39 protein-coding genes and 1 tRNA gene (1 of these 40 cut by a window edge) are annotated in these 45,941 nt (G+C 67.4%); 19 read left to right on the forward strand and 21 right to left on the reverse strand.

Going from position 1 to position 45,941, the window contains the following annotated elements; all coding sequences use genetic code 11:
- Both BLQ39_RS09910 and BLQ39_RS09915 read right to left on the reverse strand, forming a co-directional pair.
- Positions 1 to 592, reverse strand: partial view of a PP2C family protein-serine/threonine phosphatase gene (locus BLQ39_RS09910; protein ID WP_256332737.1) — the 5' portion only. The gene continues 224 nt to the left of window position 1, outside the view; only the first 592 of its 816 coding nucleotides appear in the window; it begins with the start codon at positions 590 to 592; its stop codon lies off the left edge, out of view.
- 114 nt (positions 593 to 706) lie between these two features.
- The gene (locus BLQ39_RS09915) at positions 707 to 1,732 is read right to left on the reverse strand and encodes a TerC family protein (RefSeq protein WP_092323661.1); all 1,026 of its coding nucleotides are present in this window, start codon (positions 1,730 to 1,732) and stop codon (positions 707 to 709) included.
- Between the two features lie 405 nt (positions 1,733 to 2,137).
- Here BLQ39_RS09915 and tdh point away from each other — a divergent pair, with 405 nt between their 5' ends.
- Both tdh and BLQ39_RS09925 read left to right on the forward strand, forming a co-directional pair.
- A complete protein-coding gene (gene tdh, locus BLQ39_RS09920; RefSeq protein WP_241986995.1) occupies positions 2,138 to 3,181 on the forward strand; it encodes an L-threonine 3-dehydrogenase in 1,044 nt (347 codons plus the stop codon).
- Between the two features lie 83 nt (positions 3,182 to 3,264).
- Complete coding sequence (locus BLQ39_RS09925; RefSeq protein WP_092323664.1) at positions 3,265 to 4,440, forward strand: glycine C-acetyltransferase; 1,176 nt, start codon at positions 3,265 to 3,267, stop codon at positions 4,438 to 4,440.
- A 167-nt stretch (positions 4,441 to 4,607) separates the two neighbouring features.
- Here the strand turns inward: BLQ39_RS09925 and BLQ39_RS09930 are convergent.
- Both BLQ39_RS09930 and BLQ39_RS09935 read right to left on the reverse strand, forming a co-directional pair.
- Positions 4,608 to 4,683 (reverse strand) — tRNA-Glu (locus tag BLQ39_RS09930).
- Positions 4,684 to 4,739: 56 nt separating this feature from the next.
- Positions 4,740 to 5,642 carry a diacylglycerol/lipid kinase family protein gene (locus BLQ39_RS09935; RefSeq protein ID WP_092323665.1) on the reverse strand — a complete coding sequence of 301 codons (903 nt, stop codon included), beginning with the start codon at positions 5,640 to 5,642 and terminating at the stop codon, positions 4,740 to 4,742.
- A gap of 87 nt (positions 5,643 to 5,729) precedes the next feature.
- Between BLQ39_RS09935 and BLQ39_RS09940 the strand changes: the two genes are divergently transcribed.
- The gene (locus BLQ39_RS09940; RefSeq protein WP_092323667.1) at positions 5,730 to 6,383 is read left to right on the forward strand and encodes an MBL fold metallo-hydrolase; all 654 of its coding nucleotides are present in this window, start codon (positions 5,730 to 5,732) and stop codon (positions 6,381 to 6,383) included.
- Between the two features lie 326 nt (positions 6,384 to 6,709).
- On the opposite strand, the gene BLQ39_RS09945 is transcribed toward BLQ39_RS09940, so the two are convergent.
- From BLQ39_RS09945 to ald, 3 genes are all read right to left on the reverse strand, one after another.
- A complete protein-coding gene (locus BLQ39_RS09945) occupies positions 6,710 to 8,944 on the reverse strand; it encodes an MMPL family transporter (protein ID WP_092323668.1) in 2,235 nt (744 codons plus the stop codon).
- A gap of 99 nt (positions 8,945 to 9,043) precedes the next feature.
- Positions 9,044 to 11,554, reverse strand: a complete 2,511-nt coding sequence (locus tag BLQ39_RS09950; RefSeq protein WP_092323670.1) for an HAD-IC family P-type ATPase — start codon at positions 11,552 to 11,554, stop codon at positions 9,044 to 9,046.
- A gap of 127 nt (positions 11,555 to 11,681) precedes the next feature.
- Positions 11,682 to 12,800: an alanine dehydrogenase gene (gene ald / locus BLQ39_RS09955; protein ID WP_092323671.1), complete on the reverse strand. Its 1,119-nt coding sequence runs from the start codon at positions 12,798 to 12,800 to the stop codon at positions 11,682 to 11,684.
- A 262-nt stretch (positions 12,801 to 13,062) separates the two neighbouring features.
- Here ald and BLQ39_RS09960 point away from each other — a divergent pair, with 262 nt between their 5' ends.
- A complete protein-coding gene (locus tag BLQ39_RS09960; protein WP_092323673.1) occupies positions 13,063 to 14,289 on the forward strand; it encodes a PucR family transcriptional regulator in 1,227 nt (408 codons plus the stop codon).
- Between the two features lie 113 nt (positions 14,290 to 14,402).
- Here the strand turns inward: BLQ39_RS09960 and BLQ39_RS09965 are convergent, their stop codons facing one another.
- Positions 14,403 to 15,890 (reverse strand): amino acid permease, encoded by a 1,488-nt coding sequence (locus tag BLQ39_RS09965; protein ID WP_092323674.1) that lies wholly within the window; start codon positions 15,888 to 15,890, stop codon positions 14,403 to 14,405.
- A gap of 320 nt (positions 15,891 to 16,210) precedes the next feature.
- Positions 16,211 to 16,762 carry a TetR/AcrR family transcriptional regulator gene (locus BLQ39_RS09970; RefSeq protein WP_256332738.1) on the reverse strand — a complete coding sequence of 184 codons (552 nt, stop codon included), beginning with the start codon at positions 16,760 to 16,762 and terminating at the stop codon, positions 16,211 to 16,213.
- A 68-nt stretch (positions 16,763 to 16,830) separates the two neighbouring features.
- Here BLQ39_RS09970 and BLQ39_RS09975 point away from each other — a divergent pair, with 68 nt between their 5' ends.
- The 11 genes from BLQ39_RS09975 (at position 16,831) to BLQ39_RS10025 (ending at position 27,414) form a co-directional block, all read left to right on the forward strand.
- The gene (locus BLQ39_RS09975) at positions 16,831 to 17,913 is read left to right on the forward strand and encodes an SDR family NAD(P)-dependent oxidoreductase (protein WP_092323677.1); all 1,083 of its coding nucleotides are present in this window, start codon (positions 16,831 to 16,833) and stop codon (positions 17,911 to 17,913) included.
- A 90-nt stretch (positions 17,914 to 18,003) separates the two neighbouring features.
- On the forward strand, positions 18,004 to 20,715 hold the full coding sequence (locus BLQ39_RS09980; protein ID WP_092323679.1) for a winged helix-turn-helix domain-containing protein: 2,712 nt from the start codon (positions 18,004 to 18,006) through the stop codon (positions 20,713 to 20,715).
- 131 nt (positions 20,716 to 20,846) lie between these two features.
- Positions 20,847 to 21,539: a hypothetical protein gene (locus BLQ39_RS09985; protein WP_092323680.1), complete on the forward strand. Its 693-nt coding sequence runs from the start codon at positions 20,847 to 20,849 to the stop codon at positions 21,537 to 21,539.
- 40 nt (positions 21,540 to 21,579) lie between these two features.
- Positions 21,580 to 21,831 carry a DUF8691 family protein gene (locus tag BLQ39_RS09990; RefSeq protein WP_198414451.1) on the forward strand — a complete coding sequence of 84 codons (252 nt, stop codon included), beginning with the start codon at positions 21,580 to 21,582 and terminating at the stop codon, positions 21,829 to 21,831.
- Positions 21,828 to 22,550, forward strand: coding sequence for a DUF2306 domain-containing protein (locus tag BLQ39_RS09995; protein WP_092323682.1), 723 nt, complete (start codon positions 21,828 to 21,830; stop codon positions 22,548 to 22,550). The genes BLQ39_RS09990 and BLQ39_RS09995 overlap by 4 nt, the downstream gene beginning before the upstream one ends.
- Positions 22,551 to 22,564: 14 nt before the next feature.
- A complete protein-coding gene (locus BLQ39_RS10000) occupies positions 22,565 to 23,587 on the forward strand; it encodes an NAD(P)-dependent alcohol dehydrogenase (RefSeq protein ID WP_241982881.1) in 1,023 nt (340 codons plus the stop codon).
- Positions 23,588 to 23,664: 77 nt separating this feature from the next.
- On the forward strand, positions 23,665 to 24,018 hold the full coding sequence (gene cmtR, locus BLQ39_RS10005) for a Cd(II)/Pb(II)-sensing metalloregulatory transcriptional regulator CmtR (protein WP_092323685.1): 354 nt from the start codon (positions 23,665 to 23,667) through the stop codon (positions 24,016 to 24,018).
- Positions 24,015 to 24,701, forward strand: a complete 687-nt coding sequence (locus tag BLQ39_RS10010) for a cation efflux transmembrane domain-containing protein (protein WP_092323686.1) — start codon at positions 24,015 to 24,017, stop codon at positions 24,699 to 24,701. The genes cmtR and BLQ39_RS10010 overlap by 4 nt, the downstream gene beginning before the upstream one ends.
- A 119-nt stretch (positions 24,702 to 24,820) precedes the next feature.
- Positions 24,821 to 25,687 (forward strand): F510_1955 family glycosylhydrolase, encoded by an 867-nt coding sequence (locus BLQ39_RS10015; RefSeq protein ID WP_134575128.1) that lies wholly within the window; start codon positions 24,821 to 24,823, stop codon positions 25,685 to 25,687.
- 88 nt (positions 25,688 to 25,775) lie between these two features.
- A complete protein-coding gene (locus BLQ39_RS10020) occupies positions 25,776 to 26,168 on the forward strand; it encodes an ArsR/SmtB family transcription factor (protein WP_174775380.1) in 393 nt (130 codons plus the stop codon).
- Positions 26,161 to 27,414 (forward strand): MFS transporter, encoded by a 1,254-nt coding sequence (locus BLQ39_RS10025; protein WP_092323691.1) that lies wholly within the window; start codon positions 26,161 to 26,163, stop codon positions 27,412 to 27,414. The genes BLQ39_RS10020 and BLQ39_RS10025 overlap by 8 nt, the downstream gene beginning before the upstream one ends.
- 334 nt (positions 27,415 to 27,748) lie before the next feature.
- On the opposite strand, the gene BLQ39_RS10030 is transcribed toward BLQ39_RS10025, so the two are convergent.
- From BLQ39_RS10030 to BLQ39_RS10055, 6 genes are all read right to left on the reverse strand, one after another.
- Positions 27,749 to 28,489 (reverse strand): TIGR03943 family putative permease subunit, encoded by a 741-nt coding sequence (locus BLQ39_RS10030; RefSeq protein ID WP_092323692.1) that lies wholly within the window; start codon positions 28,487 to 28,489, stop codon positions 27,749 to 27,751.
- A gap of 7 nt (positions 28,490 to 28,496) precedes the next feature.
- Positions 28,497 to 29,504: a permease gene (locus tag BLQ39_RS10035; protein ID WP_092323694.1), complete on the reverse strand. Its 1,008-nt coding sequence runs from the start codon at positions 29,502 to 29,504 to the stop codon at positions 28,497 to 28,499.
- 38 nt (positions 29,505 to 29,542) lie between these two features.
- A complete protein-coding gene (locus BLQ39_RS10040; RefSeq protein WP_092323695.1) occupies positions 29,543 to 30,931 on the reverse strand; it encodes an Ig-like domain-containing protein in 1,389 nt (462 codons plus the stop codon).
- A 222-nt stretch (positions 30,932 to 31,153) separates the two neighbouring features.
- On the reverse strand, positions 31,154 to 31,714 hold the full coding sequence (locus tag BLQ39_RS10045; protein ID WP_166784446.1) for a M23 family metallopeptidase: 561 nt from the start codon (positions 31,712 to 31,714) through the stop codon (positions 31,154 to 31,156).
- A 540-nt stretch (positions 31,715 to 32,254) separates the two neighbouring features.
- Positions 32,255 to 33,730, reverse strand: coding sequence for a multicopper oxidase family protein (locus BLQ39_RS10050; RefSeq protein ID WP_092323698.1), 1,476 nt, complete (start codon positions 33,728 to 33,730; stop codon positions 32,255 to 32,257).
- Positions 33,730 to 33,987, reverse strand: a complete 258-nt coding sequence (locus BLQ39_RS10055; protein ID WP_092323700.1) for an SHOCT domain-containing protein — start codon at positions 33,985 to 33,987, stop codon at positions 33,730 to 33,732. Before BLQ39_RS10055 ends, BLQ39_RS10050 begins: the two co-directional genes overlap by 1 nt.
- A 327-nt stretch (positions 33,988 to 34,314) precedes the next feature.
- On the opposite strand from BLQ39_RS10055, the gene BLQ39_RS10060 reads away from it, so the two are divergent.
- The 4 genes from BLQ39_RS10060 (at position 34,315) to BLQ39_RS10070 (ending at position 39,538) form a co-directional block, all read left to right on the forward strand.
- Positions 34,315 to 35,478: a phenylacetate--CoA ligase family protein gene (locus BLQ39_RS10060; RefSeq protein WP_241986992.1), complete on the forward strand. Its 1,164-nt coding sequence runs from the start codon at positions 34,315 to 34,317 to the stop codon at positions 35,476 to 35,478.
- A gap of 57 nt (positions 35,479 to 35,535) precedes the next feature.
- The gene (locus tag BLQ39_RS16155; protein ID WP_256332739.1) at positions 35,536 to 35,670 is read left to right on the forward strand and encodes a hypothetical protein; all 135 of its coding nucleotides are present in this window, start codon (positions 35,536 to 35,538) and stop codon (positions 35,668 to 35,670) included.
- 630 nt (positions 35,671 to 36,300) lie between these two features.
- Positions 36,301 to 38,796, forward strand: coding sequence for a heavy metal translocating P-type ATPase (locus tag BLQ39_RS10065; RefSeq protein ID WP_174775381.1), 2,496 nt, complete (start codon positions 36,301 to 36,303; stop codon positions 38,794 to 38,796).
- Between the two features lie 307 nt (positions 38,797 to 39,103).
- The gene (locus BLQ39_RS10070) at positions 39,104 to 39,538 is read left to right on the forward strand and encodes a hypothetical protein (protein WP_092323702.1); all 435 of its coding nucleotides are present in this window, start codon (positions 39,104 to 39,106) and stop codon (positions 39,536 to 39,538) included.
- 204 nt (positions 39,539 to 39,742) lie between these two features.
- Here the strand turns inward: BLQ39_RS10070 and BLQ39_RS10075 are convergent, their stop codons facing one another.
- The 6 genes from BLQ39_RS10075 to BLQ39_RS10100 all read right to left on the reverse strand — a co-directional run.
- On the reverse strand, positions 39,743 to 40,600 hold the full coding sequence (locus BLQ39_RS10075; protein ID WP_092323703.1) for a hypothetical protein: 858 nt from the start codon (positions 40,598 to 40,600) through the stop codon (positions 39,743 to 39,745).
- Positions 40,601 to 40,702: 102 nt separating this feature from the next.
- On the reverse strand, positions 40,703 to 41,965 hold the full coding sequence (locus tag BLQ39_RS10080) for a M23 family metallopeptidase (RefSeq protein WP_135109424.1): 1,263 nt from the start codon (positions 41,963 to 41,965) through the stop codon (positions 40,703 to 40,705).
- Positions 41,962 to 42,594, reverse strand: coding sequence for a M23 family metallopeptidase (locus BLQ39_RS10085; RefSeq protein ID WP_135109425.1), 633 nt, complete (start codon positions 42,592 to 42,594; stop codon positions 41,962 to 41,964). The genes BLQ39_RS10080 and BLQ39_RS10085 overlap by 4 nt, the downstream gene beginning before the upstream one ends.
- Positions 42,595 to 42,839: 245 nt before the next feature.
- Entirely contained in the window at positions 42,840 to 43,430 is a 591-nt protein-coding gene (locus BLQ39_RS10090; protein ID WP_092323708.1) for a DUF305 domain-containing protein, read from the reverse strand.
- A gap of 94 nt (positions 43,431 to 43,524) precedes the next feature.
- Positions 43,525 to 44,010: a hypothetical protein gene (locus BLQ39_RS10095; RefSeq protein ID WP_092323709.1), complete on the reverse strand. Its 486-nt coding sequence runs from the start codon at positions 44,008 to 44,010 to the stop codon at positions 43,525 to 43,527.
- Positions 44,011 to 44,102: 92 nt separating this feature from the next.
- Positions 44,103 to 45,941 (reverse strand): copper-translocating P-type ATPase (locus BLQ39_RS10100; RefSeq protein WP_092323711.1); only part of this gene is annotated, 1,839 nt, incomplete at its 5' end.

The raw sequence follows: 45,941 nt of genomic DNA on the forward strand, positions 1-45,941 counted from the left end.
TGCCGGTCGCGGACAGCAGCCACACGTCGGTGTCGACGAACTCGTCGGCGCCGATGGCCCGGGTGATCACATTGCGCTCCGGGTGCTTCTCGGCGGCCTCGGCGGTGATCAGCCCGGCGTCGACCATCTCCTGCACGGCGGAATGGTCGACGCTCAGCTGCTCGAGCGCGGATCCGTCCCAGGTGTAGATGCGGGAGTCGCCGACGTTGAACGCCATCCAATGGAATCCCTCGTTCTCCCCCGCGTCGACGAACGCCACCCCGGCCAGGGTCGTTCCCGAGACGGCCGCGCCGATATCGTCGACGGCGCTGAGGTCGCGCACGGCGTCATTGGACGAGTGGATGGCGTCGAGGATGCGCTCAGGGGTCGAGGGGACATCCGCTTCGATGTGTTCGTCGAACACCCGGATGACCGTCTGGCTGGCGAGGTCCCCGCGGGCGTGGCCGCCCATCCCGTCGGCGACGAGGAAGACCGGGCACTGTGCCATGACACTGTCCTCGTTGACCGCGCGCACCGAGCCGACGTCCGACCGGGCGCTGAACACCAACCGGACAACCCCGGTGGGAAGCATGAGCACGCTCTCGCCATTCACAACCACGTCTACCCCAGCGTTCGTCACGGGTCCTCCGGTCAGGTCCCGCGGCCCCTGGCGGGGGCGCGAATGTCCCACCGTATCAAGAGTTTCGAGCCCGTCCCGCGGGCGGCATCACTCGTCCGCGTAGTGGGGCATCTCTTCGGCCAGGGTGTGGCCGCGCTTCCGGGCGTCGGAGCGCGCCTTGATCACGCTGGCGATGGTCGCCACCGCCATCGACCCGAGGATGACGCCGAGTGAGGTCCAGGTGTCGATCTCCGGGGCCCAGGCAAAGCCCTCGCCGCCGTTGATGAACGGCAGCTCGTTGGTGTGCAGCGCGTGCAGCACGAGCTTGACGCCGATGAAGAACAGGATGAACGCGATGCCGTACTTGAGGTACTCGAGGCGTTCGAGCAGGCCGCCGAGCAGGAAGTACAGCTGCCGCAGGCCCATCAGCGCGAAGATGTTGGCCGTGAACACGATGAAGGGGCTGGTGGTGATGCCGAAGATCGCCGGGATGGAGTCGAGCGCGAAGATGAGGTCGGTCGTGCCGATGGCGAGGAGCACCACGAGCATCGGGGTGAAGATCTTCTTGCCGTCGACCCGGGTGCGCAGCTTCGACCCGTCGAACTCGGCGGAAATCCGGATGTGCTTGCGGAGGAAGCGGATGATGCCGCTCTCGGACTCTTCCAGGTCCTCTTCCTTCTGGAAGGCCTGGCGCACCGCGGTGTAGAGCAGGAAGGCGCCGAAGATGTAGAAGATCCAGCTGAAGTTCTCGATCAGCTGGGCGCCCAGCAGGATGAAGATTCCGCGGAGCACGAGCGCGATGATGATGCCCACCATCAGCGCTTCCTGCTGGTACTTCCGGGGCACGGAGAACCTCGCCATGATGATGACGAAGACGAACAGGTTGTCGATGCTCAGGCTGTACTCGGTGAGCCAGCCGGCGAGGAACTGGCCCGCATGCTCCGCGTCGCCCAGCACGAGCATGAGCAGGGCGAAGACCAGGGCGAGGGCGACGTAGAACGCCACCCAGAGGCTCGCCTCGCGAATCGACGGGACGTGCGGGCGCTTGAAAACGATGAGCAGGTCGGCGATGAGGATGACCGTCAAGACGACGAGCGAGCCGATTTCGAACCAGATGGGGAGAGCGAGATCCACGAGGGCCTTTCACTGTGGTGGGATGCTGCACGGGGTGCTGATGACAGCACGGAACCCGAAAGTCTCTCCCGCACCTGGAAAAAAGATGCCACCGTGCCCGGGGCCCCGGCGTCGCGGCCCGTATTGACGATCACGGCATAGGACCCGAATCGAGTCCAGAGGGATACTCCCCTTCACTCCGAGGAGTCTACCGGATGCCCGGCGGCACGGCTTGCCTGCTGCGCGCTCGCAGCCTCCACACTCGCGGCCTCCACCCTCGCGGCCTCCACCCTCGCGGCCTTCACCCGAGCCGTGATGCACGCCCTTTACACTCAGTGGAGCGTCACAAGCGCTCACGCTGTCGTGATTGACGGCATCCGCACCGCGTCGAACCACCAGTTCAACGATGAACGAAAGGCAACATCCGTGCTCGCACTCTTCAAACCCTCCGGAGCTCCCGGACTCGAGCTGGTCGACCGGCCCGAACCGCGCACGGGCGACGACGAGGTGAAGATCCGGGTGTTGCGCACCGGGATTTGCGGCACCGACCTGCACATCGAGTCCTGGGACTCCTGGGCGGCCGGTACCATCAGCCCGCCGATCATCCCCGGCCACGAGTTCTACGGCGAGGTGGTCGAGGTCGGCTCCCAGGTGCGCGACGTGCACGTCGGCGCCCGCGTCTCAGGCGAGGGCCACATCGTCTGCGGCAACTGCCGCAACTGTCGCGCCGGCCGCCGGCAGATGTGCATCCGCACGCTCAGCGTCGGCGTCAACCGCGACGGCGCCTTCGCCGAGTATGTGGTGATCCCCGAATCCAACGTCTGGGTGCACCTCGAAGACATCGGCCCCGACCTCGGCGCGATCTTCGATCCCTTCGGCAACGCCGTGCACACCGCCCTCAGCTTCCCGCTCGTCGGCGAGGACGTGCTCATCACCGGAGCCGGCCCGATCGGCCTGATGGCCGCCGCCGTCGCCCGGCACGTCGGCGCGCGTTTCGTCGTCGTGACGGATGTCTCCGAGCCGCGGCTGGCGCTCGCCCGCCAGATGGGCGCCGACCTCACCGTCAACGTCGCCGAGTCACGGATCGCCGACGCGCAGCGCACGCTCGGCATGCGCGAAGGCTTCGACGTCGGCTTCGAGATGTCGGGCCACCCGGGCGCGCTGCCCGAGATGATCACCAACCTCAACCACGGCGGCCGCGTCGCGATGCTCGGCCTGCCGAGCGCGCCGATCGACGTCGACTGGGCCAGGGTCGTCACGCACATGCTCACGATCAAGGGCATTTACGGCCGCGAGATGTACGAGACCTGGGTGGCCATGAGCGCCATGCTGCAGTCCAGTGAATGGCTTCGCGACGCCCTCTCCTCCGTCATCACCGACCGCTTCCCCGCCGCACGCTGGCAGGAGGGCTTCGACGCCGCCCGCGCGGGCACCGGCGGCAAGGTCGTGCTCGACTGGAGCGCCCTCTAAGCCCGCACGAACCGGCCTCCCGGCCGACTGCCCCTGGTGGCCCCCTCGCGGGCCCTCGCTACCCCATCACCCCAAGGAGATCCATGTACGGCACCATGAAGGCCCAGCTGCAGGGCTCGCTCGACGACATCCGCGCCGCCGGCCTGTTCAAGAACGAGCGCAGGCTCGCCTCGGCCCAGTCCTCGCACATCCGCACCGGCGGCGCCGAGGTGCTGAACTTCTGCGCCAACAACTACCTCGGCCTGGCCAACCACTCCGACATCGTCGCCGCGGCGCAGACCGCCATGGACGACTGGGGCTTCGGCCTGGCCAGCGTGCGCTTCATCTGCGGCACGCAGGAGCTGCACATCGCGCTCGAGGCCCGGGTCTCCGAGTTCCTCGGCACCGAGGACACGATCCTGTTCTCCTCCTGCTTCGACGCGAACGGCGGCGTGTTCGAGACGCTGTTCACGGCCGAAGACGCGATCATCTCCGACGAGCTGAACCACGCCTCGATCATCGACGGCATCCGGCTCTGCAAGGCCTCCCGCTACCGGTACAAGAACCGCGACATGGCCGACCTCGAGGCGCAGTTGATCGCGGCGAAGGATGCCCGGCAGCGTCTCATCGTCACCGACGGCGTCTTCTCCATGGACGGCTATCTCGCGCCGCTGCAGGAGATCTGCGACCTGGCCGACAAGTACGGCGCGCTGGTGATGGTCGACGACTCCCACGCCGTCGGTTTCATCGGCGAGCACGGGCGGGGAACGCCGGAGCTGGCCGGCGTCGAGCGCCGCGTGGACTTCACCACGGGCACCTTCGGGAAGGCCCTCGGCGGGGCATCGGGCGGCTACGTCAGCGGTCACAAGGAGATCATCGACCTGCTCCGCCAGCGCGCCCGCCCGTACCTGTTCTCGAACACCGTGGCGCCGGCGGTCGTGGCCGGCACCCTCAAGGCCCTCGATCTGGTCGACGCCGGCGGGGAGCTGCGCGCGCGTCTGGGCGAGAACGCGGCCCTGTTCCGCCGCCGGATGAGCGAAGAGGGCTTCGACCTGCTCGAGGGCGAACATCCGATCATCCCGGTGATGTTCGGGGACGCCGCCCTCGCCGCCCGCGTTGCCGACCGGATGCTCGTCGAGGGCGTCTACGTGACCGCGTTCAGCTACCCGGTGGTGCCGCACGGCAAGGCTCGCATCCGCGTGCAGCTCTCGGCGGCCCACACGCCCGACGACGTCGAGGCCTGCGTCCGCGCCTTCGTCGCCTCCCGCGAAACCGCCTAAAGCCCCCTGCATCCTCGCCGAACTGTGAGTTTGGCACCTTCCCGGGCCCCACGAAGGTGCCAAACTCACAGTTCGGCGGAGGGGGTGGCGGCGGAGGGGGTGGCGGCGGTCGAGGGACACGGTAGACAGAAAAAAGCCCTCCCGCTGGTGGCGAGAGGGCTTCGTTGTGGTGACCCCAGCGGGATTCGAACCCGCGTTACCGCCGTGAGAGGGCGATGTCCTAGGCCGCTAAACGATGGGGCCGTTTTTGCAACTTACCGAGTATGCCACACGGGAAGGGGCACCTCCAAACCGAGCGCCTAGGCGCAGATCAATAAGGCTCCAGGCTTCACGTCGACCTGCACCGGCAGGGGGCCGACCCGTTCCCCGTCGGCATAGGCGATCACCCCAGGGCCCTCGATCCGCACGCTCCGGCAGCGCGTCAGTTCCACCTGCGGCAGGTGCGTATGCGTTCCGGAGAATACCTTCGGGAACACGCGCAGCAGGCCAAGCCGAGACAGCGGCTTAACGATGAACAGGTCGAGCAGTCCGTCGTCGATGACGGCGTCGGGGGCGATCAGCATGCCCCCGCCCATGGACGTGTTGTTGGCGACGGAGATGAGCATCGCACTGAGGTTGCGCGGCACGCCGTCGACCGTGACCCGGTATGGGATCGGCCGGAACGTCGCGAGTTCCCGGAGCATGGCGAGCGTGTACCGGCTCTTCCCCCTGGGCCGGCGCATCCGGTTGGCTCGCTCGTTGACGTTGGCGTCGAAGCCCGCGGACAGCACACCGACGTACCAGGTGGTGAGGTCGCCGTGCCGCACCAGGACCGCGTCGATCGCGCGGGGCGGCCGGGTGATCGCCGCCAGCAGGTGACGGATGGCCGCTTCGGTGTCTTCGAGGGGAAGCCCCAGCCCCCTGGCGAAGTCATTGCCGGTTCCGCACGGAACGATCGCGAGGGGCAGGGACGTGCCGGCGAGCTCGTTCACGCCGAGGCTCACCATCCCGTCTCCACCGACGACGACGAGGAGGTCGACGCCGCCGGCAATGGTGGCCTGGACCTCGCGTCGAAGCAGGTCGATGTCGACCTCGGTCAACTCGGTCACGTCATGGCCCAGCTCGCGCAGCGCCGCCACGACCTTCGGACCGACGTCGCGCCGGCGCCCGAAGGACGCAAACGCGTTGATGGCTACGGCAATCCGCAGAACGGGGTGTGGCATATCTCGAGTGTGGCGGTTCCCGCGCTCCGCGCCGACGCCCCGCTGGAGCGTGTTGCGCCGGTGTCGGATTGGGTATTAGCTCAGGGGATGAAACTGACCAAGCTGGAACACGCCGCGCTCACCCTCGAGGTCTCCGGAAAAAGGCTCTTCATCGATCCGGGCTCCTTCACGACGGCCCTGACCGACACGGCGAATGCGGCCGGTGTCGTGATCACCCATGAGCACACCGACCACTGGACCCCGGAGCAGCTGGACCGCATCCTCGCGATGAACCCCGACGTCCCCATCTACGGCCCGGCGGGCGTCGCGGCCGCAGCGACCGGCTACCACGTCACGGTCGTCGGCGACGGGGACACGGCGGAGGCCGGCCCGTTCACGCTGCGTTTCTTCGGGGCGCAGCACGCGGTCATCCACGAATCCATCCCGGTCGTCGACAACGTCGGCGTGCTCGTCAATGACGAGTTCTACTACGCGGGAGACGCCTTCACCATTCCGGAGGGCGTGCAGGTCGGCACCCTCGCCGTGCCGGCCGGCGCGCCCTGGATGAAGATCTCCGAAGCGATGGACTACGTGCTCGCCCTCAAGCCCCGGCGGAGCTTCACGACCCACGAGATGGTGCTCTCCCGGGCCGGCAAGGACCTCTCGAACGCCCGGATCAAAGGCGTCACCGAACACGGCGGCGGGGAGTTCTTCCCGCTCGAGCCGAACGAGTCGCTCGAGCTCTACCCGGTCTGTGGCTAACTCAGGAGATTCCGTCGGGTCGGCCACCGCGACCGCGTGATTCCGCGGGCTCGCCCCAGCCAGCTCCCGATTCTCCTGAGTTTGCCACAGGGCGCCCGCCGTGCCTTCGAGCCCGCCGGGATCGGCGCCGGCATCCGTCATCGCCGCCTCCGTCTGTGGCTAACTCAGGAGATTCCGTCGTGTCGCCGACCGCGACCGCGGGATTCCGCGGCGCCGCCCCGGCAATCTCCCGATTCTCCTGAGTTAGCAACAGGGTGCAGCCCTGTCACGCGGCCGGAAAAGGGCGCGCAAGCCGGTCCGAGCCAACTGCAGGACGGTGCGGGCGTCTACTCGCGCAGACCGAACCGGGCGTGGATGGGGTGCATCCAGCGCGGCGCCCACCACAGGTTCCGCTCCAGCGAGGTCATCACCGCCGGCACGAGCAGGGTGCGCACGAGGGTGGCATCCAGCAGCACGGCCACGGCCAGGGCCACGCCGATCTCCTTCATCTGCATCAGCTCCCCGGTGGCGAATCCCGCGAACACAAGCACGATGATCAGACCGGCCGAGGTGATGATCCGGCCCGAGCTCTGCAGCCCGGTCTCGATCGCCAGCCGCGTGCTCTCCCCCTGCTCGTAGTGCTCCTTGATCCGGGAGAGCAGGAACATCTCGTAGTCCATGGCCAGGCCGAAGCCGAAGGTCAGCACGAGTGTCAGCACGAGGGCATCGACGCCGGCGACATCGTCGGCGTTGAAACCCAGCACACCGGCGAGGTTGCCCTCCTGGAAGCCCCAGACGAGCACGCCGACGGCCGCCCCGAGGGAGATGACGCTGATCCCCAGCGCCGTGAGCGGGATGACCACGGACCCCGTCATCAGGAAGAGCAGGGCGAAGGTGGCGACGAAGACGATGAGGGCGGCCCACGGCGCCCCGCGCACCAGGGAATCGGTGTAGTCCACGGAGGCGGCATCCGAGCCGCCCACCCAGTTCTCGAAGTCGGGACGGTCCGCCCGGATTTCGCGCACGATATCGGAGCCCTGGTGTCTCTCGACCTCCACCCGGGACACCTTGTACCCGTTCAGCTCGACCGGAGCGGAGACATCCGTGACGCTCGGGATGGCCCGGACCTCTTCGGCCCAGGCCGCGGCGCCGGCCTCGTCGGTGTCGGACACCAGCTCCACCTGCGCCGGGGTCGCGAGCGGGAAGTGGTCCTCCAGCGCCGTCAGGAATTCGTACTGCGACGATGACGCCGGAATGACGTCATCCGAGGTGCTCGCCACGTTCAGGGCCAGCGCGGGGCTGCCGAGCAGCAGCAGGCCCACGATCCCGGCCAGCGCGACCAGCGCGGGCTTGAGCTGGATGCCGCGGGTGAGCTTCGAGAAGAAGCCCTCGCGCGGCGCGACATCGCCGAACCGGCTGAGCAGCCCGCCGAGACCGGGGATGCGCGTCATCAGGCCGGGCTTCAGCAGCCGCTCGCCGAAGTACCCGAGCAGGGCCGGCACCAGCACAAGGCCGGTGAGGATCGCGATCAGCACCACGGACACGGCGCCAACGGCGATCGCCCGGATGATATTCGGCTCGAACACGAGCAGCCCCGCGGTGGCGATCGCGAAGGTCAGGCCCGAGTAGAGCACTGTGCGCCCGGCGGTGTTCACGGTCGCGCCGACGGCCTGCAGCATCAGTTCGTGGCGATCGAGTTTGGCCAGGTCCGGGGCCGTGCGGGCCCGGGCGACCAGCGCCCGGAACTCCTCGCGGAATCGGCTGACGATCAGCAGGCCGTAGTCGATGGAGAGACCGAGGCCGATCACGGTGATCACGTTCATCACAGTGATGTCGATCTCCATCAGGTACGTGAACGCGTAGAGCGACCCCAGGGCGCCGAGGATCGAGGCGATGGCCCCGATCAGCGGGATGCCCGCCGCCAGGAAGCCGCCGAAGATGATCAGCATGACGAGCAGCGCGACCGGCAGCGCGATCAGTTCGCCCTTCTGCAGGTCTGCCTCCGCCACCGCGACCAGGGATTCAACGATGAGCGGACTTCCGCCCACCTCGACGGTGGCGTCGGTGTCCTGGGCGCGGATCTCGTCGGCCGCCGCGTCCAGGCGGTCCTCCACCTCGCGCAACAGGCTGTCACTGAGCGCCCCGTCGGTCGTCTCCATCGACGCGGTCAGCAGGAGCCCCGTGCCGTCGTCGGCGAGCAGGGGGGCGGCGGCCGGATTCGGCGAACCGCCCGGCAGCGCGGGGATCGCCAGCGGGTTGACCACCTCGGTGACGCCGTCGATGGCCGCCAGGTCCGAGGCGGTGTCCGCCAGGGTCGCCTGCAGCTCGGCGGACGCCGGGTCGACGTTGTAGACCAGCAGCTGGAGTGCCTCCGTGCCGGCGCCCTCGGCGTTCTCGGTGAGCCGCGCGGCCTCGGCGGCTTCGCCGTCCACCGACGGGCCGGAGCTGCCCAGCCGATCGAACAGGCTCTCGCCGGTGACCCCGACCAGTGCCGTCAGGGCGCACGCCGTGAGCACCACCGCCCACGCAATCAGGGTGATGAGCCGGTGGCGTGCAACGGCGATTCCCAGGCTGCGCAGCATTCTTTCGCTCCTTCGTTCGTCGCGCGGTGGCGCTGGCCAGAATACTCCCGCGAGCACAGGCGCCGACGAGCGAGACGTCCGGACGGTTCCCGGGCTCCGTTACCGCCGAATCTGCTCCTTCGCGGCAGTCGGGCGGGCCCGGTGCCGCCTGGCGCGACGGTGCCGGTTGACCTGGTGCACCGCCTCGACCAGGGGCGCCCCCACCGCCGCCGCGAGAACCGCCACGGTGAGAAGCGGCGCGGGGGGCACGGACAGCGCCAGGAAGTCGCCCAGGGGCGGCAGGAACACGAGCACTAGCCCGAGGTGCATGGCGACCAGCAGCAGGATCCGGAATCCCCCGAGCGGCCGGATGAGAACGTTCAACACCCACAGCCCCACGAGGGTCAGCGCGATCACCGAAGCCGACTGCGTCTCTTCGGCGCTGTACCCGCCCTGAACGCGGCTGTAGACCACGACCACGATCACGACCAGGCTCACCGACAGCCCGAACGGCACGCACGCGGCGGCGGCACGCCGCAGGAACCCCGGCAGGTACCGACGCTTGTTCGGCTTCAGCGCGAGGAAGAGTGCCGGGATGCCGATGGTCAGCCCGTCGACGACGGCCATTTGCCTGGGCAGGAACGGGAAGGGCCACAGCAGCAGACCGAAGACGAGCGCCAGGACGATCGCGTATACCGTCTTGGTGAGGAACACCTTCGACAGGAGTTCGATGTTGGCAATGACCTGACGGCCTTCGGTCAGCACCCGCGGCAGGCGGGAGAACGCCCCGTCGAGCAGGACCAGGTTGGAGACCGCCCGCGCGCTCGCGGCACCGCTGCCCATGGCGATGCCGATGTCGGCCGTCTTGAGCGCCAGCACGTCGTTGACGCCGTCCCCGGTCATCGCGACGACGTGTCCGGCGCTCTGCAGGGCGAGCACCATGTCCTTCTTGTGTCGGGGCGTCACCCGGCCGAAAGCGTCGTGGGCCTCCAGCACCCCCGCGAGCAGGGCGGGGTCGGCCGGCAGGTCGCGGGCATCGAAGGCGTTCCCGGTGAGGCCGACCGACCGGGCGACCGCGGCGACCGTGCGCGGGTTGTCGCCGGAGAAGATGCGCAGCCCCACGCCCTGCTCCCGGAAGTACTCGAGCGTTTGGGCGGCATCCGGTCGGATCTTCTCCCGGAACGCGATGATCGCAACGTGCCGGACTCCGGCGGGCAGCACCTCGGCCGTGGCTTCCTCCAGGGTCAGGGGACGAGGGCTGTGCGCGAGCAACAGCGTGCGGAGCCCTGCGGAGGCGAGTTCGGCAGAGAGCCCGGCCGATTCGGCATCCGGATCGGCTGTCAGTATGTCCGGGGCCCCGAGCACCCAGCTTCCCGCCAGGTCTCCGTCGGTGAAACTGGCCGCGCTCCATTTTCTGAGCGACGAGAACCCGATGGTCTGCGCGGGCGTCGTTCCCGGCTCCGCCGCGAAGCGGGTGCCGAGCGCCCTGGCTGTGACGTTTGCGTTCGGGTCCGAGGCGAACCAGCCCAGCGCCCTGTCCCAGCCGGCCGGGGGTTCCGCGCCGAGGGGCACGACCCGGTCGAGGACCAGGCCGCCCTCGCTCAGGGTGCCCGTCTTGTCGAAGCAGAGGATGTCGACGCGGGCCAGGCCCTCCACCGCGGCCAGCTCCTGCACCAGCACCTCGCGCCTGGCCAGCTTCACCGCGGACACGGCGAAGGCGACGCTCGTCATGAACACGAGCCCCTGGGGCACCATGCTGACGATGCTGGCCACAGACCCGAGGAGCGCCTCCCGCCACGCGCCGCTGCCGAGTGCTTCGTCCCAGCCGCCCGCCGCCTGCATCTGCCCGTTCACGACGACCGCGCTGACCGGGATGAGCGCCCAGCTGATCGTTCTCACCACGCCGTTGATCACGGTGCGCAGCTCGGAGTTCACCAGGGTGAACCGCCGGGCCTCGGCGGTGATGCTGTTCGCGTAGGAGTCCGCCCCGACCCGCACCACCCGTGCGGCGCCGTGCCCGCCGACCACGAACGATCCGGACAACACCTCGCGGCCGGCTTCGACCATGACCGGATCCGCCTCGCCGGTCAGCAGCGACTCGTCTATTTCGAGACCCTGCCCGCGCAGGATGACAGCGTCGGCCGGCAGCTGGTCGCCGGGCCGGAGCACGAGGGTGTCGTCGAGCACGACGTCGCCCCGGGCTGCCTCGACTTCGACGCCGTCCCGGAGCACCCGGGTCCGCGGGCTGTTCAGCAGCGCGAGCCGATCGAGGGTTCGTTTGGCCTTGTACTCCTGGGTGACCCCGATGAGCACGTTCGCGATCACGAAGAAACCGAAGAGGGCATCCTGCCAGTAGCCGAGGACGACAAGCAGCAGGAAGCTTCCCCCCACCACGGCGTTGAACAGGGTCAGCAGGTTGGCCTGGAGGATGCGCGCAAGGCTGCGGCTGGTATCCATCGGCATGAGATTCGTGAGGCCCGCTGCCGTGCGCAGGGTGACCTCTGCCTCGCTGAGGCCCGCCAGTGCAAGCCGCTGCGGGTCAACGGGAGGCAGTTCGGCCCGGGCCGCAGCCGGTTCGTCCACGGTTGCGGCCTGCGCGGTGCGCCTGTGCCGTGAACCCGTGGACCGCATGGCCCCGAGTGTAATACGGCACGCGGAATACGCCCGGATGGGCAGAGAGCAAGCCCCGGCACGCGCGTCGCGCGCGACGCGCCGGGGCTTGGGCGACCGTGCCGGGCGGATGTCACCCGGTGCGAAATCAGGCGGCGACGAGCGTGCGCCAGTCGGCCAGTTCCAGGTTGTGGGCTTCGGCAACCGACCGGTTGGTCACTCGGCCGGCGGCGACGTTCAGGCCCAGGGCGAGAGCGTCGTCCCGCTCGAGCGCGACCTTCACGCCGAGGCCGGCCAGCGCCAGCGCGTAGCGGAGGGTGACGTTCGTCAGCGCGTACGTCGACGTGTTCGGCACGGCGCCGGGCATGTTGGCGACGCAGTAGAAGATCGAGTTGTGCACCGTGTAGGTGGGGTTTTCGTGCGTCGTCGCACGGGTGTCGGCGAAGCAGCCACCCTGGTCAACGGCGATGTCGACCAGCACGGAGCCGGCCTTCATGCGCGAAACGAGGTCGTTCGTGACCAGCTTCGGGGCCTTCGCACCGGGGATGAGCACGGAACCGATCACCAGGTCGGCATCCGTCACGGCCAGGTCGATCTCATAGGAGTTGGACGCGACGGTCTTCAGCCGGCCCGCGTACTGCGCGTCGAGCTGGCGAAGGCGGTCGATGTTGATGTCGAGGATGGTGACATCCGCGCCGAGGCCGAGGGCCATGGCGGCGGAGTTGGTGCCGGCAACGCCCGCGCCGAGCACGACGACCTTGGCCGGGCGCACTCCGGGGACACCGCCGAGCAGCACGCCCTTGCCTCCGGCCGGGGCCATCAGCGACTGGGCGCCGACCTGAACGGCCAGTCGACCGGCGACCTCGCTCATCGGGGCGAGCAGCGGCAGCGCGCGGTTGGCGGTCTGCACCGTCTCGTAGGCGATGGCGGTGACGCCGGCTTCGATCAGGGCCTGGGTGAGCTCCGGCTCGGCGGCCAGGTGGAGGTACGTGAAGAGGATGAGGCCCTGGCGGAAGCGGGGGTACTCGGAGGCAACCGGCTCCTTGACCTTCATGACCATGTCGGCCCGGGCCCACAGCTCGTCGGCGGAGTCAACCAGCTCGGCGCCGGCAACGAGGTATTCCTCGTCGGAGATGTGCGAGCCGATTCCGGCGCCCGTCTCGATCAGCACGGTGTGGCCGTTGGCCAGGAACTCGTGCACTCCGGAGGCGGTGATCGCCACGCGGAACTCGTTGTTTTTGATTTCCTTGGGAACACCAATGATCATGGCCGACTCCGTTGTTCGGTGAAATTGTTGAGGTGGGGGCCGCGAGCCACACCGTGACGGCGTGGAGCAACTGAGGACCAAGCGTAGGAGCAGGATTCATCGCCCTTCCTGGTGCAGAAGGGGCCCATCTGCCCCCGCGCCGGCGAAATCCGCGAAGACCCACGGAAGCCGCCCCGGAGCCACTCGACAAATGTCGAGCCGGCGGGCGCCAATCGTCGCCTCGTGTCCGCTGCGAGGCCCGCCCGGGCCGTAGCATTAGCCCATGAACAGCGCGGATATCGAGGAGCTGGTCGAGTCCCTCGCCACCAGCCTGGACCGCGCTTTGTCGCTCGAAGACGTGGGCGGCGTGCTCCTCGCCTACAGCCGCGACCAGCCGCTCGCCGACCGGGTGCGGGTGAACTTCCTGCTGAGCAAGAAGGTGCCGGAAGACGTCAGCGCCTGGCAGCTCCAGCACGGCATCGCCACCGCCGTTCAGCCCGTCGTCGTTCCCCCGAATGAGGCCCTGGGCATGCTCGGCCGGGTGTGCGTGCCGTTGATGGTGCGCGGCTTCCGCGTCGGATACCTGTGGGCCCTGCAGGGCTCCACCGACGAGTCCCCGGCCGAAATCCTCGACGCGCTGCCGGCCGTGCGTGCGCAACTGGACCACCTGGCCGACCTGCTGCTCGACACCAACACGGCCGAATCCGAACACCGGAGGCAGCGCGAGGCCCAGTTCCTGGCCGCATGCGCCGGGGATCCCGCCGCGGTCGAGGTCATCGCCGGCTGGCCTCAGGTTCACGCCACCGGACCGTGGCATCTCGCCGTCCTGATGGAGCAGCCGGATGACGCGGCGGCGGCCCGCGAGGCGGCGGCGGACCCGGCCGCCGGGCTGTTGCTGCAGAGAATCTCCGCCCTGCAGGCGACGGTTGGGATCGACGCTGCCCGGTTCAGCGCCGGCACCGAGACCCACGCGGTCGTGCTGCTCCGGGACCTGCCGGGCAAGCTGGTCCACGCCGACATCGTCGGCCGGTACGGCGCGGAGGCGACCCGGCGCGGAGGCAAGCCGCGGCGCCCCGACCTGATGGGTGTCAGCGAGGTGTTCCACGACCTGCGCAGGCTCCCCGAGGCGTACGCCCAGGCCCGCAGGGCGGTGCAGGCCGCAGCGGTCGACGGCTGGCTGGGGTCGATCGCTGACTACCGCCGGATCGGCGTGTACCAGTTCCTGGCCGCGAGCAGCCGCAACCTCTCCCCCAGGGAATCCGTCTATTTCGCCGAGCTGCAGGATTTCGACGTCAACCGGGAGCTCCTGCCGATGCTGGAGTTGCTCTATGACACGGGCGGCTCCGTGCAGGATGTGGCCACCGAGCTGCACCTGCACCGCAGCAGCATCTACAACCGGTTGGCGAAGATCCGCTCGCTGATCGGGGCGGATCCGCTGGCCGGCCAGGTACGCCTGGAGCTGCACCTGGCGATGAAGGCCCATCGCTGGTCCCGCCGCCCCCGCATCTAGCGCCGAACTGTGAGTTTGGCGCCTTCGTGGGCGCGGGAAGGCGCCAAACTCACAGTTCGGCGAGGGGTGACCGGTGATCGAGCAGCTGGTGATCGACCACCGGTTGGGATGCGTTAGCGAACGAGCGCGGCCTTCTCGGCGCGGGCTTCCGCCTTCCACTCCTCGATCCGGGCCTGCTGCAACGGCGCCTTGCGGTTGACGTACCAGGCGGCACCGAGTCCGAGGAACCACAGCGGGGCGACGATGAGCGCGAGGCGCGTGTCTTCCGCCTGGCCGAGGGCCCAGAGCATGAAGCCGAAGAAGCCGAGCACGACCCACGGCATGACTCGGGCGCCGGGCATCTTGTACTTCGATGCGGCGTGCAGCTGCGGACGGCGGCGGAGGAACGCGATGTAGCTGACCATGATGATCGACCAGACGAACATCGTCAGCACAGACGCGACCGAGGTGACAAGCGTGAAGGCACCCATGAACGAGTCACCCGTGTACAGCAGCACCAGGCCGGCCAGCAGGAAGATGCACGAGAACAGCAGGGCGTTCCGGGGCACCATGTGGCGGCTCAGCTTGCCGAAGGACTTCGGTGCGTTGCCGTCCTGGGCGAGGCCGTAGACCATGCGCGAGGTCGAGTAGATGCCGGAGTTGGCGCTCGATGCGGCTGATGTCAGCACCACGAGGTTGATCACGATCGCCGCGATGCCGAGGCCGGCCAGGGTGAACATGCCGATGAACGGGCTGCTGCCGGGGTCGATCGTGCGCCACGGGTTGACGGCCATGATGATGACGAGCGCGCCGACGTAGAAGAGCAGGAGTCGCACCGGGATGGTGTTGATGGCGCGCGGCAGGTTCTCTTCCGGGTCCTTCGTCTCCGCGGCTGCCGTGCCGACGAGCTCGATGCCGGCGAAGGCGAAGATGGCGATTTGGAAGCCGAGCACGAAGCCGGCGACGCCGTGCGGGAACATCCCGCCGTCGTTCCAGATGTTCTCGAGGCTCGCAACGGCACCGGAGGGCGACGTGAAATGGGTGGCGATCATCACGATGCCGGTGACGATGAGGGCCAGGATGGCGACGACCTTGACCAGGGCGAACCAGAACTCGGTCTCGCCGAAGGCCTTCACGCTCGGCAGGTTGAGAAGGATCAGCACGACCGGCGTGAGCAGGGCCGGGATCCACAGGGGCGTTCCGGGTGCGAGCACGTTGACGTAGCCGGAAATGGCCACGATGTCCGCGACTCCGGTGACAACCCAGAAGGCCCAGTAGGACCAGCCGGTGAAGAAGCTCGCCCACGGGCCGAGCAGGTCGCCGGCGAAGTCGCTGAACGACTTGTAGTTGAGGTTCGAGAGCAGGATCTCGCCCATGGCCCGCATCACGAAGAAGAGCATGAAGCCGATGATCATGTAGACGAAGATCACGGACGGCCCGGCGAGCGAGATGGTCTTGCCTGCGCCCATGAAGAGGCCGGTTCCGATGGTGCCGCCGATGGCGAGCATCTGGATGTGGCGGCGGCTGAGCGAGCGGGCCAGGTGAGGTTCTTCGCTGCGGCGGTTCTGTGCTGCGGGCGCGGTGCTTGTGGCTCCGGATGCCGCGGTCGTGCGTTCGGACATGTGGCTTCTTCCTCATCGCGAGTTGAACGAAGCCGCAGACAGACGACGACCATGTCAACCGCGTTGGAGCCCCCACGAGTGTGAGGGCCGTTACAACGGTGGTTCTGAAGTAACGACACTAGGTCAGCGTTTTCCCGGCCCCGAGCCGGCACGTGCCCCTGTGAGCATCCGCCGGGTCTGTAGGTGCCCGTTATCTGCCCGTTATACGGATTGCGGCGCTCGCGCGGTCTGCCCGTCCTCGACAGGTGTCGCGACTTCGCGCGTCATCTGTCGCCGGATGTCCCCGGCCCGGTCATTCATTCACGACGGGGTGGGACGATTCAGCGGGGCGCGAACGCGGCGTGGAAGATCGCCCGCGCTCGCCGGGCGACCTCTCGCCGGTCCCCCGGTTGCCTGCGCGCGAGAACGTCGGCCAGCATCGACACCGCGAGCAGCACATCGGCCGCGTCCACCACAGTGCTGATGCGACCGGCCTCCCGCTCGCGGGCGACCATCCGGTCGGCGACGTCGCGGACGCGATCTTCGAGGTGCGCGACCCGGGGATCGTGCGGGTGGACGGTGATCATGTCGATGAACGCGGTTGACACGAGAGCCTGCTCGATCACGAGATCGAGAAGGTCGTCGAGCGTGCTGTCCGGACGGTCGACGAACTCCTCGAGCTCGAGGATGTTCTCGTCGAAAACCGCCACGGCGAGCGCGGTGCGGTCAGGGAAGTGCCGGTAGAGGCTGCCCTGCCCAACCTCGGCCCGGCGCGCCACCGCGCTGAGCGGCGCGGCGAAACCCTCAGTTGCGAAGACCTCTCGCGCGGCGGCGATCAGCGCACGACGATTGCCGGGCCCCGCACTCGGCCCACGATTCTCTTTCCTGCTCACCGTCACGGGTGTAGCGTACTACCGGACAGCGTTGTCCGGTCTTACACCGAGTAGAAGGAATGCCTCGAATGACATCAGCTCCAGCCCCCCTCACCGGCGACTCCTCCGTCGGCGCCTGGCTCGACCACCCGGTCGGCGGCCCGATCCTGCGCGATCTGCTCGCCCAGGGCGGCCAGAGCGCTGACGTGCTCAGGCCGGTGCGCAAGCTCGCCCTCAAGCGCCTGGTGAAGCTGAGCAAAGGCAGGTTCCCTGCCGACCTGATCGACGAGCTCGTGCGCCGCGTCGCAGCGGGCGACGTCCCCGCCTCGGCCGGGTCCTCCGCCGCCGTCGCAGCCCCCGACGCCGTCCCCGACGCAGCCCCCGAAGCCGTCCCGACGATCGAGAGCCCCGAGTGGGTCGAGCGCATCGACAACGGCCGGTTCTCCGGCAAGACCGTCATCGTGACCGGCGCCGGCTCCGGCATCGGCCGGGCGACGGCGTCCCGCGTGGCCCGCGAGGGCGGCCGCGTCATCGCCGTGGACATCTCCCAGGAGCGCCTCGACGAGTTCGTAGCTGAACTGCCCGCCGCCGACATCGTCCCGGTGCAGGGGGACATCACGGATGACGCCGCGGTCGCACGGATCGTCGCCGCCGCCGGAGACACGATCGACGGCCTCGCCAACGTCGCCGGCATCATGGATGACATGACCCCGGTCGCCGAGATGTCCGACGCGGTCTGGAAGCGCGTCTTCTCGGTCAACGTCGACGGCACGATGAAGCTCATGCGCGCCGTGATTCCCGCGATGCTCGCCCGGGCGACCGGCTCAATCGTGAACGTCGCCTCCGAGGCCGCGTTACGCGGCTCCGCGGCCGGCGCCGCCTACACGGCGTCGAAGCACGCCGTCGTGGGCCTGACCAGGAGCAGCGCGTTCATGTACGGCCCCAGCGGCCTCCGCATCAATGCGGTCGCCCCCGGACCGGTTATCACGAACATCGAGGCCCACTTCGGCTCGCCCCTGGGCGGGCGGCGCGTGCGCGACGGCATGGCCGTGATGCCTGACGCCGTCGAGGCCGACGCCCTCGCGGCATCCATCACATTTCTGCTCAGCGACGACGGCGTGAACATCAACGGTGTGACGCTCGCGAGCGACGGCGGCTGGTCGGCTGCGTAGGAAGGCGGACCGCGGATGCACGCGGGCGTGCGGCATGAACTGCGAGCTACGGCCCTGTCCCCGTGATGGCCCTGTCCCTAGGATGAGGGCATGGCGATGCCTGTCCTGGCGACCAAGCTCTTCATCCCGCGGCTCCGGCCCGGAGCGGTTCCGCGACCGCGCCTCGTGGAGCGTCTGCGTGAGGGGCTCCAGTCCGGCCGAAAGCTGACGCTCATCTCGGCCCCGGCCGGTTTCGGCAAGACCACGCTGCTCAGCGAGTGGATCGCAGATGCCCAGCGACGGGACCCCGGGGTGCGGGTCGGCTGGCTCTCGCTCGACGAGAGCGACAACGACCCGTCCCGCTTCCTCACCTACCTGGTCGGCGCCCTGCAGCGGGCCGATCCCGGTATCGGCTCCGAAGCGTTGCCCCTGCCGCTGCCCTCGTTCGAACCGGCGCTGACGGCCCTGATCAACGACGTCGCCCGGAGTCCGCAGGAGATCATCCTGGTGCTCGACGACTTCCAGCTGATCGAGGAAGAGACGATCCGCGATGCCCTCGTCTTCCTGCTTGATCACCTGCCGTCGAACCTGCACCTGGCCATCGCGAGCCGTAGCGATCCGCTTCTCCCCGTGGCGCGGCTGCGCGCCGGCGGTGAGCTCACCGAGTTGCGTGCGGCCGACCTGCGCTTCACGCCCGACGAGGCCGCCGCCTTCCTGAACCGCATGGTGGACCTGGAGCTCTCGGCCGACGACGTCGCCGCGCTCGAGGCCCGCACCGAGGGCTGGATCGCCGGCCTCCAGCTGGCCGCCCTGTCGATGCGGGAACGTTCGGATGTGTCCGGCTTCATCCAGGGGTTCACCGGAAGCAACCGCTTCGTGATCGACTATCTCGCCGAAGAGGTTCTGCAGCGTCAGCCCGATCATGTCCGCGAATTCCTGCTTCGCACCGCAATACTGGACCGGCTCAGTGGCCCCCTCTGCGATGCCGTGACCGGGCAGAAGGGAAGCAGCGAGGTGCTGGAGTCGCTCGAGCGGGGCAACCTCTTCGTCGTTTCGCTGGACGACCGCCGCCACTGGTACCGCTATCACCACCTCTTTGCGGATGTTCTCCGGGCGCGGTTGCTGAGGGACCGACCCGATCGCGTAGCGCACCTCCACAGTCTCGCCAGCGAGTGGCACGAGCGGAACAACCTGCCGGAGGACGCCGTCACGCATGCGCTGGCGGCAGGGGATTTCGGGCGGGCGGCGAGAGTGATCGAGGGTGCCATTCCCGCGATTCGCAAGAGCCGGCAGGATGCCACTCTGCTGCGCTGGTTGACGCTGCTGCCGAAGGACGTCATCGACCGCAGGCCCGTGCTGGGCGTCTACCGCGCGTGGTCCTCGCTCGCCTCCGGTGACGTCGAGGCCGTCGAACCCCGACTGCGAGTGGCCGAGAAGGCGCTGGCTGCCACGACCGATGACGGCACCCCCGCGCACGACTCAGCCGCCGGTGACGAACTCCGGATGCTCCCCGTGACGATCGCCGTGTATCGGGCAGCCGTGGCGCAGGCGCGGGGGGATGTGGCCGGAACACGGGAACAGGCTCAGCGAGCCCTGGACCTCACGGAACCCGACGATCATCTCGGGCGCGGCGCGGCAGCCGGCTTTTTCGGGCTCGCGGCCTGGGCCACCGGTGACCTCAAGGCCGGCGTGCGGGCCTTCGGGGAGGCCAGAACCAGTCTGCGCCTGGCCGGCAACCTGGCCGACGTGCTCGGGACCACGCTCGTGTTGGCCGACATGCTCGTTCCGCTGGGGCGGCTGCGGGAAGCGCAACGGTCATTCGAGCAGGCGCTGCAGCTGGCGGCCGAGCAGGGCGAGCCGCCCCCGCAGTCAACGGCCGACCTGCACGTCGGGATCAGTGAACTGCTCCGGGAGCAGGGAGAGCTGCCCACCGCGGTGGAACACCTGGCGGCGAGTGAGGCGCTGGGCGAACATGCCTCGTCGCACGAGAATCGGCATCGATGGTTCGTTGCGATGGCTCGAATCCGGCAGGCCGAGGGAGACTTCGACGCAGCCCTTGGCCTGCTCAGCACGGCGGAGCGCCTGTACTTGCGGGGATTCTTCCCGGAGGTGCGCCCGATCGCCGCGATGAAGGCTCGGATCTGGATTGCGCAGGGGAGGCTCGCCGAGGCCCTGGCCTGGGTCAACGACCAGGGCCTGTCAGCCGCGGATGACCTGACCTACCTGCGCGAGTTCGGGCACATCACCCTGGCGAGACTGCTGATAGCGCAACACTGGTCCGATCTGCAGAAGGGATCCATCCACGAGGCACTGGGACTGCTGAATCGGCTGCTCGAGGCGGCGGAAGCCGGACACCGCGTGGGAAGCGCGAACGAGATCCTGGTCCTGCAGGCGCTGGCGCACGCGGCGCAAGGTCACACTCCCCTGGCGCTCCAATCGCTGGAGCGAGTTCTCGTCCGGGCCGAGCCGGAAGGCTATGTCCGGCTTTTCACGGATGAAGGCGCCCCCATGGCGGTGCTGCTCCAGGCGGCCGCCGCCAGGGGAATCGCCCCGAACTATGTGGGTCGACTCAGTCGGACCTTCGTCCACGGCGAGGGCGCGACGATCCAGCCCATCCCGGAAGCACTGAGTGAACGCGAACTGCACGTGCTCCGGCTGCTGGCGACCGAGCTCAGCGGCCCCCAAATCGCCCGGGAGCTCTACGTTTCGCTCAACACCCTGCGCACCCACACCAGGCACATCTTCGGCAAGCTCGAGGTGAACAGTCGCCCGGCGGCCGTGCTGCGCGCGGAAGCGCTGGGTTTGATCCAGCACCTCGTTTGACGGAGCACCCCCGCGCGCACAATCACCACATCGATCACCACACAGGGTGATGCCGCGTCACCACATGTCTCCGTAGGTTCGGGTCGTGCTCAGTCATCCGCCTGGGCAACTCAGAACATCGGAGAGCCGCCATGAGCATCACAACGTCCACCCTCACCCGAGCGGCCGCCATCGCCGCCGCCCTGTCAGGGCTGATCTACATCGTCATCCAGTTCATCCATCCCGGCGACGAGGTCGACTCCCTCACCACCCAGGCCTGGGTGAGCGTGCACAGTCTCAGCTTCGGCATGGCCGTGCTCGGCGTGATCGGCATCACGGGCATCTACCTTCGCCAGGTGCGACAGTTCGGGCTGCTCGGTCTGATCGGCTACGCGATGTTCGGTCTCTTCTTCATCCTGCAGTCGGCCTTCGTCTTCGCCGAGGCGTTCATCGCGCCGTTGATTGCCGTTGACGCTCCGCAGCTCGCCGAGGACTTCGTCGGCCTCTTCGGCCGGCACCAGGCCGTGACCGACCTCGGTCCCCTCGCCGCGCTCCCCCTGGTCGGAGCCGGTGTCTACGTGGTCGGCGCCATCCTGTTCGGTGTGGCCATCCTCCGCGCGCGGGTCCTGTCACGCGGAGCCGGCATCCTTCTCATCGCCGCCGCGGCGGTGACGCCCATTGCCGGTGCGCTGCTGCCGCACACCCTCGAACGAATGGCCGCCATCCCGATGGGCCTGGCCTTGATCTGGCTCGGGTACTCGCTCTGGTCGGATCAGCGCAGGCTTGCAGCCCAGACGTCCTCCGGCGAGCAGGCCTCCCGCCTCGACCGGACGCCGGCAATCTGACGACGACGGATGTCCCGTGCGACGCGAAAGGAGGAGCGCGATGAGTGAGCGAAACCCGATGCCATGCGGGCACGGCCGACTCGATCGGTATGAGATTCGCCTCCAGGGGCAGCTCGATGAGAGCTGGAGCGACTGGTTCGAGGGCTTCACCCTGGCCAACGAGAGCGATGGAACGACCACCCTCACGGGCCCGGTCACCGATCAGGCCGCGCTGCACGGGCTGCTCCGACGTGTCGGCAACCTGGGCGTGACATTGATCTCGGTCAACGTGTTGAGGAGCAGACAACCATGACGAAAGACATCGCGACTGCCGCGCTAAACCGCGGCAATCGAACCAGGGGCCCTCGAGGGCAGTGGCTGGCGCCCGCCGGGTTGATCCTCCTCGCTCTCATCCCGGTGCTCGCCGGGGCGGCGCGACTCACCGAGCTGACCGGCGGGGCCGTCGCGACCCCGCAGAACGCCCGGTTCCTCGACTCCCCCGTGCCCGTCGTGACGCACATCGTGAGCGTGACCGTGTACAGCCTGCTCGGGGCATTCCAATTCGTGCCCGCTCTGCGTCGCCGCAGGGGCGGCTGGCATCGCCTCGCCGGGCGCATCCTCATCCCCGCCGGCCTGCTCGCCGCGCTCTCCGGCATGTGGATGGCGGTCTTCTACCCACACCCGCCCGGAGACGGCGCGATCCTTCTGGTGCTTCGGCTGGTCTTCGGGTGCGCGATGGTGGCCAGTATCGGGCTCGGGATTCGCGGGATTGTGCGCCGGGACTTCATCGGGCACAGCGCATGGATGACCCGCGCCTACGCGATCGGGGTGGGGGCCGGCACCCAGGCCCTGGTGCTCATCCCCCAATCGATCATTTTCGGCTCTTCCAACGAACTCTCCCGAGCCGTGTTCATCGGTGCCGCCTGGCTGATCAATCTCGCGGTAGCCGAGTACGTCATCCGTCGGCGCGCCAGGCCGGCCCGAAATGCTTTCAGTCCCTCGACAACCGCACCCCTGATAACCACACCCTAAAAGAAGGAGTCACCATGAACATGCAACCGGAAACTCGCACCCAGGCTCAGGATTCCCGAATGAAAGCCGCCGTCTATCGCCGGTTCGGGGCTCCGGAGGTGGTGCTCATTGAAGAGCTGCCCAAACCCGCGCCGGGGCCGGGCGAGGTGCTCGTCAAGGTTCACGCGAGCACGGTGAGCGCCGCTGACCACCGGGCTCGCGGGCGTACCGCCCCGAAAGGACTGGGCCTCATGGTCGCGCTCGCGCTCGGCGTCTTCCGCCCTCGCAAACGGGTCCTGGGCATGGATGTCGCCGGCGTCGTCGAGGCCGTGGGCGCGGACGTCACGTTGTTCGCTCCCGGCGACGAGGTGATCGCGATGCTCGGCGGCACGTTCGGCGGGCACGCCGAGTACGTGTGCATTCCGCAGGGTGGCGCGATCACGGCGAAGCCACGCAACATGAGCTTCGAGGAGGGCGTGGCCCTCGTGTTTGGCGGAATCACCGCCCATGCCTTCCTCAGCCGAACCACCGTCAAACCGGGCGACACCGTGCTCGTCAACGGCGCGTCCGGCGCGGTGGGGACCGCGGCGGTGCAGCTCGCCAAGGAGCTGGGTGCGCACGTCACGGGCGTGTGCAGCGGCGCCAACCGGGACCTGGTCACCGCGCTCGGCGCGGACCGGGTGATCGACTACACCACGGAGGACTTCCTCACCGAGGGGCAGTCCTACGACGTCTTGATGGATTGCGTGGGCAATGCCCCGTTCGAACGGGCGGGGGCGTGCGTCAACCCCGGCGGTGCGCTGTTGCTCGTCATCTCCGACCTGAAGGGAATCCTGCTGGCGTCTCGGCACAGCGCACAGAGCGGAAAGCTGGTCACCGCGGGCAACGTCGCGTACACAGCCGAAGCGCTGGCCTTCCTGGTCGGGCTCGCCGAAGCGGGTCGGCTGCACGCGGTCATCGACCGAAGCTACGACCTGGCCGATATCGCCCCGGCACACCGCTTCGTCGACACGGGGCGCAAGAAGGGGAGCGTGGTCCTGCGCCTCGCGAACGGTTGAGCGGCAGGGTGGTCAGATCGGTTGCTGGTCTTCTGGCTCGCGCGCTCACTCGTCACTATTGACTGTATAGTCAGTGCATGCTGACCATTGCTTCGCGTCTCGATGTGATGAACCGGCTCGGCCGGGCGATGGCCGATCCGACCCGGTCGAGGATCCTGCTCACCCTGCTCGAACAGCCCGGCTATCCCGCCCAGCTGGCGCGCGACCTCGATCTCACACGGTCGAACGTGTCGAACCATTTGAGTTGCCTGCGCGGCTGCGGCATTATTGCCGCTGTGCCCGAGGGCCGGCAGACACGGTACGAAGTCGCCGACCGACACCTGGCCCGAGCGCTGACGTCGCTCTTCGACGTTGTGCTCGCGGTGGACGACGGCGTCGAATGCCCCGACGAAAACTGCGACCTGCCCCACTACTGCGGGACCGGAGCATGACCGCCACAGCGAGCGGCCCCGCCCGCGTCATCGACCCCGGCCGCAAACGGATCCTGCAACGCCGGATCCGGATCATCGTCGCCGTCACCATCACCTACAACGTGATCGAGGCGATCATCGCTCTCGCCGCCGGCACCGTGGCCTCCTCCGCCGCCCTGATCGGCTTCGGTCTCGACTCCATCGTCGAAGTGCTCTCCGCCGCCGCGATCGCCTGGCAGTTCGCCGCCCCCGACCCGGAGAAGCGCGAGAAGGTTGCGCTGCGCGTGGTGGCGTACTCGTTCTTCGGCCTGGCCGCCTACGTGATCGTCGACGCGGGCCTGTCGATCTTTGGCCTTCGCGAGCCGGAACACAGCCCGGTCGGGATCGCGCTGGCCGCCGTCAGCCTCGCCATCATGCCGGTCCTGAGCTGGTTCGAACGTCGCACCGGCCGTGAGCTGGGATCGGCGTCGGCCGTTGCGGACTCGAAACAGACCCTCATCTGCAGCTACCTGTCCGCCGCGCTCCTCGGCGGGCTCCTGCTCAACTCCCTGCTGGGGTGGGCGTGGGCGGATTCGATCGCCGCTCTCGTGATTGCCGGGTTTGCCGTCAAGGAAGGTCTGGAAGCATGGAAGGGCGACACCTGCGCCGTGCCGATCAGCGCACTCACGGGCGAGCGAACCCTCGACGCGGACACCTGCTGCTGACAAGCACCTGGTCCGCTCACCGCACCACACCGACAAGGAAAACCATGGTCACCGCAGGCAATAAAGCGAGCATCCGCAACACACCGAGGTTCCGGGCGGCTGTGTTCACGGCAGTTGCGGTGGCGTCCACACTCACCGGATGCTCTGTCCCGACTGATCGCGGGCAGGAACCTGCGGCCGAGAGCGGTGACGCCTTCGGCCACGTCCACGGGATCGGCATCAACCCGGCCACCGGCGCCGCATTCGCCGCCACCCATGCCGGGGTCTTCGAACTCCCACCCCTGGACGCCGACACGGTTCGCGCCGGCGACCTCGAGGGACCCATAGCCGGGCGAGCGCAGGACACGATGGGGTTCACAATGAGCGGAGACACGATGTTTGGGTCCGGGCATCCGGACCCGGCCGAAGAACCGGCTGTGAGCCCGCCAAATCTCGGACTGATCACCAGCAGCGACAACGCCTCCACCTGGGAAACGATCTCCTTGCGCGGGCAAACCGACTTCCACGACCTTGCCGTGGCCCCGGACGGCAACACAACCCGCATCTATGGGCACGACGAGTCCGCCGGCACCGTCTCGATCAGCCGGGATGGCGGCAGCACATGGGCCGCCGGCGCCACGCTTGCCCTGCGCGATCTGAGCGTCGACCCGACGATGCCGAGCACGCTCTACGCCACCACCGCCGACGGACTGGCGGTCAGCACCGACAGTGCTCAGACCTTCACCCTCGTCCCGGGCGCGCCGCCCCTCTACCTTCTGGATTCGCTCGACGAGAAGGCCGGCGGGCTGATCGGGGTAACCGTGGACGGAACCGTCTGGGTCCAATCGGGGAGCAAGCCATGGACATCCACCGGCACCATTGAGGGCGAGACCGAAGCTCTCACCTACGCCGCAACGCCGATGTCTCGACTGGTTGTGGCCAGCGGTCGAGGGATCATGGCCAGCGATGACCTCGGCAAGACGTGGCGCGACGTGGTGCTGAACTGATGACTCGGATGCGGGTCGAGATCCTGCATATCGAGGACTGCGCGAACGGGAGTCGAGGACATGAACCCGCATGTGCAATAATCTGCGTATGAATGCAGATACGGATGGTTGCGCGCTGGATACGGACAGTGAGTATGTCGAGTTAGCCGTCGAGGTGTTCGCGATGCTCGCCGACGCCACGCGCATTCGGATCATCCTCGCGCTGCGAGACACGGAACTGGCTGTGAACCAGCTGGCGGAAACCGTCAACAAATCCCAGGCCGCCGTCTCACAGCATCTGGCGAAGCTGCGCCTGGCCCGCATCGTGACCACCCGACGCGAAGGCACCCGGGTGTTCTATCGTCTCGCGAACGAACACGCCCGTCAGCTCGTCGCCGACGCCATCTTCCAGGCCGAGCACGCCCTCGAGGGCGTCCCGGCCCACCACCGGCACCCGTACGAAACCGCCGGCACCGAGCACGAGGCCGGCGCCCGTGCTTGAGGTCCTGCGGAACTCGGCCTACCGAAGACTGTTCAGCGCCCAGGTGGTGGCGCTGATCGGCACAGGCCTGCTCACCGTCGCCCTGGGGCTGCTGGCCTTCGATCTGGCCGGCGGGGATGCCGGCATCGTCCTGGGCATCGCGCTGACGATCAAGATGCTCGCCTATGTCGGCGTCGCCCCTGTCGTGTCCGCGCTCACCAGCCACATTCCCCGCAAGGTCTTGCTGGTCTCCTCGGATGTCCTGCGCGCCGGGGTCGCGATCTCGCTCCCCTTCGTCACCGAGGCGTGGCAGATCTACGTCCTCATCTTCGTGCTCCAGGCCGCATCCGCCACCTTCACGCCCGCGTTCCAGGCGCTGATCCCGGATGTTCTGCCCCAGGAAAGCGAATACACGCGGGCGCTGTCGCTGTCCCGCCTGGCCTACGATCTGGAGTCGCTGCTCAGCCCGATCCTCGCCGCGGCACTGCTCACCGTGATCAGCTACCATTCCCTGTTCGTGGGGACGGCGCTCGGCTTCGCCGGCTCGGCCGCGCTCGTGCTATCCGCCACCCTCCCGGCGATGAGGGTCACCGCAGGCACGCCGTTCCTCGACCGGCTCACTCGGGGTGTGCGCGTGTTCTGGCGCACCCCGCCGCTCCGGGCGCTGCTGGCGATGAACCTCGTCGTCGCCGCGTCCACCGCGATGGTGATCGTCAACACCATCATCCTCGTGCAGAACAGCCTCGGACGCAGCCAGGTCGACTTCGCGATTACCCTCGCCTGCTACGGATTGGGCTCCATGATCGTCGCCCTCGCCCTGCCGCGCGTGCTGGATCGGTTTCCAGATCGGCGCGTGATGCTGATCGGAAGCGCCATCCTCCCGGTCGGGCTCATCGCCGTTGCGCTCCTCACCCTGGCGCCTGGTTCCCCAGCCACCTGGCCGGGAGTGCTGACGGTCTGGTTCGTGCTCGGCGCCGCGACGGCGCTGATCCTCACCCCGTCGGCCCGGCTCCTCCGACGCCACTCCGACGACACCAACCGGCCTGCGGTCTTCGCCGCCCAGTTCTCGCTCTCCCATGCCTGCTTCATCGCCACCTACCCGCTCGCCGGGATCCTCGGCGCGACGCTCGGGCTCGCCCCGACCGCCCTCATCCTGGCCGCCATCGCCGTGCTCGCCGGGATCGTCGCCGCCCGGGCGTGGACGACAGCGGCGACAACTGACGAGGCCCAAGGGACGCTCACCTCGCCGTCCTCGAGCGGCCGTTGAGTCTCGGCAAGTGACAACGCGAGAGGCGATAGTCCTCTCGCCCGAGACACGGGCTCGACGGGCTCGACGGGCTCGAAAATCCTTGGGGTTCGATTCGCGGCCGTAAGTGGAATGATCTGCGCTGTGCCGCCAGCGCGATGCCCGCGGGCCGCGCTTCCGGGCGTGCAGTAAAACGGCAGTATTCAGTCGCGAGATACCTGGAATCGCGTGGCGGAACACGCCCGCAAGTCCTGCGGCTTCGGTGCCCGGCTTGCGGGTCCCTGTTCGCCCCTCTCGGGGCTCGGCGAGCGGCCCTCGACCTACCTGGTCGTGAGGGGCAGGAACTCAGGCGCCCTTAGTAGACGTAAGGCTCCGCGGGCCGCTCTGTGGGCGTGATCGCGTCGGGGACGAGCACGATCTGTTCGTCGCTGATCGCGCTCGGGTTCATCTTGAAGCCGCTGCTGATGGTGACCCAGCTGTCTGTTTTGAACTCGTCCTGCCACCCCGGGTAGTAGACGGGGATGCCGATGGGTTGGGCATCCACGGCGCAGCAGCTGACGAAGAAGCGGGCGACGAAGAAGACGTTCTCGGGGTCGCTCTTGTCCGGGGTGACGAATCCCGTGACGGTCGCGGTTTTGTCGGCGAAGAAGTCCTCGCCGGCGCCCTGTCGGAGCAACGACGACCAGTCCCGCACGGTGAACGCCGCGTAGTCGCCGCCGATCAAACCGCTCGCCTCTGCCTGGGTGAGCGTCGACGCCGATCCGTTGAGATCGCGCTGCTTGACCGTTGCCGAGGTCAGCGTCGATGGAGGAAGGACCAGGAGCGTGACCACGGCCGCGACGATAATCAGGACGCTCCCCGCTGACCAGAGCCATCTCCCCCGCCGTCCACCGGTGTCCAGGATTGCTTCCTCGTCTGACGGACGGGGAACGACGGCGAAAGCCACAACGACAAGGACCGCGGCGATGACAGCCATGATGATCGTGAAAACGAAGTATCGCGGGTGGATGTACAACCCGAGTTGCCCGGTGATTCCCAGCCAGACCGTGGAGATGATGCCGACGAGGCTGAGCAGAACGCCCTGCCACTGGTTCACGAGTCGTCTAAACAAGGAAGTTGACCGCCAATCCAAGGGCTGCAGAACATAGCCCGATCACGAGCGTGACTTGCAGGAGAGTTTTCGCGGTGAAGGTGGTGCGCAGGAGCGCGAGCATTTTCACGTCGATCATCGGCCCGAAAACAAGGAAGGCGACGATCGCGCCCGGCATAAACGTCCCACCGAAAGAGAGGATGAAGAATGCGTCCACGTTGGAACAGATCGCAATGACGAATGCGAGCACCATCAATGCGAGCACTGACCAGACCGGGTTGCCTCCCATGGCGACGAGCACCTCGCGGGAAACGCCGACCTGGATCAGCCCCGCGATCCCGGCGCCGACAAACAGCGCCGGCAACATGGCGCTGGTCTCCTGCGTGAACAGGACCGCGCTGCGCCGCATTTTCCCAGTCGGCTGACCGTGATGGTCGCCCAGGGCGCAGGTGTCCTGGAACCGGGGCGTCAGCAGGGACTCAGGCCGGGGGTGCCGGCTGTAAATCCAACCCACGAGGTTCGCGATGAGGAACCCGCCCAGGATGCGGGAAACCAGGATTCCGTCGTCCCACCCGAACGCCTGGTAGGTGGTCATGATCGTCACGGGGTTGAGAATCGGCGCCGCAAAGAGAAACGTCATCGACTCGGCCACCGTCAGGCCCCTGGCCATCAGCCCCCGGGCGAGGGGGACGTTGCCGCATTCGCAGACCGGCAGCAGCATCCCGAGCAGCGACAGGACAACCCGCCGCGCCACCGGGTTCCGGGGCAGGCGGCGGAGCAGGTACCCCTCCGGGAGCCAGGTCTGCACCACGATCGAGAGCATGATGCCGAGGAACACAAACGGGAGGGACTCGATGACCACGCTGATCGACAGTGTGACGAAGTCGCGCGCGGCATCCGCCATCCCCGCTTCGCCCGTGGGCGGGGACACGATCCGAGTGAGGATGAGCGCGGCCAGGATGGTGAGGCCCAGCGTCAACCGGAGTGCAGGCCCGCGCCGAACGGTGAGGGTCTGGCTCATATGCACATCGTATGTGAGTTTCCGGCGCCGGCCGGGAGTCACCGGCACCAGCCGGGGAGGAACCCGGAGATGCTGCGGTTGCTTGCACCCGTTTCCAGGTCAATCAGGACGATCGTCAAACCGGTGGTGGCCGGGAGATTGGGGTAGGAGTCGCTCTTACCATCCGTGGAGAAGATCTCCGCGGCGAGAAATTGTCCGTTCGGAGAAACGCAGAAGTTACGGACGCGGGAAGACTCGGATGGCGTTTGGTAGACGATCTTCGAGCCGTTGTCGTCAGTTACCGTGATCGCAGAGATCATCTCCGTGGTGTCTGTCGACTCCTGATCGAATTGCCGTGCATACCGACCCTGGCCATCCAGGAGGACGAGCTGGCCCGGGTACGCCGTGTCGCTGAGGACGCTCTCGGCAAGGTCAAGCACCGTCACCGTGCCATCCGTGAGGTCAATGGTCGCGCCCTGTGTCGGATCGGCGACCACGAGCTCCTTGGTGCCGGGGATGAATCCGCGGATCTCAGAATGCTGCCCGAGGGGAGTGAGGGTGCCCTTCTTGCCTTCCTTGAGAGCATCGAGGAGGAACACGTTTTCATCCTCCGCCTGGACCACGAGCGAGGTCGTGCCAGGAATGAAGTCCAGATCAACCACTGACATCGGCCGCCCGTCGAGCCCCGCCACCTCCGTTGGAAGGCCCGAACCGGCGGCCAGATCGTAGACGAACGGGGTATCCCGGTACTTGGGCCCGGGAGCTGTCGGGGAACTCGTGAAGGTGTAGGCGATGAGGTTCTCCGACGCGGCCGTGCGCAGCCGCTTAACCGTCCCCTCCGTCGGAAGAGGCACCGGTACCTGCGCCGCGCCAGACAGAGAGACGATCTCCAGGGAAGACGTCTCGTCCTCGCCGATTGTGACCACAGCCAGAGCGTCCGCGAGGACGCCGTACTCCTGGATTCGTGGCGCACTGAAGACAGCCTCCCCGGAGCCGCGACCCAGGATCGTCGTCCGTCGGATCGTGTCCGACCGCTTCAGCCCGGCGTCGTCAACGCGCACATCGCGCTGGAGAGAGTAGATGTCGCTGTCCGGAGTGGTGAACGAATGCTCCAGTGTTGACGTGGCGTCCTGGGATGTCCCCTGGACTCCGCGGACCTTAACCGTGTACGTGGTGTTGTAGCGGAGGATGCCCGTGAACTGGATCGTGATCGCGGAGTCGGCGACGGTCGCAGTGACATCCGTTTTCGGTTCGACCGTCACCTGCTTCTCGTCCACGGACACGAGCGGCTGGTTGGTCTGCAGTAACAGACGCTGGCCGCTTCGCGCTACAGCCCCCTCGAGGTTGAGCTCGGCGGAAGTGAGACGCGGCCCCTGCGTGAAATTCGCCGCCGTCAGAGCGCCGACCACCACGGCGAGGATGGCGACCGTGCCGGAAAATAGCCTCACGAATCGCTTGCCCGATCGGCGGGTAGAGCGAGAAATCTCAGCCGACATCGAGCTGCACGATATGCCCTGTGGGCGGAGTCAACTGGTGACTCAGGTCGGTCGCCTTCGAGCCCGTCGGGCGGGAAGTCCTGCCCCGCCAACTCGCCGTCTGCCTCATGCGTCCAGCCTAATGCGCGACTACTTCGACCGTTGACGAGGTCGTTCGCCTCGTGGCGATTACTCTTAGCCGAGCCTGATGCCCCACGAGCTCATGAACGACACCGGATCAACTTGGGCTCCGCCAACACGGGTTTCGAAGTGCACGTGACAACCCGACGACGCGCCGGTCGATCCGACGAGGGCGACCGTGGCGCCAGCGGCAACTCGCTGGCCCTTGGTCACAACGTTCTGGCTGTTGTGGGCGTAACCGGTCTGGATTCCGTTGCCGTGATCGATCAGGACCCAGTTGCCGTAACTGCCCTGATATCCGGCCTCGATGACGGTTCCCGCTTGTGCCGCGCGCACGGGCTGGCCACAGGGCGCGGCGATGTCGGCGCCCTTGTGGAATGAGCTGACACCGGCGACCGGCGCGTTGGGGCGCGGGCCGAAGGCAGAGCTGATCCGGCCTGCTACCGGCAGCAACCAGCCTTGGCCGGTTCCGACGGCGACGCTGGCGGCTTGGACTTGCGCGGCGGGCTTGGGTTTGGGCTTCGGTTTTGGAGCCGCGGCAGAGGTGTAGTCGTCTCGCTGGACTGTGATCGTTGCAGCCGGACTGACCTGCAGGCTCTGCGCCGGCCTGGACATCGGTACGTTCTGCCCTGGTCCGGAAGGCGGGTCGGGTGCGACCGCGTATGCCGGTACGGAACCACTGACGGCGAGGAGGGCAACGAAAACCATAGCGACCGGCCCGATCATGTGGCGCCGCATCGACGTCCTCACCCTGCCCTCGGCTGGAAGCGATGCATCGCGGGGCTCGTCAATTGGTGACGCCCCGTTGGCGCGGCTATTCAAGGGCGCCTCTCGGCGCAGGGCAAAGCGGACACAGCTTGATGGGACGCATGATTCAACTCTCGTTATCGCGGCGGAGCGCGCGGGGCGGTAGGACACTCGAGCGGGGGCGTTCCAGCCGGGACCAGGTCCGGGGAAACGGCACTCACAAGTGAGTAAGGAGCCCTAAATTGCGACAAGGAGGTCATCATGACGCCAAGTGCATAAGCACCGAGGCTACGTCCTAAGCCTGAGTGAACGGTGTTTAAGCCGACATTTGCTCAAGTTTCTTGCGACCGTGTTGCTGATCGGCTCGATACTGGCGTTCGGATCGAATTGGATCTCACGACACCAGCTCTAGCGCACCTCGATGACGCCCATCATGCCGTTGTCCTCGTGGTCGAGGATGTGGCAGTGGTAGACGGAGCGTCCGGCGAAGTCGTCGAAGGCGATCCGCACCCGGATCTGGCCGCGCGCCGGCACGTTGACAACGTCCTGCCAGATCGCGGTGTCGGGGGCGCGACCATCGGACTCCACGATCTGCATCGGCCACACGTGCAGGTGCACCGGGTGATCCATCGGACTGGTGTTTCTCAGGGACCATTCCTCGACGCTGCCCGCTTCGACCGTGGTGTCCACCCGGTCCCCGTCGAATTCCCGGCCGTTAATGGTGAAGCTCATCATGCCGCCACCCCCGCCCATCATTCCGTCCATTCCCATGGCAAAGGTGAGTTCGCGGCGGGCCGTGACGGCTCTGCCACGGAGGTCCCGGGGCACCGGCTGGGCCGGCACAGTTGGCGGCGCTGCGACCTCCTCGCCAGCCACGGTCAGGGTCGCCAGCGAGACGCGACCGGTCGACGTGCCGGAGCGCGGCCGTTCGCCTCCGCCCATCATCCCCCCGGGGCCGCCCCGGTCGTATGGCAGCGTCTCGAGCACCGCCGTGCCGTCGGCCATCGTGACCAGCAGGTCCGCCCGATTGCCGGGCGCGAGAACGATCTCGTCCACGGTTTCGGGGGCGCCGAACCGGCCCGAGTCAATGCCGAGCAGCTGCATCCGCTGCCCGTCGAGCCGAAGCCGCAGGTACCGGGACACGCAGGCGTTGACAATTCTCCACCGTTCACGTTCAGCGGGGCGGGCGCTCATCCGAGGGTTCACCTGGCCGTTGACGAGCACGAGTTCGCCTTCCCGGCCCAGCATCTGCTCCATCTGTGAGACGGCCGGGATGCGCCCCAGCCCGTCCAGGGTGATGTCCGAGATCACGAGCACCCGTTCCCGGGCCGCCTCAATCGGTTCGGGATCATCGACGATGATCGCCCCGTAAAGGCCGCCGAAGATCTGATCGGCGACGAAACCGTGGTGGTGGGGGTGGTACCAGTACAAGCCTGGCGGATGGTTCGCCGGCAGCTGGTACTCGTAGTCGAAGGATTCGCCCGGCTCGATCATCACGAACGGATTGTCGCCGTTGCCCTCGGGCGAGACATGCAGGCCGTGCACGTGCAGGTTCGTGGGGTCGTCAAGACCGTTGTGCAAGGCCACCCCAAGCCGGTCCCCCGCCTTAAGTCGAAGGGTTGGTCCTGGAATACCGCCATTGAAGCTCAGGGCACTGGCGCTGCGCCCGCCGATCTGCACCGTGCCGAGGGCCGCGTCCAAGCGAAGCTGCAACCGGCCGTTCGCGCTGCGCAGTTCTGATGGCTCCGCGAGTTCTTCTCCCGGCTGCGGCTGCGCGGCATCTGCCAATGACGACGTCCACAGCAGACCCGCGCCACCAACCACTGTGCCCGCCAGCCCCAGACCGCCGAGCGTCAAAGCGCCGCGGCGGCTGATCGGTTCCACTAGGGGTTCTCGCCGAGCACCTGGACCTGTTCCCGGTACTGCTCGGCCGTCAGCTCGCCTTTGGCGTATCGTTCGTCGAGAATCTGACGAGCCCGGCTCGGGCCAGGTGTCGGACCAGTTGCGCCAGGACCTCCGCTACGACTGCTGCCTCCGCTGAACACGCGCACAGCAAGCACGACAAGCAGCACTATCCCGACCAGCATCAGCAGCCCAAACAGCCACGTCCAGCCCATATTCCCGCCGTATCCCCACATCATGGCTAACTCCTCTATCCGCTGGCACGTTGCACTTGTTACGCCCCATGGTACCCCTGGAGGGTATCCGTGTATAGGGATATGATGAGGCCGGATCAGGCCACACCGTTTCGTTTGCGACAGGGATTCCGCATGGATATTCGCCTCTTGTCAAAGCTTTTGTACCTCCGTGCACGCTGGAAGGGCCGGGATCACTGGACTACCCGCCAGATCGAGGCACATCAGGCACGGGCTTTGCGGGATCTTCGCCGGGCGGCATACGCCGGCTCCGAGTTCTATCGACAGCACCACGCTGGTTTGTTTGACGCGCCGTTGTCCCAACTGCCTCCGGTGACGAAGGCAGACCTGATGGGCCACTTCGACCAGGCCGTGACCGACCCCGGGCTGCGGCTAGCGGATGTGGAAGGGCATCTGCGGAACCTGGTGTCGAGCGGCGCGGACCCCGGGCGCCCCTGGCGGGGTCGCTGGTGGGCAGCGGCCACGGCGGGCACGACCGGGCGGCGAGGCATCTTTATCTGGAATCGGCGCGAATGGGCCACGGTGCTCGCCTCGTACGCCCGGGCCAACGACTGGGCCGGAGTGCCGGCCGGATTGACTCATCCGCTGCGGGTCGCTGTGGTGAGTTCCCGCACGCCGACGCATCAGTCGGCGGTGGTCGGGGCCTCCTTGCGATCCCGGCTGGTGCCGACGCTCCGATTGGACGCCACAAGTCCAGTGGTCGAGATTGTCGCCGAGCTCAATGCCTTCGAGCCTCGGCTCCTTGTCGGGTACGCGTCGGCCCTCAAGCCTCTGGCTGCCGAGCAGCGCGCGGGCCGCTTGCGTATTTCGCCGCAGTCGGTAGTGTCTGCGTCTGAGGTGCTGAGCGAGCATGCTGCCGCCGAAATGCGGGCAGCGTGGGGGTCGGCGCCCTTTGACGTCTATGCCGCTACCGAGACGGCAGGCATCGCGTCGCCATGTGTGTTCCACAACAGCCACATATACGAGGATCTGGTGATTGTCGAACCGGTGGACCAGGCCGGCCTGCCGGTTCCGGCCGGGACGATCGGCGCCAGGATCCTGGTCACCGTCTTGTTCTCCCGAACCCTGCCGCTGATCCGGTATGAGATGTCCGACAGCGTCGGTATCGGCGGTCGGGGTTGCCCGTGCGGTCGTTCATTCGCCCTCCTGGCCGGAATTGAGGGACGAATTGAGGACGTGCTGATGCTGCCCGGGAACACAGCCCAGGTGAGCATCCACCCCAACGTCTTCCACAACGTCCTGGACGACGCAACGATCGCGGGATGGCAGGTCATCCAGGAGCCGGCATCCCTGCGAGTCCTGCTCGCCGGCCTGGCCGCGTCGGCATCGGTGGAGCAGGTTCGCGCCGACGTGGAGGCAGCCCTGAAATCAGCGGGAGTCGTCGGAACCGACGTCGACGTGCGAGTGGTCGACGCCGTCGAGCGCACCGCCCTCGGGAAGGCGCCGCTTGTGCGAGGGTTGCGGAAACGGCCATGAACAACCTGCATGTACTGAGTGGTCGAGAGGACCCGTCATGTCCACCATTGCCATGAATTGCTTCGACGAACGATGGTCGTCGACGTCAAGGATCCGGAGGTCGACATGTATGTCGTACTCAAGGAGCTGGGCGGCCAGGACGCGACGCGCCACCACCTCTCGATCGTCAACCACGCGGTGAAGCGCTCATGATCGGCCGGATTGCCCATTCGTCGATATGCTCGGACCAGCGACCCAGAGAAGCAGACGCAACGCCGTTTGGAGGTGCGACGCAGTGATCGACACGCGACGCTCGAGCCAGCTTGCGAGGACGCCCGCGGCGGTCTCAGCGGCCGTGATCCTGGTCGCCGTTATCTCACTCTTTCTCGGTCTGCATACGCTGCACGTTCAGGGCGATGATGCGCCAGGAACATCCCTCACAAGCCCCTCGGCCGGGCCGCTGGCCTTGGAGTCGCTCGCCAGCGTCGCCGGTGAGACCCGGCAGACATCTTGCCCGGATTGCCAGAGCCACTGCCCAGACGGTGAATCGACTGCTTCGTGTGCGCCTGCCAGCACGCCTGTGCTCATGACGCCTTCCCTCCCTCGGCAGAACGAACCGAATGACCTGGGTCGTATCGATGACTCTGCGGGCGAGGCTCGCCCGGTGTTCGCGTCGCAAAAAACCCACCCGGTTTCGCTCGTTGAGCTGTCCGTCAGCCGCGTCTAAAATCCTGCCACCAGCCCGGGCGCAAGCATCGGATCCGGGTTCCAGACCGGTTTAGGGTTCGGCGTGGGCGCGCGTCGAATGCCGACGGCATCGCATTCCAGAGAGGAACAGTTCGCATGAGTCAGCAAATTGAAACCGCAGTCATCGAGGTGAAAGGCGTCAACTGGGCCTCGTCCAAGGCCGTCGCCGAATCCGTGCTCTCCCGCCGACCGGGGGTGCTGAGCGTGGAGGCAAATCCGGTTGCGCAGACCGCCACGGTCGCCTTTGACCCAGCGTTGACATCAATTGCAGACCTCGCGCGCTGGGTTCGGGACTGCGGTTATCACTGCTCTGGTCGCTCCGTCCCGAACCACATTTGCGACCCCATGGCGGCCGGCAGCTTGCACACATCGCACGACGGACACGCGAGCGGCACGCACGTGTCGCACGAGGGACACGCTGGACAGGCTGGACAGGCCACGACAGCCGCTGTCGAGGAGCCGGTCCCCGCCCATCCCGATCACGCCGGCCACGCCGGCCACGCCCAACCTGTCACCAGAACCGCGCAGGAGGCCATGGGCCACGGCGGCCACGGCGAAATGTCCATGGACTCCATGATCCGCGACATGCGCAACCGGTTCATCGTCGCGGCAGCCCTGTCCGTGCCGATCACGCTGTGGTCCCCGATCGGACGTGAAGTCCTTGGATTCACCGTGCCGGCCCCGTTCGGCCTCCGGGACGACATCTTCGCGCTGCTCCTCTCCCTCCCGGTCATCTTCTACTCCGCCTGGATATTCTTCGACGGGGCCGTCCGGGCGCTGAGGGCGCGGACGCTGGACATGATGGTGCTCGTGGCCGTCGGTGTCGGGGCCGGGTGGCTGTACAGCCTGGTCGTCACCCTGACCGGCGGCGGCGAGGTGTTCTACGAAGCCGCCACCGTGCTGGCCAGCTTCGTGCTCCTCGGCCACTGGTTCGAGATGCGCGCCAGGGGCGGCGCCAACGACGCCATCCGCACCCTGCTGGAGCTCGCACCGCCGATGGCGCTGGTCATCCGCGACGGCGAACCGGTGGAAGTCCCCACGTCAGAGGTGATGCCCGGCGACCTGATGATGGTGCGGCCCGGGGCAAAGATCCCGACGGACGGCAAGGTCGAGGACGGAGAATCCGAGATCGACGAGTCCATGGTCACCGGGGAGAGCCTGCCGGTCGCCAAGGCGCCCGGCTCCGACGTGATCGGCGCCACGGTGAACACGACCGGCACGCTTCGCGTTCGTGCCACCAAAGTCGGCGCGGACACCGCGCTGGCCCAAATTGTGGCACTCGTCCAGGAGGCGCAAAACTCCAAAGCCCCGGGGCAGCGCCTGGCCGACCGAGCCGCGTTCTGGCTCGTGCTCGTCGCGCTGATCGGTGGCAGTGCCACCTTCGCGGCGTGGCTACTGGCCGGTGCAACCGTCCAGACGGCAATCCTCTTCGCCATCACGGTCGTCGTCATCACCTGCCCGGATGCCCTCGGTCTGGCCACCCCGACGGCCATCATGGTCGGCACCGGCCTCGGCGCGAAACGGGGCGTCCTGTTCAAGAACGCCACCGCGCTGGAGACCGCGGCACGGATCGATGCCGTCGTGATGGACAAAACCGGAACCCTGACCCAGGGCAAGCCGGAGGTGACCGACTTCGTCGCGCTTCGGATCGACGAGGACGAACTGCTGTCCCTCGTCGCCGCCGTGGAACGGGAGTCGGAGCATCCGCTCGCCGCTGCGGTCGTCACCTACGCCGAAACCAGGGGCGTCCCCTCACTTTCCGCAGCTGACTTCCGCAACGTTCCCGGCCATGGGGCCGGTGCCACAGTGGCGGGCCGCCAGGTGTTTGTCGGCAATCGCAAGCTCATGCTCGCCCAGGGCATCGACATCGGCCCGGTGGCCGCGCAACGCGAAGAGCTCGCTGCCACTGGGCGCACGGCAGTCCTGGTCGCCGTGGACGGTCAAGCGGCCGGCGTCATCGCCCTGGCCGACGCCGTCCGTGAGACCGCCGCCGCGGCCGTTGCGGCACTGCACGACGCGGGCATCGAGGTCGTCATGCTCACCGGCGACAATGAAGCAACCGCGCAGCGGATCGCGTCCCTGCTGAAGATCGACACAGTCATCGCGGAAGTACTGCCCGAAGACAAATCCGCGAAAATCGCCGAACTGCAGGCGACCGGAAAGCGCGTCGCCATGGTCGGCGACGGCGTCAACGATGCCCCGGCGCTGGCCCAGGCCGACCTCGGCATCGCCATCGGCGCCGGCACGGATGTCGCCATCGAGACGGCAGACGTGGTGCTGATGCGCTCCGACCCGCTCGATGTCCCGGTGGCCCTGCGCATCGGGAAGGGAACCCTGCGCAAGATGCGGCAGAACCTCGGCTGGGCGATCGGCTACAACGTGATCGCGCTGCCGATCGCCGCCGGCGTCTTCTACCCGTCGCTGGGCCTCATGCTCAGCCCCGAAATCGCCGCCATCTCGATGTCCGGCTCGAGTGTCATCGTCGCCGTCAACGCGCTGCTCCTGAAACGGCTCTCCCTGCCCCTACCGAGCGAGCCGGTCGACGATACGAAGGTCGTCGAATCGGCACCGGCACCGAGTGGCGCGCGTTAGAAGCCGGGAGCCATGCCGGAGACCTGGATTTCTCGAGCTTCCCTTCGAGCAGCGGGGTTCCGCACCGCGCGTAACGGGGGGGTCCTCTCCCTATTGATTGTCCGAAGACGATACAGAGACTTGGAGGCACAGTGTTGTCGTCTACTGTGTTAATTTCCAACGCCTCGCGCGTGGTCGCACTCGACATTGCGCGGGGACTCACGATCTAAGGGATGTTCGTCGCGTCGTCGGCATCGTACTTCGTGGGCTCATCGTGCTGCGGTGGACCCTCGGACTCGGCGCCGCAGTCCTGCTGCTGGGGGCACCTATGCTCGCGGCCGCCCTCAATGGAGCCGGACCCACGATGCAACCGCTGGCCGCCCTCGTGCGGGGCTACTTCCTCACCGACGACTACCCGGCGCTGATGTTCCTGCCGTTTCTGCTCGTCGGCCTCATCGAGGCCCGTTCCGACCTCGGCCGCGCCATGACCCAGTTCTGGATGATCGCCGGCGGCGTGCTCGCGGCGGTGCTGGGCTACGGCGCGGCTTACGTTCTACCCGGACTGACCGCCCGGGCACATTCGGGTTCCACTGCCGAAATCCTGGGGTCTGGGGGTTTTGCGCTCGCGGTCATCGTTCTCGGCAAGGGACCGCTCGAACGCGGGCTCGCGTTCGCAACCAGAGAGCCAGTGTCTCGAGCGAAGGCTCGCGCTCGTGCAAGGTCTCACGACGCGGCACCGGAGCCGAAGATCCAAAACCGATGAGGGCCTGGAATGGCAGCAAGACCTTGTCGGGACGGTCCAGGGCGCGATGTTGAGGATGAGTCCCGGTCAAGAATCGGGTTGGCGTTCAGCTTCATGTCACCTCCACTACGATTTCCCCGTTGGACGAGATCGCGCTCAACGCACCCCCGCCCAGCTGGCACAACGACGGCGGCCGCTGCGGAGGCCCCGCGTTCGCGCGTCTACCTAGGTCAGTGGCTTCCACGCCCGGCCCCGATCGGTACTCGCGTAAACGGCAGCGTTGCTGCCGCTGAGCGCTGCGGCGTAGAGCGTCTTGCCGTCCGAGGAGAACGTGGCCGCGGACGTGCCCTCTGGCACGGCCAGGATGGTCCAGGTCTGGCCGCCGTCTCCGCTCATCGCGCTGCCGGCCATGCCGACGGCCACCAGGGTCCGGCTGTCGGTCGGGTCCCAGGCCGCCGACATCGCGCCGCTGGGACCGCCCAGCGCCGTCCAGGTGATGCCGCCGTCGGCGCTAGTGACGAGGCCGGTGGACATATCCGGTGCGATCAATCTGCGTGGGTCATGTGGATCGACCAGGATGATGCCCATGAACGTCCGTCCCGCCTGGGCGTTGCGGGTCGTCCAGGTCGTCCCGCCGTCGCCACTGGCGAGCAGCCCGCGCTCGGGCGTGCCGGCGTACACGGTGTCTCCGGCCCCGCCCAGGGCGTGGACGTCACCGAGGTCGCCCTGACCTGTGACGCGAGAAAAGGTGTTGCCATCGGAGGAACGGTAAAGGCCCGGATGTCCGCCGATGAGCGTTTCCCCGCCGGCCGCGGCGGCCCCCATGGGATCGGCACCGTCCAGCGACGGGAGCTGTGTCCACGTCGCGCCGCCGTCGGCGGAGACGGCCCCGCCGTCGTGCCCTCCAACGTATAACCGGTCCTGAAGCACGGTCAACACGTGGAGATCACCGCCGACGTACGGCCCGACGGTGCCCGTTGATTGCTCCCGGGGCACGCCACCGCCGATGGCCGCTATCCAGCCGCCGGCGATGACAGCGCCGATAACGACCGCGACGACCGTTATCCAGATTCGTGCGCGCATGAGCGCCTCCTTCTCTTTCTCGAAGAGAGCGACGTCGAACGCGGCCCAGCCGCGACCGCAAGTGCTCCCGCTGCGGTCGGCTCCGTGGGCACCAGTCTGCCGCTAACCAAGGCGGATTCCCCGTGCGCTCATAAAGCGTTCTGGGTCGATGCGGGCTCCGTCGACACGGGTTTCAAAGTGCACATGGCACCCGCTTGACGCTCCGGTCGTCCCGACCAACGCGATCGCCGCGCCGGCATCCACGGATTGACCCGGTTTGACCAGCACCCTGCTGTTGTGCGCGTAACCGGTTTGGACGCCGTTACCGTGGTCGATGAGAACCCAGTTTCCGTAGGAACCGAGGTCACCAGCGTAGACAACGGTTCCCGCCGTTGCGGCGAATACCCCCCTGCCACACCCGGCGGCAATGTCCGTCCCGTAGTGGAACGCGCCGACACCGGCAACAGGCCTGCTGGGGCGCGGCCCGAAGCGACTACTGATCCATCCGGAAACGGGCAGCGCCCAGCCCTGGCCGCTGAGCTGACCCGAGTCACGTGACCCTCCACCCCCAGTCGCTGCTGCCGCCGCCGCTGCTGCTGCTGCTGCACGGCGTACCGTCTCGCCTTTCGCGAAGTCGGCTTCTGTGGCGGCACGTCCCTCTTTCAGGACCGCGAGTTGCGCCTGCATGGTGCCGGCGTATTGCTGCTGTTCGGCGAGCATTCGTTGCACTGCGGAGCTCGCCTCGACGGCCCTGGTCAATGCCGACTGTGCCTCTGCGGCCAGGGCGCCGAGTGCTTTCTTCGCCACCTTGGCCTGATTTGTCAACGCGGTCGCGGAATTCCTGTCCGACGCTGCTTGCGCATAGACAAGGCTCGTGCGCTCGGTGAGTTTGCTCAGTGAACCCAACCGGGAGAACAGGCCTTCCGAGTCGCTGCCATTCAGGAACAATGTCATCGAGAGGTCCGTGCCACCGGATCGAGAGAGCATGGACGCCAGTCTTCCTGCCTGCTTCCGAGAGGCATCCGCGCGCTTGGCGGCTTCGTCGGCCTGCGCCTGCAGAATAGTTGCGCGGTAGGTGGCCTCGTCAAACAACCCCTGGGCGCGCTCATATTCGGCGCCCCGCCGCGTGGCAATGCCCTTCGCGGTCTCGAAGTCTGTCTTCAGTCCCGCGATCAGGGTGGTCAGCTTGTCTATTTGGGTGCGCTTCGAGGCTTCACTGGCCCTAGCGTTTTCGACGTCCGCCCAGGAGGGGTACTCGGTGGCCCGTGCGGGTTGTATGACGCCAGCAGCTGCGACGAGCGAGAGTATGACGACAACGCCCCACGCTCCCCGCCAGGAACCACGCTGACCTCCAGAACCACCGGCCCCATGCGAATTGGCGATCACAGCGGGCCCACCCTCGTGGTGAGCCACGCGAACGGGTCCGTCGGTGTCACGCCATCGAGCAGGATCTCGAAATGCAGGTGAGGACCGGTACTCTGACCGGTGTTGCCAACGCTTCCGACCTGCTGCCCGACGACGACTGGCTGCCCCGGTCTCAGGGCGAGAGAGCCCTCCTGCATGTGGGCGTAGAGGCTGCTGACGAGCCGACCGTCAACCCTGTGGTCAATGATGGCGTACACGCCGAGCCCGCTCTTGTCGGTTGAAGACACTTCGCGCACCACACCATCAGCGATCGCTTGGATGGGTGTGCCAACGCCGGGGTTCATATCGAGTCCCTTGTGGAAGCTGGAACAGCCTCCACACGGCGGCACCCGAGGCCCGAAGTAGGTCGAGATCGGGACACCCGTCAGGAACGGCCACTGGATCGGACCGAGATAGTTCATGTAGGTTCCGGCAGTCTGAGAGTACGCGAACGGCGCAGGCCGAGGCGCCGTGCCCACCTTGTATCCGTCGCGCTGAACCGTGACCGACGCCGCGGCGCTGACCGGAAGACTCTGCACGCCGGCGGCAACCGAATGGTGCGGTGGCTCGGCAACGGCGCCGGGATTAACGGCGAGGGCGGGCAGAGACACGCTGACCGTGAGGAGCGCGACGAAAGCAATTGCAGTCGACGCGAACGCTCGCTGCCGCAGGGGCTTCGTGGCCGCCCGCAACAGTTTGCGGCGTGTTTGCGGTTGATTTCGGCGTGTCCGCGGTCGATGTTTTCGAGCGCGCTCACGCTCCTCGGCCAGCCTCGTGTTTCGTCGCGATGGACTTGGGGTCTCTGGTGTCGTGTTGATGACGTGCCTCGTATTCGAGATAAGCAATTCGAGGTCGATTACAGGGTTGCCAGGAGCTCCTTCATGTACTGGATCTCGGCGGACTGGCTGGTCACGATCGCCTGGGCCATGGCCTTGGCATCTGCGTTTTCGCCTGCGTCGAGTTCAGTCTGGGCCATTGCAATGGCCCCTTCGTGGTGCAGCGTCATCTGCTCGAGGAACACCTTGTTGGCTTCTGATCCAGATGCGTCCCGGAGAGCCATCATGTCGTCATCGGACATCATCCCGGTGCTTCCGTGGTCCATCCCGGACATGTCCTCGTCAGCCCCCCAAGCAGTGAGCCACGACTTCATCTGCTTGATTTCCGGATCCTGCGCCGCCTTTATCTGGGTGGCGAGGTCGACGACGCGCTGGTCGACACCGTCCTTGCCCAGAACGTCCTCACTCATCTCCACAGCTTGTTCGTGGTGGGGGATCATCATCTGGGCGAATGTCACGTCGGCCGCGTTCGCTGCGGATGCGCTCGGGGTATTGCTGGTGTCGGAGCTGCCGCCCCCGTTCGTGCCGGCCGTGCCGCCCGTGCAGGCGCTGAGGGTGAGGGCTGCAGCCAGTGCGGCGGCGGCGAGGATGTAGGTGCGTGTTTTGAGCATTGTTCTTCCATTCATTGTCAATCATTTACGAACCGGGAGCCCGTTGGGCACGGCAAAGCGGCGCAGCCAGGTGCTGGCGCGCGAGCGGGTTCGTCTAAATGCGACTGATGGAAAGCAGGATGAGGCTGGGCCGGTGAACGTGAAGCGGGATCGTGCGGAACGAGCTGACAACGAAACCGCCGGCGTCAAGAAGTTGCCTGTACACCGAAGGCTGGCGAGTCAGACGAATGAGAGCCACGACAATGAGCAACACCGAGCAGGTCATCGCCAGGATGCCGCAACCGGCCATCAAGTCGTCCCCGAAGCTGAGCCATCCCCCATCGAAGCCGGAGGCGACGGCGACGACGGCATCCGCACCAGCGCTGGCCACCATTTCGTTCGCACCGGTGAGGTACTCAGCTGGCGCTGAGGCGCCCGGTGCAGCGACGGCCATCTCATGCTCTGCGCCGACGCCGGCACCGGAAGAATGAGCGGCGAACAAGCCGAGGAGCAGGGCAGCCGTGGCCAGAACCGACACGATCACGGAGCGGAAGACATGGCGTCGGGGACGTCCCGAGATCGGGGTGTCGTTCACAATCATGTCACCTCCAGTTCGAATCGGATTGGTTACGCACAGTTCGGGCCTCTCATACAGTACCCGATGGCCCGAGCGGCCGGCTGGGAGAACGGTGTCTAGCCGACCGGGGCGAGATCTCGGAGCTCACCCGAGGTCGCGTCGCGCACCGGCGTCGGCTCGGACAGCGGGCGGAATCCGCGGAGCCTGAGGCTGTTGCTCACCACGAAGACCGATGAGAGCCCCATGGCGGCGCCGGCGATCAGGGGGTTGAGCAGGCCGAGCATGGCCAGCGGGATCGCGGCGACGTTGTAGGCGAAGGCCCAGAACAGGTTGGCCTTGATCGTGGCGAGGGTGCGCCGGGACAGCCGGATGGCATCCGCGGCCGCCATCAGGTCGCTGCGAACGAGCGTCAGGTCGCTGGCCTCGATGGCGACATCGGTTCCGGTGCCCATCGCAATGCCGAGGTCGGCCGTGGCGAGGGCCACCGCATCGTTCACCCCGTCACCGACCATCGCGACGACCCGACCCTCGCGTTGCAGGGCCCGGACGGCCTCGGCCTTCTCGGCCGGGAGCAGCTCGGCCCGCACGTCGGTGATGCCCACTTCCGCGGCCACGGCGCGAGCCGCGCGCTCGTTGTCGCCGGTCAGCAGCACAGGTCGCAGGCCGAGGCGGCGGAAGGCGGCGATCGCGGCCGTGCTGCTCGCCTTGACCGTGTCGGACACGGCGAGGACGCCGCGCGCTTGCCCGTCCCAGGCGACGGCGACCACGGTCTGCCCGAGCGACTCGAAGGAGGTGAGCGCGTCCGTGAGTTCCACCGGGAGCGTGATGCTCCACTCGTCGGCGAGCCAGCGCGGGCGGCCGACGAGCACGAGGTGCCCGTCGACGACGGCCTGGACGCCGAGGCCGTCCGTGGAGGCGAATGAATCCAACGGCGGCAGCGGGCCCAAACTGTGCTGTGCGCCCGCGACAATGGCCGCGGCGATCGGGTGCTCTGAGCCGGTCTCGGCGGCGCCGGCGAGGCGCAGCAGCTCGTCTTCGGCCACGCCGACAGCGGGAATGGCGGCGACGAGGCCCATCCGGCCTGTGGTCACCGTGCCGGTCTTGTCAAGCACGATGGTGTCGACGCGGCGGGTGGATTCGAGGATCTGCGGCCCCTTGATCAGGATGCCCAGCTGGGCGCCGCGCCCGGTGCCGACGAGCAGGGCGGTCGGGGTGGCCAGCCCGAGCGCGCAGGGGCAGGCGATGATGAGCGTCGCCACCGCCGCCGTGAACGCCACGACCGGACCCGCGCCGATGAGGAGCCACACGGCCAGGGTGGCCAGGGAGAGCACGATCACGATCGGCACGAAGATGGCCGAGACCCGGTCGGCCAGGCGCTGCACGTCGGCCTTGCCGGCCTGGGCCTTCTCGACGAGCCGCCCGATCTGGGCGAGTTCGGTGTCCGAGCCCACGCGGGTGGCACGCACGACGAGCCGGCCGCCGGAGTTGAGCGTGGCGCCGACGACGACCGCGCCGGGGCCGACCTCCACCGGCACGGCCTCGCCGGTGAGCATGCTCGCGTCGACGGCGGAGTTACCCTCGACGACCTCGCCGTCGGTGGCGATCTTCTCGCCGGGGCGCACGACGAACAGGTCGCCGACCATCAGCGAGGCGGTCGGGACCCGGGTTTCGACGCCGTCCCGGAGCAGCGTTGCTTCCTTCGCGCCCAGTTCGAGCAGCGCCTTGAGCGCCGCGCCGGAGCGTTTCTTGGCCCTGGCCTCGAAGTAGCGTCCGGCCAGGATGAAGACGGTGACCGCGGATGCGACCTCCAGGTAGATCTCGTCGGCCCCGGCCCCCGGCTCCGCCGTGAAGGAGAACTCCATCGTCATGCCGGCCATCCCGGCCATGCCGAAGAACAGCGCGTAGAGCGACCAGCCGAGCGAGGCGAGCACGCCGACGCTGATCAGGGTGTCCAT

Origin of the sequence: Cryobacterium psychrotolerans, assembly GCF_900101115.1 — a bacterium.
Lineage (GTDB): Bacteria > Actinomycetota > Actinomycetes > Actinomycetales > Microbacteriaceae > Cryobacterium > Cryobacterium psychrotolerans.

What these genes read in the sequence shown, in the direction of transcription:
- BLQ39_RS09940 (WP_092323667.1), top strand. Translation starts at nt 5,730, where the DNA reads ATGAAACTGACCAAGCTGGAACACGCCGCGCTCACCCTCGAGGTCTCC.
- BLQ39_RS09980 (WP_092323679.1), top strand. Translation starts at nt 18,004, where the DNA reads ATGGCGATGCCTGTCCTGGCGACCAAGCTCTTCATCCCGCGGCTCCGG.
- BLQ39_RS09925 (WP_092323664.1), top strand. Translation starts at nt 3,265, where the DNA reads ATGTACGGCACCATGAAGGCCCAGCTGCAGGGCTCGCTCGACGACATC.
- BLQ39_RS10090 (WP_092323708.1), bottom strand. Translation starts at nt 43,430, where the DNA reads ATGCTCAAAACACGCACCTACATCCTCGCCGCCGCCGCACTGGCTGCA.
- BLQ39_RS10075 (WP_092323703.1), bottom strand. Translation starts at nt 40,600, where the DNA reads ATGCGCGCACGAATCTGGATAACGGTCGTCGCGGTCGTTATCGGCGCT.
- cmtR (WP_092323685.1), top strand. Translation starts at nt 23,665, where the DNA reads ATGCTGACCATTGCTTCGCGTCTCGATGTGATGAACCGGCTCGGCCGG.
- BLQ39_RS09965 (WP_092323674.1), bottom strand. Translation starts at nt 15,890, where the DNA reads ATGTCCGAACGCACGACCGCGGCATCCGGAGCCACAAGCACCGCGCCC.
- BLQ39_RS09990 (WP_198414451.1), top strand. Translation starts at nt 21,580, where the DNA reads ATGAGTGAGCGAAACCCGATGCCATGCGGGCACGGCCGACTCGATCGG.
- BLQ39_RS10010 (WP_092323686.1), top strand. Translation starts at nt 24,015, where the DNA reads ATGACCGCCACAGCGAGCGGCCCCGCCCGCGTCATCGACCCCGGCCGC.
- BLQ39_RS09995 (WP_092323682.1), top strand. Translation starts at nt 21,828, where the DNA reads ATGACGAAAGACATCGCGACTGCCGCGCTAAACCGCGGCAATCGAACC.
- BLQ39_RS10070 (WP_092323702.1), top strand. Translation starts at nt 39,104, where the DNA reads ATGCTCGCGGCCGCCCTCAATGGAGCCGGACCCACGATGCAACCGCTG.
- BLQ39_RS10000 (WP_241982881.1), top strand. Translation starts at nt 22,565, where the DNA reads ATGAACATGCAACCGGAAACTCGCACCCAGGCTCAGGATTCCCGAATG.
- BLQ39_RS10065 (WP_174775381.1), top strand. Translation starts at nt 36,301, where the DNA reads ATGAGTCAGCAAATTGAAACCGCAGTCATCGAGGTGAAAGGCGTCAAC.
- BLQ39_RS10095 (WP_092323709.1), bottom strand. Translation starts at nt 44,010, where the DNA reads ATGATTGTGAACGACACCCCGATCTCGGGACGTCCCCGACGCCATGTC.
- BLQ39_RS09985 (WP_092323680.1), top strand. Translation starts at nt 20,847, where the DNA reads ATGAGCATCACAACGTCCACCCTCACCCGAGCGGCCGCCATCGCCGCC.
- BLQ39_RS10045 (WP_166784446.1), bottom strand. Translation starts at nt 31,714, where the DNA reads ATGTCCAGGCCGGCGCAGAGCCTGCAGGTCAGTCCGGCTGCAACGATC.
- BLQ39_RS10055 (WP_092323700.1), bottom strand. Translation starts at nt 33,987, where the DNA reads ATGATGTGGGGATACGGCGGGAATATGGGCTGGACGTGGCTGTTTGGG.
- BLQ39_RS09950 (WP_092323670.1), bottom strand. Translation starts at nt 11,554, where the DNA reads ATGCGGTCCACGGGTTCACGGCACAGGCGCACCGCGCAGGCCGCAACC.
- BLQ39_RS09975 (WP_092323677.1), top strand. Translation starts at nt 16,831, where the DNA reads ATGACATCAGCTCCAGCCCCCCTCACCGGCGACTCCTCCGTCGGCGCC.
- BLQ39_RS09935 (WP_092323665.1), bottom strand. Translation starts at nt 5,642, where the DNA reads ATGCCACACCCCGTTCTGCGGATTGCCGTAGCCATCAACGCGTTTGCG.
- BLQ39_RS09960 (WP_092323673.1), top strand. Translation starts at nt 13,063, where the DNA reads ATGAACAGCGCGGATATCGAGGAGCTGGTCGAGTCCCTCGCCACCAGC.
- BLQ39_RS10035 (WP_092323694.1), bottom strand. Translation starts at nt 29,504, where the DNA reads ATGAGCCAGACCCTCACCGTTCGGCGCGGGCCTGCACTCCGGTTGACG.
- BLQ39_RS10020 (WP_174775380.1), top strand. Translation starts at nt 25,776, where the DNA reads ATGAATGCAGATACGGATGGTTGCGCGCTGGATACGGACAGTGAGTAT.
- BLQ39_RS09945 (WP_092323668.1), bottom strand. Translation starts at nt 8,944, where the DNA reads ATGCTGCGCAGCCTGGGAATCGCCGTTGCACGCCACCGGCTCATCACC.
- ald (WP_092323671.1), bottom strand. Translation starts at nt 12,800, where the DNA reads ATGATCATTGGTGTTCCCAAGGAAATCAAAAACAACGAGTTCCGCGTG.